The organism is Dyadobacter sp. BE31 (assembly GCF_031457695.1).
Taxonomy (GTDB): Bacteria; Bacteroidota; Bacteroidia; order Cytophagales; family Spirosomataceae; genus Dyadobacter.
In genome coordinates, this window is sequence record NZ_JAVDXA010000009.1 from 1 (window position 1) to 57,671 (window position 57,671).

A 57,671-nucleotide genomic window follows, 5' to 3' on the forward strand; every position below is an offset into this window, starting at 1 on the left:
CTTCCCATCCCGAACAGAGAAGTTAAGCCCGGATCCGCCGATGATACTTGGTTCAAACCCGGTAAAGTAGGTAGCCGCCACAATTATTAAAACAACAAAAGCCTCGCAGTAATGTGAGGCTTTTTTGCGTTTGGGGCTTGGATGTCCGGATCCGCCGATGATACTTGGACTGGGCGTCCCCGACTAGGCGTCCCCGACTGGGTGTCCCCGACTAGGCGTCCCCGATCAAACCCGGTAAAGTAGGATCAGTCCGAAAACTTGGGGGGCGGTGAAAAAAGTAGTTGTTTTGCAATGAATCAACATTGAATGCATTGCAAGAGTCCTATTTAGCCCTAGTCCGCTTCCTGTTACCTGAGGGTATCCTCGATTACTTCGAACTTTCCAAAATCGTCGAAGGCCTCACTGGCCTGCACATCTATCTGGAAGAGAGAAACCTTCCTCCTTCCGAATACAAGGACCAAAAATTGGAATCCAAGGGCTTTTTGCCAGAGATTTATGTTCAGGACTTTCCGATTCGTAATCAGAAGGTTACACTCTGTATCAAACGTCGTCGGTGGGAAATCAAAGACACCAGCGAGCTAATCACCAGGGATTGGAATTTGGTACAGCAAGGAACGCGAATGACGAAGGAATTTGCGGATTTTTTAAAACCGGGCCGCCGGGCGGGGTTGTATTGATAATAATCCTGTAAGCTGCTCCCAATTAGGTAAATATTTTCATCTGGATGGCAAACAATTACAGCAACAATACAGAGATCATATCAGCGATTATAAGGATTGGGACCAGCGCGAGCACGCTGCCGAGTGGCTTTTATACCCAGGAAACACTGGCCCCTATTTAAGCATTGATGAGACCTCACTCTCGAATGGTGAACTGTATACAATTGTGACTAATAAGGCAGCCAGAGGGCGCAAAGGCTCATTGGTTGCTATGGTTAAAGGCACGCAAGCCAGCTCGGTCATCGAGGTTTTGAGAAAAATCCCAAAGCGCATCCGTGGCAAAGTACGGGAGGTAACCCTGGACATGGCCGTTTTCACGTTCAAAAATTGGCTTTTGATGCCGTCCAGGAAATCAGGATACAACACCGTTGGCAGGCCTTGGATCAAGAAAATCAGGCTATTGAAGCTATCACACAATCTGGCTTGGTTTATCAGCCAGAGATTCTTGCCAACGGCGATACGCTCAAACAGCTGCTTGTCAGGAGCAGGTACTTGCTTTTCAAGCACCATGATAAGTGCCGCAATGGAATTGGACCGCTTCGCAGGTTCAGCGTTCCAGACTACTTTTCGAGCGTTATCCGCTTATAGAACAGGCTTACAAGCTCGCAACAGGTTTAGGGACCGTTTTTCGGGTTTGCAAGTCCAAAGAGCAGGCATTTAAAAAATTGGTGCTGTGGTACAATGAGGTGGAAGATTGTGGTCTGGATTCCTTTAAAACCGTTGCCAGATCTATCCAGACACATTATCTAGACATCCTTAACCGCGGCGGCGGACCGCTTCTTCAACAACAGAAGCACTAATGCTTCCGCAGAATCCTTCAATGCTAAAATCAAGGCTTTTAGGTCTTCTTCCAGAGGTGTTAGGGACATTCCATTCTTTCTATTTAGGCTCACCAAACTCTATGCTTAACTCCCCAAAAATTCTGCTTGATCCGTAAAGTAGGCGGGGTCGCGTAGGCGGGGTGCCCAGCAACTATTAACAACAAAGCCCGGCCGTTGATGGACTTTGTCGCGTATTACAAAATACTATTAGTTGGGCCGCAGTTGCAATTGTTGCACAACTGCGACATGTCTTATCCCTAACAAGGTATTTTTTGAGCTTTTGAGTATAACCAAGGTCGGTTTTGATATACATTCTCACCCTGAACTGCTAAGAATAAGGCCGCCTCAATTTAGTTTGAGACGGCCTTATTCTTAGCGGGATTTGGGAGGACTGAACGCGCAAATGACTATTTCATAATAACAATTTTTTGCGCCATACCAGAGATCCTGATGATGTACAAGCCCGGCGCGATACCTACTGTTGTCAACGGCTTGCCGGGCTCACCGATTTGCCTGCTAATGACTTTCCCCTCCAGATTCTGGACACTGACTTCCCCTTTTTCTTTCAGATTTTTGAGATAGAAATGGTCCTTGGCCGGATTCGGGTATGCCAAAATATGCGCGTTCTGATTTTTAATTGAAATCACTTTTGAATAAGCAAAAGTCCCGTCGAAATCCAGCTGCTTGAGACGGTAGTAACTGGTAAAAAATGGATTTTTGTCCGCAAAACTATATTCCTTGGAAGCGTTGCTCTCTCCTTGACTCGGTAGAAAGCCTATGATCTCGAAATCGATTCCGTTCCAGCTTCGCTCAATATCAAATCCCTGACTGTTGCTTTCAAAAGTAGTTTTCCAGGTCAGGAGGTTTTGCTCTCCCTCATTACTTCCCGAAAATGAAACAAGGTTTACAGGAAGCGATGTAACCACTTCGTTGTCTGTAGTAAGGGTAAGGCCAGGAACAGCGTTGTTTGTAACTTCTGCATAATAAGTGCCGTCTTCGGTTACATTGTATGCTTTGTTACCCGCGATTGTAGCGATCAATGTGTTGTTACGGTACCATTTATAAGTATTGTTCGCAATAATGCCTCCGGCCTCGGCGGTTAGGACTTTTGTACCTACGTTATAGTTAATGCCAATCTTAGCTTGGTTTGAATATAGATCTATTAGGCTGATATTCAAATCTAAACCTTCGAAATTAAAGGAGTTGTTTGGTATACTTACATCGGCGGTGGCGGGTATTCCAGACAAGTTTGGAATGGGGCCTGTTAGTCCACCAAACGCCGGACTACCGCAGCAGTTGTTATTATAATAGCCTAATCCAAGGGTTTTTAAGCTGGTTAGGTTGTTAAACGAAGCCGGGATGGTACCAGTAAATTGATTCGCTCCGTTCAGGTTCAGGTGTTCCAGTTGAGTAAGGTTGCCCAGCTCGGATGGGATAGCGCCGGAAAACTGCTGATTACTAAGGTTCAGATATTTCAGATTGACTAGGTTGCCGAATGTAGCGGGAATTGGGCCATCGAGTGAGCCATGGTACATCATATCCCGAAGCATGCAGCTTAGATTCAGGTAAGTGAGTTTGGTGAGATTCCCGATGCTTGCGGGCAGTGGGCCGGGCAAGGGTAAGCCGCCATAAATGTCGTAATTAATACCGTTATCGCCGCTTAGATCGAGGTGTTCCAGGTTGGTAAGGTTACCGATTTCGGTGGGGATGGGTAAATAAGGTGGGTTATAAGCGGTGCGGGAGTCAGTCAGAACTGTCCAACCAAGTATCAGTGTTTTCAGTTGGTCGAGATTGCCGATGGCAGGGGGGATGCTGCCGTCAAGGCCGCTTTGCAAGAGGTTTAGCCCGGTTACACGCCCACCCTCACAAGTAACTCCATACCAACCGCAGGGGCTATCGCCAGGACTACCGGCGGGATCCCAACCCGCTTTTTGAAACCATGCTGAACCGTTGGTGGAATTGTAAAGTGCAATCAATGCCAAGCGATCCGATTCAAGTGAACCTTGTCCGAAACTTGTCAGAAATGATAAAAGTAGAAATGGTAAAATCAGGTTTTTCATAGCATATAGTGATACGTTGGAGGAAGATTTGAATGTGTATATTAATAGTAACAAAATTGCTAGTCTTCGATACTATTTGCAAATAAATATTTCATTATGTTCAGGTTAGGTACAATGTATATAAAACTGATTTTACTCCTAACTTTATAAAAATCCATTTATAATAATCCCGTTATCCATGTCTCAGCTCAGAAAAGAAGATATCAAGCAGGAGGTATTCGACCTTTACGACGACTACGCGCACGACCGTATCGACCGCCGTAATTTTGTGCAGAGTTTGTCTGCTTATGCAGTGGGCGGCGTGACAGTAGCCTCGTTGATGAGCTTTCTGATGCCTGATTATAAAGGGCAGATTCAAGTCCAAACGGAAGATCCGCGTTTGCAATCGGGCTATGTGAATTATGATTCACCCAAGGGTGGTAAGACGATCAAAGCGCTGTTGTCTCGGCCGGTGGATGCCAAGGTGAAGTTGGGAGGGATTGTGGTAGTACATGAAAACCGGGGATTGAACCCGCATATAGAAGATGTTGCGCGTAGAGCAGCGTTGGCGGGGTTTATTTCGATTGCACCGGATGCACTTTCGCCTTTGGGCGGGTACCCGGGTAATGACGATGCAGGGCGTGAATTGCAAAGCAAGCGTAATCGGAATGAAATGCAGGAAGATTTTATTGCTGCTTTTGAATACCTGAAAAACCATAAGGACTGCAATGGAAAGATCGGCGTAGTAGGATTTTGTTTTGGCGGTGCCATTGCAAACATGATGGCCGTACGAATTCCCGATCTGGCGGCTTCGGTCCCTTTTTATGGTGGACAACCGGCTACTGAGGATGTCCCGAAGATTAAAGCACCGTTATTGCTGCATTACGCAGGCTTAGATACCCGCGTGAACGAAGGCTGGCCTGCATATGAGAAGGCGTTGAAGGAAAACCACAAAGAGTACACGGCATTCATTTATCCTGAGGTAAACCACGGTTTTCATAACGACACCACTCCCCGTTTCGACAAAGCAGCAGCCGAATTGGCCTGGAAGCGCACAATCGACTTTTTTAAGGAGAAATTGGCCTAGCGCAGGCAGCGATTAAGTGAGCATTCCGGTCTGAGATGATAGAGGAAACTATTTATCATTAGCAAAAAGATGTCATGAGAGGCCATTTACGAACATTTGTAGCGCTTTGTTTTCTGATAGGTCTTAATAACGCATGTTCCTTACAGGATCACGTCGTTCCTAAGCAAATAAAGCTGAGTACGCCTGCATTTGAGTATACCGACGATTTCAAAATGCGGTTTAAAGTGCAGGTTGATTCGCTGGGTGACCTGCCGGTTACAGAATACGGTATTTTGCACCTGAGTTTCTTCCGGGCGGAAAACGATACGGACTACACGCCAAGGATTGAACATGGTGCGAGAATGCAATTTGATCAGCCGATTGCCTTGGGTATTAACAATTTTATCTACATGGGTAACGCTTTCCAAGGCAAGTACTTCTTTTTCTACCGTGCCTATGCATTGCTTTCGGACGGATCGGTCGCGTATGGAGACATTAAGAGCTTTACGTTCGAACGGTAGAATCTCTTAAAACCTGAAAAAGAGTAAATAGCCCCGTGAATGTTCACAGGGCTATTGCATTATGGTCTTTGTCTGTTGAGATAATCAGTGTGGTATTGGCGTAGTTTCTGATCGAGCTGGTAGCCTGTGCGATAGCGCTCGCCTATGCGGAATCCACGGGTGTAGCTGTATTCCCAGCGGAATTCATCGGTGGTCCGGAACCTGGCTTTCCTGCTCTGAGCGATCTTCCCGGGCGGGATCGGAACTGCAAAGTTGAAGCCTGCGGTTGTTCCGTTTTGGGTTTTCATTACGTACAATCCAATCTCAGCATTGGTAAACTGACGTATGAGGTCAAACCGGACTCCTTCGTCGCCCGCAAGGTATCGTCCTCCCGATAATTTCAATGTCAGGTCCGGTTTGGAGAACCGGTAAGCGGCATCGGCGATGAGTAACAGGTTATTCATTTTTTCGTAATAAATCCCGCTTCTGGTGTAATAATACAGTCCGGTGAGACCGCCTTCCAATCCGAACGACCACGGACCCGTTAGGTCGTGATGGCGATACTGGACATTTGCACCGTATTGATCATTGTAAAAATAACCCGCCGAGGCGCTGATGAAGTGCTTGCCGAATGCCAGGAACTGGTTCAGGAAAACGGGTGCGGGACGGATGATCTTCGGCCGGTTATCCATGTCGTTGGTAATTGGGAACAGCACGCCGGCATTCAGAGCCAATCCTTTCCAGAGGTAAAACTGGGTTTGGAGTAAAAGACTGGTATTGCTCTGCAAGGTTTTTTCCCGGTAGCCGAAATTGGCCGCAAACACCGGTTGAAGCCAGAAGTCAAGCTTGTACTTATTGAGCAAGAAGCCTGGACGAGGCATTTCATCATTGGTAAGGTGGCGATAGCTGATCCGCTTGCCCATCTTGTAAGCTCCTATTGGCACACCCTGGAACATAGGGATAAACTCCCTGCTGTTCGAATCGGGCAATGCTCGTTCCATTTCTACCATACCGATGTACGGACTGCGGTAAAGCCTCTGTTCATAGGTTATTTTTCCCGATGTGGAATCGATGGTCAGGTTTTCAAAATTGTTGAGTAATCTTTCTTTTTCAGAAATTGGTGTCGGTTTAACCGGCTTCGTACGAGCGGCTTCCTGATAGCTGCGTAACCTCTTCGAAAGCGGAAGCATATTCACAGCATAGGAAGTGCCGAAGGTGATCTGATCAAAATTCAATACGCCCGCCTGAATGGTCCAGCGTTTGAAAAGGGTAGTATACAGGCCTGCGTTGAAATGCTGGCTGTCCCATTCGGCCATGAATCCTGCTTTGTTGTCGAATCGCAAGTTGAAACCTCCAAACGGCCCGGAAAGGTAACGGTAAGAGAGATCCTTTTTCTTGATGATCTCGAGACTTTCAAAAATGTTATAGTTGCTTTTTTCCGATTCGTCTCGCTGAACGTAAATGGGACTGCCGAACCCGGCGGTGACGTCCGCATAAAACCGGTTGCCAAGGCGGAGCGTTTTACTCGCCACGAGCGCATTGGTGGATAAGGAGTTATCGATCCCGAACGGGGCAGAAACGATTACTGCAACGGCTGGGCGTCTAGCCGTTTCTTTCAACAGAACATATTTAATATCGAGCTGGCGATCTCCGATGCCTTTCTGCCCGCGTTTCACCTCGTGGTTGATACGAAGCAGGTTCACGTTGATTTCCAGCCTCGGCAGTAATGTCACGTTGGCAAAATATATTCCCTCCGAGTTCTTGCGGTTGAACCTGAACCCGTACCGGATCGGATTGAAATGATAGCCAAATTGGAATGACGCGTCGTCCGTCTGCCGGGCCGACGGGATGTAGATCAAACCTGGTTTACCCGAAATATTCGTTTGTGCGTGTACGTGAGTGCCCATATACAGAGCAAGCAGAAAGGGAAACAATACATTCCCCCTTCTGCCTCTAACAAATTGAATCATCCGCCGTATCGTTATTTGCCGCCGCCCTGGTTGTGGCAGTTTTCGATCATTTTATCTCTCAACTCGATCGCCTTCGCGAGCGCATCGTTGTAGTTAGCTTCTACGCGGGCAGTGTTTGAGTTTTTGGTCTCCTCTGCACGTGCTTTCGCTTTTTCTGCGATCTCGGTGCAGGTTGCAGTTTTCGCTGCTTCCAGTTGGTTCACTTTGTCCAGATAGTCGAGCAACTGGACATTGATAAGCGCTTTAAGGTATTCGTACTGGCCTGGGCGCAGGAATGGTTTTACTTTTTCCAATGCTGCCAATGCGTCATTTGCAACCTTAATGCCAGCCTGACGAAGCGCCTCGAAATATGCAGCGTTGTTTTCACCTGTACATTTTTCAAGGTTTTTCTGGATGCGTTCCAGGTCCTTGTTGTAGTTGTCATTGATCTTTCCCAGATCTTTTGCTTTGCTGTCGTCCAGGCGCTCCTTGGTTTTTTCGAACTTTTCGTTCGCACGGGCGATACAGTCGTCGGTGTTACCTGCCTCGATAGCCGGGCTGGTCGTAGAGCCTGCGGTTACAGAACCGGTTCTTTTGCCGTCGAGAAGGCCTTCTACCTTGGCCGCAGTAAGCAACGAAAGATAGCTTTGGAGTTTCGCGTCGGTAGATGCCTTACTAAGGATCACACGCACTTGCTCAGAATTTAGCACCGATTTGGTAGCCTGTGCAGGCGAAACTTCGTTGAGAGCCTTGATATCAGCCTGTGAAAGTGAAGCAGACACTTCCTCGGCCGCTTTTGAAACGCTCGCAGGAATATTGCTCGCAGTAACTGTGCTGAGCGATTTGTTTAGTTCCTGCGTTTTAGTTGAAGCTTCCACTTTTCCGGGCACAAGTTTGATGTCCGGTGTTTCTTCAAGTGTGGTAGGAGCCATTTCCAGCTTGTCCAGCTGGCTGGAAAGCTCCGTGTTGGCTGGTTCGAGTGAATCCGCTTCTTTGTCCTTACATTCATAAAGGAAGAATGTGAGGAACGTCAGAAGGGTAAGTAATCTCAGAGTACGTGTTTTCATACGAGTTAGATTTAGTGAAAAAGGATATTCGGCGGATTATTAAATTGGTTCTATAAGTGCAATATCTCCCTGCGCCAGTGAGCCTGCTAAGGCCTGACCAAACGTCGGCTGATTACCGGGCGTAAACAGTCTGGTATCCCCAATCGCGCAACGATGCCAGGCATTGCCTCCGAAAAGCAAGCTGCATAAGCGAACGGATACTCCTATATGTCTCCTGTCAGATCATCTGATAACCCATTTGGTTATGAAGTTTGATCATGACCGCACGCGCCTTTCCCGCATTCCAAAAGGAATTTTCGCAATTATCAGTAAGAGGAAGTTGGTGGGACCTTCCCGAAACGGAAGTCCGTGAGATAGTATACTTAAAATGTAGGGTAGGATTGCCAAATTGCCCCGAACAGGGCCACTCTGAACAGAGCGGTATATTGCCTAGTGGCGAAAGCCGTTGGTAAGGATTTTCCATCATGTCTTTTAACGTTGAGTGAGTTACTATCCAGACAGAGCTTCCATTCAAATTGGAATTCCACTAGCAATATGTAGACGTTATTTTACTTACGGTTTCTGCTGTGTAAAATAAAATCTACAACAAGTTTAAAGGATAAGATTTCAATTTCAAAATAAAAATATCTCTACAACTTTATAATAGCTTGAAAATGAGATCGATAAATTTTGGCAAAAGTAAATATTCAAAATTGTTCTTTTAAAAGTAACATGCCGGGAAGCGAAGAAAGTGTCGTTTTTTCTGGAATAGTCTGGCTGCGCCGCCCCAATTTTCGGTGACGTAGGGTTGGTCATTTACATTCATTGGCAATAGTGGTCTGAGGCAGTATTATAGTTGGCTAATTGCGATTTTTTCAAAACAGGTGACTATATTATTGTAGATGGATGCTTTTTTAAGCGTTTCCAACTATCCTGAACCTTTTATGAAACTCATCCAATCAGTCCGTTCTCGGACAGCATGCATGCGGTTTCCCGCCGCGTGGCTGCTCATTCCCCTTTTTTGCACGACTTCTTATTGTCAATCCATTGATCTGCTGATCAAAGGTGGTCACGTGATCGACCCTAAAAACCGCATTGACGGTGTAATGGACGTCGCTATTACCGGCGGGAAGATTGTACAGGTGGCAGCCGCCATTCCGCCTTCTGATGCCAAAAAGGTGGTAGAGGCCAGGGGAATGTACGTCTCGCCTGGTTTTATCGACATGCACGTGCACGTTTTCAACGGGACAACGCCGGAGGCCTACATTGCTAACGCTGCTACCAGCATTGCGCCCGACGGTTTCACTTTTCGCACGGGCGTCACCACGGTTGTAGACGCTGGATCGTCGGGCTGGCGAAATTTCAAACTATTCAAGGCGCAAACCATCGACCGCGCACAGACCCGCGTGCTGGCTTTTTTGAACATCGTTGGCACCGGTATGGCGAGCCGCTATGAAGAGCAGGACCTGAGCGACATGAACCCGCAAATGGTAGCCAACATGATTAAAAGGCTGTATCCCGATATCATTGTAGGCATCAAATCGGCACATTACTGGGGCGATTACAGCCAGGTGCAACGGGCAGTGGAGGCAGGAAAACTGGCCGAAGTGCCGGTAATGGTCGACTTTGGCGAGCATCGGCCGCCGCTATCGATCGAAAAGCTCTTTCGGGAGTACCTGAGGCCCGGAGATATTTTCACGCATACGTATGCGCACGGGCCCAACGACCGCGAAACGGTAGTGGATGACCAGGGCAAAGTGAAGCCTTTCGTACTTGAAATGCAGAAGAAAGGCCTGGTCTTCGATGTAGGTCATGGCGGAGGTGCATTCGCATGGCGACAGGCGATCCCCTCTATCAAGCAGGGTTTTCTCGCTAATGTGATCAGTACCGACCTGCATACCGACAGCATGAACGGTGGCATGAAAGGTCTCGACAATGTCATTTCAAAATTCCTGAATATGGGCGTGCCATTGTCCGAAGCCGTCTTGCGCGTTACCTGGAACCCGGCACAAGTGATCAAACGTCCCGAACTGGGTAGTTTAAGCGTGGGCTCGGAAGCCGACATTACGGTTTTCAGCGTCCGTACAGGAGACTTCGGATTTATCGACGCCCGCAGATTGAAAATGAAGGGAGATAAGAAGCTGGAAGCCGAGCTGACACTCCGTGCGGGCAAGGTTGTGTGGGATTTGAATGGCATTGCGGCGGCATCTTGGGAATCTGAAATTCAAGGCAAGTAAGCGGTATGAAAATGATACGCTCCAAAGTCCACGCTATGGGCCGGATTAGTATCTGGCTTGTGTTGTTATTAGCGCAAAGTGCTTTTGCACAGACGTATGAGCTCGTGATCAAAGGTGCGCAAGTAATCGACCCCGCCAATTCGAGACATGGGAAAATGGATGTGGCTGTCAATCAGGGGAAAATTGTGAAAGTAGCCCCGGCTATCAGCGAAGCCGCCGCGCAGGTGATCGATGCGGCGGGGCTCTACCTCAGTCCGGGTTTCATCGACCCGCATACGCACGTATTTGTGGGCACGGAGGCAGGGCAATTTGCAAACGGTGTCAACAGCGTTTCACCCGATGACTTCACGTTCCGCGCCGGGGTTACCACGGTAGTGGATGCCGGCACATCGGGCTGGCGCAGTTTTCCCACCTTCAAAAAACAGGTAATTGATCAGTCCAAAACGCGTATTCTCGCATTTCTGAATATTTCAGGCGGCGGAATGACGGGTGCAGCGCATGAGCAGGACTTGTCGGATATGAATGCCGACTCGGCCGTCGCGCTCATGCGGCAATATCCCGACATCATTGCCGGCGTGAAGATCGGGCACTACAACGGTAAAGAATGGACGCCGTTTGATAATGCGATGTATGCAGCCAGACAGGCTGGCAAGCCGCTTTTTGTAGAATGCCATTTGCCCGAATATACATTGGAAGATCAGCTGGCCAGGATGAGGCCGGGCGATATTATTACCCATACTTTCGAGCATATTAAGGAGCGGATGCCGGTTGTCGGGGAAGACGGACAGGTGCACCCTTTCGTTCTCGAGGCCCGGAAAAGGGGCATATTGTTTGACCTCGGCCATGGAGGTGCCGGTTTCTGGTTCGACCAGGCGGTACCAGCAATAAAACAGGGCTTTTACCCCAATTCCTTTGGTACCGATTTGCACCGTTTCAGCATGAACTCGGCTATGAAGGATATGGCCAATGTGATGTCGAAGTTTATGGCAATGGGCCTCTCCATTGAGCAGGTGGTGGAAATAGCGACCTGGAACGCCGCAAAAGCCATTCTGCATCCTGAGCTGGGTAGCCTTAACCAAGGGAATCCTGCCGATATCGTTTTGTTCCGTTTGCGGGAAGGCGATTTTGGATTTATGGATTCCGCTGGTACCAGCATCCGGGGCAATCGCAAATTGGAAGTCGAGCTCACCATCCGCCAGGGGAAGGTCGTTTGGGACCTGAATGGCCTGGCTGCGAAGAAAAAAGGATTTTAACCGAACGCATCATGTTTTTCCATCATATCAAATTTAAAAGACCGGGTACGTACCTCAGTCTTATACTCATTACGCTCGCGCTGGCGGGCGCTACCCATTTGCGGCAGGATAAACTGCCTCCCGGCGATCCCGACAATGGAGGGCTTAGCACGCCCGATGGTTTCGAAACGCTCGTAGTAGCCGACAGCACCGGCCTGGCGCGGCACATTGTAGTGAACACAAATGGCGATATTTATATCAAACTCCGTTACTTCGGCAAAGGCCAGGGGGGCGGTACGGTGGCGCTGAGGGATACCACCGGCGACGGCAAGGCCGACATTATCCGGAATTTTGGTAAATACCAGGATCACAGCAGCCTGGCCAATGGGATCACCATTCGGAATGGTTACCTCTATTACAGTTCCTCTCTCGCAGTTTATCGTAGCAAACTTATTCCCGGGCAACTCCTGCCCGACGAAAAAACCGAACTGATCCTCCAAGATGACCACGAACATGGCGCGCATTGGCATATAACCAAACCTATGGCTTTTGACGATGCGGGTAATATGTATGTGCCCTTCGGAGCACCTTCGGATGCCTGCCAGGATATGGTGAACTCGCCCGGCGGAAAACCCGGTAGCCCCGGCATAAACCCGTGTCCTGATCTTGAAAAACACGGTGGAATATGGAAGTTCAGCGCCGACAAGCTCAACCAGACCCAGGCCGATGGTTCGTTGTATGCTACCGGATTGCGAAGTATTGTAGGCATGCGCTGGAACCCCGCGGATAAAAGCCTATACGCGGTAGTCCATGGCCGCGACAACCTGCACCGCCTTTTCCCGGAGCTTTTCACTGCGTGGCAGAGTGCGGTGCTTCCTTCCGAAGAATTTGTGAAAGTGACCCAGGGGACGAACGTGGGCTGGCCTTACTATTATTACGACCAGATGAAAGGCAAGAAAATGCTCAACCCGGAATATGGCGGTGACGGCAAAAAGGAAGGGGAAGGAGCTAAATACCAAAAGCCGCTCATCGGTTTCCCGGGGCACTGGGCGCCTAATGACGTACTTTTTTACCAGGGAAACCAGTTCCCCGATCGTTATAAAAACGGGGCATTCATTGCTTTCCACGGCTCCACCAACCGGGCGCCTTATCCACAGGCGGGGTATTTCGTGTGTTTTGTGCCGTTCCATAACGGCAAACCTTCCGGCGAATGGGAAGTGTTTGCTGATGGCTTCGCGGGAGTAGACCCGATCATCAATGTAAGCGACGCGAAATTCAGGCCGATGGGGCTCGCTGAGGGACCGGATGGTTCATTATACATCACGGATTCGCGCAAGGGTAAGGTCTGGCGTATTATGTTCAAAGGAAATAAAAAGGGTTTCGGTGCAAACCAGCTTGCCTCGATGGCGAAGCATAAGGAGCTCGCACACATCCGCACACCCGACGAAGTGGCCGATAACCTCGACATTAAAACCAAGGAGCTCGGCCAGCGCATTTACAACACCTATTGTACACCGTGTCATCAGCGTAACGGGCTTGGCGATGGCAGCCGGTTTCCGCCGCTCGCAGGATCGGAATGGGTAACGGGCAGTAAAAAACGATTGATAGAAGTGGTTGCCAAAGGGCTGGAAGGGCCTATTCAGGTGGCGGGAAAGCCTTACAATGATCTGATGCCGAAGCACGACTTCCTCAAACCGGAGGAAATGGCCCAGGTGCTTACCTACATTCGCAAGAATTTCGGGAATGACGCCGATGCCATTTCGGTAAGCGATGTGCAGCGGGTACTGGGTAACTAACCAAAGGAAAACGCCCGCCTGAATACTCCGGCAGGCGTTTTACAAAAAATGGAATTCAATGGATTACGGCATCAGCACCTTTTTGGTGATAGCACCGGCATTGCTGCGTTGCAGCGACAGGATGTAAAGCCCTGAAGAAATATTACCCTTAGGTTTCAACGTAAACTCGTTGCCGGTTTTACTTAGGGAGAACCGTATGGCTTTGCCCGACAAATCAAAAAGGCTCACATTCGCGGCATTTTCGTTTTTAAGCAAGAATTTGATTTCCCGCCCTGATGCCGGATTACCCAGAAGTTCGAATGCTACGCTGCTGGCACCGTTATCGATGGAAATCATCCGCGAGAACTCAAACTTGCCGTCCGCATCGACCATTTTGAGGCGGTAGTAGTTAGTTCCGTTCAAGGGTTTGCTGTCCAGGAATTTGTATTGTTGGGTTGCGGAGGAATTACCCTTGGCCTCAACGCGGCCCAATTGGACAAACTCTTTTGCATCTGCGCTTCTCTCCACATTGAAATGGCTGCTTCCGCTTTCCTCGGTGGTGGTCCATGAAAGGCTGACGGCATTATCCAAAAGTGTTCCGTTGAAACGCGCCAATGTAACGGGCAGTGTAATGGTGCAACCATTTTGCAGCTCGGCTATAATTGCATTGGGTAAGCTCGGGCCGGTCAGTACCACCCATATCGTGCGCTTATCTTCCAGGAACGCATATGGATAGGCTTCGTCTTTACTTTGGATGGGTTGTGATGACGAGAGGTTAGTCGGGCCGCTTGTATAGAAAGGCAGATCGCCTGCACCGAAGGTAGTCAATCCGTTTGTCAACACTCCGTCGTCCAGATACAGGGTATATGAAACCTGGAATGCGGTGGGGTTTGTGGAAATGATATTCAAGTCGTATGTACGAGGGCCTTCGGGTTCGTTACAATTGATTTTACCGGTAATAACGGGGTCATTGATTTGCAAATTGAAGCCTTCTGAATAGCAGTGCACAGGCGGATTTGCGCTGGATGCCTGGCTCGACCACACGTCTCCTTTCAGAATCGGAAGATCCTCGCATGCGCCTGGGACCGGGAACTGGATATTGTCGATTGTAATACGGGATTTTCCTCCTCCCAGGTCTTCTTCCAGGATAGTCAGCCCTGTAAACAAAGGTATAACAGTGCCGTCGGCGCTATAAGTTGACAATAATGATACCGCACCGTCGGTATCGATAGCCAGCGTGGCCAGTACATCACCGAGGTCGGCTGCTTTCGGTGCTTTTTTGTAATCGATATCAGGGTAATCGGCAGGTTTCCACAAGTGTACATAGGTAAATTTGTTACCATTGTTTTTATCGATCGTGAACGAAAGGTTGACGTTCACATTGCAATTGTCGCCACTGGGGGAAACACTGTTTAATTCAATTGCTGGTTCAACCAACGCGCACTGCGCGAGGGACTTAGAAGGGACGTGAATTGCCACGAGGACAATACATGCCCATAGGTAAAGAGTTTTCATGATAGAGGACGTTTAGTGACTAAATAATCATACATCAATATACTTCCAATATCTTGAAATAGTTACAATATAGTGAATTTGGTAAAGTATTTTTTACTAAACTATTTGATAGTATAGTTGATTGTAAAAATAGTACTTATTGTGGTAAATTTAGTTGTTTATCGAGCTCGAATAAATGTATTTAAATGTGTACATGTATTTTTATATATTTGATTAACAGTTATTTACAGGTTGATAGAACTATTTTATAGGCATCCTTGATATTAATAAGACTATTTATAAATATGTATTCCGGTAGGTACTGAGGACTGCCGTGGCTGAGTGATTATATTATAAAAGTACAATTTTGTTAAGAGTGTGCATCTTAATAGAATCCTACTTTCTGCGCACCGTTTTCATCGCCAGAGCAGTGAAGTAGTACTATACGTCACCCTTTTGGGAGCATTACAGGATTCGTTCTTGCCGTTCCTCATTCTTGATCCAGGTCTCGCTTAGAGTGCCCAGTATTTTGCCGGTGCCATATCTGTTTCTGCCATTTGCTCATTCTTTTTGCGATCCCTTCTTTCATCGTTGCTTTTTAGCGATGAGTTCGGATACCCGATTCTTCTCCTTTACTCTAAAACAACACGCGATGAAAGTACTTTCAATTTGCACGATCCTCACAATCCAGGCCATGCTCGCCTTAGCGCAAGCTCCTAAACAGTTCAGTTTTCAAGGAGTGGCGAGAAAGGCGGACGGAAAGGTTGCTTCGAATGCGATGGTAGGTATTCGTCTCACGATTCATTCGGAAGCTATCAGTGGTACAACAGTTTATCAGGAAACGCATTCAACGCAGACCAACCCAAGCGGTATTTTCAATATCCAGATTGGCGGAGGAAATGTTGTTAGCGGGACATTTGCGGCGATACCATGGAAAACGTTTTCGCATTTCCTTCAACTGGAAATGGACCCGCTCGGGGGCTCGTCGTATACTGACCTGGGTACTACGCAGATGCTCAGCGTACCCTATGCCATACAAGCAAAGGAGTCGACGAAATGGAATGATGGTTATCCGGTGGTGCAAAAGTTTGAATTCGGGCCTGATTTTGATCCGAATGATCCGAATGCGGGAAACGATCCTGATGCCTCAAAATATCTTCTACCGGCAATTGGGGACGGAAACAGATTGATTTGGTATCCGCTTAAGGGAGCTTTCAGAGCCGGAGGATCGGAAAACGGTAAATGGGAAGAGTCTAAATTGGGAGCACATTCGGCGGCTTTTGGGAGTGATAATTCAGCACTTGGCTTGGCCAGTATGGCGTGCGGAGTTGGCTCCTCGGCTCTGGGTGACTTCTCTGCGGTGTTCGGTCATAACGCACTCGCGACAGGTTATGCCGCTGTGTCCACGGGTATTGGAACACAGTCTAATTACAAAGGAAGCTTTGTTACCGGTTTATATAATGCACCTCATGGTTCAGGTGAAAGCGCGACAGCTGCGCCGGACGACGCCATTTTTCAGGTGGGAAACGGAACCGGGGAGAATGATAGATCAAGTGCGATTTCAGTTTTGCGAAACGGGAATGCAGGGATAAGATTGGGTATCGGATTTCCTGAGTATCCGCTGGACGTTGGCGGTCGCGTTCGAATCAGGCACAATGGCTCCACATCCGGCATACATTTCAATAACTCCCAAAATGTCGTCGACGGCTTCATGGGTATGAAAACAGACACCCAAATCGGGTTATGGATCAATAATGCATGGCGATTCTGGATCGACGCGGCAGGAGATGGCTACTTGCACGGGAATGTAATTCAATCCTCCGACCGCCGTCTCAAACGCGACTTCGCGCCACTTGCATCCAGTCTCGAAAAGTTCACGCACCTGCAAGGCTATCATTATTACTGGAAAGACAAAGACCGCGATCAATCACTTCAAACGGGCCTGATTGCCCAGGATGTGGAGACGCTGTTTCCGGAGCTGGTAAAAACGGATGAGAAGGGTTTCAAATCATTGAATTATACGGGTTTGATTCCGCATTTGATAGAGTCGGTAAAGGAGCTGGCGAAGCAAAATGCGAAGTTGGAAGCGGAGAATGCAGCTTTCCGGGCGGATAACCGGGCAATCAATCAGAAGCTGGCAGCCATAGCGGCCCGCCTTGATCAGCTACCATCACCACGCGTTGAAACAACGGCAAAATAGAGGTTTAAGTGAGAAAAGTGATAGCTGCATTCAACTTGGATGCAGCTATTTTGTTGATAAGGATCTGAAAACGACGGAAATTGTTTCTTCGGCCAGCTCTACCGACATCCGTGACTGGTCCTTGAAATTAAACACGTGTCCGTCCCTGCGTACTTCGTCGGTGAGCGAGAAATCGACGGTCCGGATCAGCCAACCTTCTTCCTGCGGAGTTTTGGCGGCGATAATGCCCTCTTCGGGCATACCCTTATCCGGCGTGGTATAGAATGCTGCGTAGCCGTAATTGAGGTCTACGGCGGGCGACCATAATGCTTCTCCCACGGTTTGGGACACTACCGTAAATGCCTGGTTTTCGAGTGCGCGGGCGCGGGCACCTACGTGTACGCGCGTAGCACCGCGGATGGTTTCCGTACAACTTGGTGCGAGGATCAGGTTGGCGCCGGCTTCGCAGAGTTTTTGTGCGCCAATCGGGAATTCGATGTCGTAACAGATCTGAATGCCGAATTTGCCCCATGATGCTTCAAAAACGGTAAGCTGTTTCGGAGCGCTGTCGATGCCCCATTGCTCGTTTTCGAAACGCGTCATGAAAAATTTGTCCTGGTAACCTGCCAAACCACTGGGAGAGAATACGAAAGCCCGGTTAAGTTTCTTATCCCCTTCGATTACCGGAATGCTCGGAGCGACGATGACAACGCGGTATTTACGGGCCAAAGCCTCGAAAGTCGCGCAGAAATCGGTTCTCAGCGCATTCAAATCGTGTATCTGGCGTCGGATATCGTTGCGTACCTCATCGCCGAAGATGCTCACCAGCTCCATTGCCCCGTATTCCGGAAAAAGCAATAGCTCCGCTCCCCGAATGGCGGCGTCGGATACCCATTTTTCGGTGTGCTGCTGCCATGCGGCGAAATCCGGGTGTTCTGTAATGGGATATTGCGCCGAAGCGATGGTTACTTGCTGCATTGGGTTTAACGGTTGAGCGGTTTGGTCCAGAAAATCATGGTTTTAGGAGTTGAGGTGGTTTCTCCCAAATCGGGCCATTCCATGGTACTTTGTAATGCGGGTTCCTCGTGATAACCGCGTTTGAGCCAGAATGCATCGTTTGGACGATAGTCCGACGGTTTTAGCGGATGGTTATGGCCCCGGTCGACGGAGCAGAAACAGCAGACTTCGAAAATGCCCAGATTGCGGGCATGTGCCTCACGCTCGTCGAAAAACCGGTGCCCAAGTCCACGACCGCGGTAGGCGGATAAGAGAATGCTCTCGCCAAAATAGCAAATAGCACGCACGTCAAACCCCGCGTCCTCGAAAGGTTTACGAACTTCGGCTGTTTCGTCTTGCAGGGGGATGCAGGTCGTAGCTCCCACCATTTCAACGCCGTCATAAACAGCAAAAAGGAAGGAATACTCCGATTGCAGGTATGTTTGCAGATAACCCAATTCATATTCCACACTGCCTTCGTACAAATAGGGGTAGTCCCTGAAAACAGCAATGCGGAGCTTGGCCAGGTCATCGAAAACGTCCGCGATACCTGCTCCGGTTTTCCGAACGAAAGTCAGTTCGTTGGTCATGGTTTAGAAACAAGTTCGATCCAGAGCGGCAGGTTGTAGTAGGTGGTTACACGGCTGATCTTGCCATCGGTCACTTCAAGGAATGCGCCGGCCGGTAATACGTATGATTGTCCGTGCGCTTCGGGAAGGCCTTCTTCTGCCTGCTTGTAAATACCGTTCACGATGAACTCCACGGCCACACGCTTGTTCTGTGGCTCGCTGAAAAACACCATGTTGGTCAGCGTTTCTTCGTAGGCCTCGTCCATTTTTTGGAGAAATGCAGTGAATTTTTCCAGTCCGATGCGCACGTCGCCCTGGTTGGCTTCATGTCTTACTTCGGGATGGAGCAATGCGAGCATGCCTTTCCAGTTTTTCGCATTGAAGGCTTCATAATATTGTTGTACGATTTCGAGTGCAGTCATTTGTCTGATATTTGTTCAAAAAATTGTTCAAGGTAAAGGGCCCAAAGACACCTGTCCGTTAGCGTCTTTGCGGTACACGGCAATACACCCGGGCGCGAATTTCGGATCGAAATGCGGTTCAGCGGCCGCCAGACTGTTCGGGAACGGCTTTGCCGCGTTGAAAAAATAAACCGTCGTGGTGCCGTATTTGGTGTAAGGCATGAGGTCGCCGTATTGACGCATATCCTTCGAAAGCGTGTCCTGCACACTCACGGCATATACGCGCACGATCGGGCCGGTGTTATTCTCGTTCCGGTACATAGCCACTTCCCGAAACCCGCCTTGCAGATCGTTGACGGTGGGCTGCGAAGCGGAGTCGTAAACAATGTAGCCAATGACAATGGCCAGTGCGAGCAGCAGGAGGTTCTTTTTATTCTTAAAAAACTTCATAACAAATAGGGTCATTTTATCGGAACATAAAGCCACTTGCCGTCACTTTCCATCGTGAGCCGGTAGGATTTTTCGTGATAATCAAATCCCGCTCCTTCGTTCTTCTCGGCGATGATCACATCGGGCTGAAATGCCGGATCTTCCAGCATCCGCGACGGATTTGTCACGCGTACGTGCGCAAATGTGCGTCCTGGTTTTCTCAACAGGAACTGGTAGGCGTAGTCGAAACTGGCTTCCGTAAAAACAAAACCGATTTTTTGCGGATTGAGTGCATTCACCTGTTTCAAAAGTGTTTCGGTTCCGGGCCAGTGGTCGCCCCAGAACAGCCGTCCCGGACTGGCATAAAAGACGCTTTCCTGTTTGAGGTTCAGGTTGGCGGCGTCGACGCGGATGTTGAGATGCAATGCCGAATTGATAGGCGGAAATATTTTTTCAAAAAACCATTTGGTGGAGAGAAAAGGGTGCGCCGAGCTGAGTAATGCAAAAGGCAGTGCCGCTACCCAAAGCAGGAAAGGAAGCAGCCGGGCCGACCATGCGGATAGCACCGAGCCATAGGTAAGGCCCACAACGGGAGCTGCCAGGAGGAAGAACGGAATATGCAGCCGTGAGCCGTAAGTCTGGTAGCTGATAAAAAAGCAGAAGACCAGTATGCTGAGAAAAGTCAGCCAGCCATACCATTTGGCAGCTTTGGGAAGGCGCGTGAAAATCAGGAGCGGAATGCTGAAAATAATCAGCCAGATACCAAAGAAATTGTGGGCGAAATCCTCATTGAAATTCAGCTTGTTCATCTTGAACGGCATTCCGAGGCGTGGTACATCGAGGGGGATGCCCATCGCCGCGTGGAGATTTCGGAGCTGGTTTAACAGAAAATCGTTGTACTGGTTACCAGGCGACACGAAGCCCAGGTGAAGGAAAGCGTGCTTGCTGACCGACGAAACATAGTCGGCCGGGCCGGTAAAGGTGTTTTGATTTCCTGAACTGATGGTGCCTACGGGCGATGCGAAGATCTCGTAAGTACGGTACCAGTAAGGAACATTGAGTGCCAACGTAAAGATGAGGGAGGCGGCCGTGAAAGCGACGATATGCTTCCGGAATACCGGTTTCCGAAGCATCGAAATCAGCAGGTAAGTGCCGAATGGAAGCACGTAAAACAGGAATGTCCCCTTCGTCATCATACCCACCGCACAGCATAGCGGAATCAGGTACAGGCTTGCCAGATGGTTATTCCGGATATAATCAAAAACAAAAAATACGGTCGCGAGGACGAAAAAAGCGACAACCAGGTCGTTCTGGGTTGTCATCGATTCCAGGACAACGATTGGCAGCGTGGCGGCAAAGCACAAACCGATACGAAGCGCGGCGCGAGAATTTGAAAAGAGCCGGATAATCATAGATACCAGTGCCAGCACGCCGGCGAGGCAGCTCCATTGCAAAAGCTGGAAATAACGCTCCGAACCGGAAAGCAGGAAGGTATACAGGTGTACATATTCAGAAAAAGGGCTGAATGAGATCGAGCGCTCGATGTGCGAGGCGTAATGTGCCACGTTGCCTTGCTGTATCCAGTAACCCAGCCGGCTCAGGTGGTAGCTGAGAGAATCCTGATTGTTTGGAATAGCCGCGATAGCAACTACCAGGGTGACCAAACTAAGAACGGCCAGCATGGCAATGGTGAAAGCGCCGAGTTCCTGACAAAAGTTTCGGGTACCGTTCAGCCAGTGTTTCGCGATAGTAGGGAAAGTCAGGCCGTGAATGCTTTCCAGCCGGAACCACGTTACCGCCAGTGCGATGTCAAGAATGGCCCAGCTGACGGCAATGGCAACCCGGTTGATCAGGTTGAACAATCCCAGCACCTCTGTGCTGACGGCAATGAAAAGGAATACAAGAATGGCGGCGGAAATCAGCGAACGACGGAAAGGCTGCTCCGCGTTCCTGTAAAATGCCACATAGCAATTCGCTGTGGCCAAACCCATCGCCGTCGGGATCAAAAACATCATAGTTAAGGAAGTCCTGTTCGGCAAGTATGAGCTGCAAACTAACTATTTCGTTGCAAAGAACCGCATTAACTGGTCATTCCCGAATGGGAGGGAGAAGGAAAAAACAAATGCATTTGCCCGATAAGTGCCTGAACTGAGGATACTTTAACCTGCTGGTTTTGGAAGATTATTTCGGCTTCAAATCCATTCTCCGCTTCGAATACGCTGACAAGGCAAGGTGCATTGCGGTGGTTGCTGACACCCAACCCCTCCCTTTGCAGCGCCCTTCTCACCCAGAAGAGCGGCTTTTCAGCCCCTTCAAGGTAAATCTGCGCATTGTCCACGGGTTGGTGGATGATAAATGTGCCGGTAGTGCGGTCAAATGAAAAGCCGTTTCGGGCAAATGTGGCTTCGAATGCGCCGCTGAGGACAAGATCTTCCGGTGGCCCGGCGAGGATTTTACCGTCGGGGTGCATTAGCCAGAGCTCGTCGGCGGTTTGCAGCGCGAGGTCCAGCTCGTGCGTGCTGAGCAGGATCGCCTTGTGCATATTGCGCGCGAGCGTGTGCAGGAGGCGCATCATTTCTACCCGATTGGGAAGGTCGAGATGGGCCGTGGGTTCATCGAGCAGGATCAGCGGCGTGTCCTGCGCGAGGGCACGTGCGAGCATTACTTTTTGCCTTTCGCCATCGCTGAGCTGGTGCATATGGCGATCGAGCAGCGGGGCTATGCCGGTTTGTTCAATGCTTTGGGCTATTTGGGAATGGTCATCTTTTGTCAATGTACCCAGCCAGCCGGTGTAGGGCGTGCGTCCCAATGCAACCACCTCGCGTGCCGTGAGGTTACCTGCGTCGATTCGATCTGTTAATACGAGGCTCAGTTTTTGGGCGAGTTCGGCGGGTTTTAATGCGTGGAGGGGGCGGTTATCGATCGTAATTTCACCCGTCAGCGCCGGTTGCAGGCCGCTTAGGGTACGCATCAATGTAGATTTGCCCGCACCATTTGAACCCAGCAGACATACCAGGCTCCCGGGCCGTAACTGTAAGTCGAGATCCGCCGCTACTGTTCGCTCCGTTCCGGACGACCGGTAACCGATCGCCAGCGAGCGGGTTTCGACAATGGCTTTCTGATTTTTCATGAAAAAGACGAACGTAGGTTATTGCGCCGGATAATGATCCAGATCACGACGGGAGCGCCAAGCAGCGACGTTACGACGTTGATCGGAATGACGGTTTGTGAGCCGGGAAGCTGGGCAATGATATCGCAAAGCAATAATAGTACGGTTCCGGTGAGGCAGGTTGCGGGGATAAGCACGCGGTGGTTGGATGTTGCGAGCAGCGAGCGCGTAATGTGCGGAATGGCGATGCCCACAAAGCCGATAGGCCCGCAAAAGGCCGTGATGCTACCGGTAAGAAGGCTCGTACTGAGCATAATCAGCAAGCGCGTCCGCCCGACGGTAAGCCCCATGCTTCTCGCGTAATTTTCACCTAACAGCAATGCATTGAGCGACTTCGAGGATGCAAATGCGAGCAGCAAACCTCCTGTGACTACGCCCGAAAGTACATATAAATGATAGCCGGTAACGCCGCCCAGGGAACCGAACGTCCACATAATATACTCCTGCAACTGCTCGGGCTGGCTGAAATATTGCCAGATACTGATAATGGAAAGCGTAATGGTGCCGATCATGACGCCAACTATGAGCAGGATCACATTATCGCGGATACGCCCGGCGATCAGGAGAATCAATGCCAGAACTCCGGCTGAACCCAGTGAAGCCATGCCGATGATGAGCCAGCTTCCGGAAATCCCCAGCTGGCTGATCGCGTACATACTCGCGCTGCCCCCGCCTGCGAGCATCACGGCGGCCACGCCCAGGCCGGCGCCTGCGGTAATGCCCAGCTCCGATGGACCGGCCAGCGGGTTACGGAAGAGCGTCTGCATTTGGAGTCCGCTTACCGACAGGCCACAGCCGGCAAGAATAGCGGTGATGGCTTTGGGTAAACGTATTTTTTCAATGATAAAAAGCCAGGCCTGGTTGTCGGATTCGCCGGTGGTCACGATGCGGAACACCTCCCTGAATGGTATCGCCACCGAGCCGAGCATGATATCAAGGCAGAAGAGGGCGATGGCGAGAATCGCTAAAAAAAGCAATGTCCAGCTTCTGTTTGGCGTGTGCTGCGTCATTCGGGAAGCTGTTTGTAGTAAACAAGCTGATGGTCCGGAAGCAATTCGGGATGGAAAATCCGGATCATATCGGCCAAAACAGTATGCGGGTTTACGCTGCCCGATTCGAAGAAATCGTTCGAACCCTGCTCGTTGACCAGGCGATTATAGCTATACAGCCTGCCTGTACGCGCCGCTTTGAAGTCGGCGTAGCGGGCATCCTGGGCGATGATACTTTTCCGCGTGTCGCGACTGTCGAACCCTACATTCAGCCAGTAATCTGCTTTGAGAGCAAATGGATATACCGCTTCGAAACTGAGGGGAAGGCTTCCAGTCGCGGGGTCGTTCTGCCACGGGTAATCGGCGCCGGCATCCTTAAAGAAACGGGCCATATAACTGTTGCCGCCGGGCAGAAACCAGGCATCTTTGGTATTCAGGCCGGAAAGTACTGTCGGCTTCGTGACCGCTTTTTGGGCAAGGGCCGAGAGCCGCTCGTATTCGTTTTCTATTTGTGTAAATTTTTGATTAACCAACTCTTCTTTATCCAGCAATGCGGCCATGAGTTTCACCCATTCCGCACGGGCCAGCGGCGTTTGCTCCACCCACTCGGAGTTGATCAGCACGGGTATCCCCGCTTCCTTCAATATGCGGTAATGATCCATTTTTCCGCCAGGATTGCCAATCGTCATCACCAGGCCGGGCCGCATTTCAATCACCTTCTCATCATTCAGGCCCTGGTCGCGGCCCACCTCCACAATTTTGCCGGCCTTGATCAGGCCAATTACCTTCGGAGAATACACGTATTGCAAACTGCCGAGACCGGTCAGTACATGCTCCGCATCCAAAAATCCCAGTAACCCGACATGCATGGAGGACATCGCAGCGAGGCTTTTTACCGGTATTTCAATCCGCTGAGCGCGTGGGTAACCCGCGGGCATAGCAGTCCCTTTTTTTTGAAGGATATATTGTAAAGTATCACCCTTTCCGCCGAATGGATTGATGATACTGACCAGTTTGAAGTCTTTGAAATACGCAATCTTAAACCCCCGGGCATGATGGATTTCAGTTTTGACAAACAGGGTGGTTGAATCGGTAGGGGCCTGCTGTTCTTTTCGCTTATCGCCAGATGGGCCGCAGCCCTGGATAAGCAAGCCTGTGAAAATGAGCAGGTAAAAGATTTTGGACATATTTGTAATGAATAAGCAAGTCATCGACTCGTCCAAAATTACTCATTTATTAAGCGTTTGCAGTGGTTAATGGATTTGTTCTCGTCAAATGTAACTCAGCATTTGTCTGACATTATTCAGTCCGTTCTGCATAGTGTCTACAGAACGTGTCCCATGGTAGTAACCGGCCAGCTGCAACTCATCATACACATTAGCAAGAATTCTCAGAAGCTTCTTATCATATTTCCTCAACCGCATCATATAATCCTCGATACTCTTCGGTTTCGTAAAATGAATGCCTTCCTTTTGCCGGAGATATTCATCCAGAATAAGTAATGCAGCCGAGTAAGCCGTACCCGCAGCCATTTTAACATACTTGACATCGGCATACAGGCCGTCTTTTTTGCCGGCTTTTTCGGTTAGGATCTGACGTGCGTTTTCAAGGTAGCGTTCGGCTTCCTGCGAGGGGGTGAGGGAGAGATGGTGTTGTTCCGGCATAGTGCTGTGTTGGTTTATCTTACTCTTTATACGAACACATTCAGGAAAGGTAACATCCAAGTTCTGAATAAATTTCGTCAGCTTTTAGTGTGGAGCGGGAAAAATTGCTGTTCAATTGCATTTGTAGCCAGGCCGGTAGCGCATTTGGCATACTTTTGATAATTTCCGGGGTATGCCAAAACAGCCTCTCTTACAGTTTACCGGGAAAAGTATTTACTGCGCCATTGCCGACGTCCATATCGACCCATGGATGCCCGTAGGCCGGGCCATCATTACGCACGCGCACAGCGACCACGCGCGATGGGGCAGCCGGCATTACCTCGCGCACAAGGATAGCGAGCCGATTCTGCGGCTGCGGCTAGGGCAGGATATTAATCTCCAAATCGTTCAGTATGGGGAGAAATTCATGATCAACGGCGTGAAGTTTTCCCTGCATCCGGCCGGTCATATTATTGGTTCGGCGCAGGTGAGAGTGGAGTACCAGGGCGAAGTGTGGGTGGCCAGCGGCGACTATAAACTGGAAAACGACCATTTTGCAACGCCGTTCGAACCCGTGAAATGCAACGTGTTCATCACCGAATCTACATTTGGATTACCTATTTATAAATGGCGGCCGCAGCAAGAGGTGATGGCCGAGATCGACAATTGGTGGGCGCAGAACCGCGCCGAGGATAAAGCCAGCGTGTTGATGGGTTATTCGCTGGGGAAAATGCAGCGGATTTTGAGGAATATCCAATTACAGGATTCTGTCATTTACGCGCACGGGGCTATTTACACCGTGAATGAACGCCTGCGCGAGGCTGGTTTCGATCTGCCGGAGCTGACATTGGTTACCAAAGAAATGGACAGGAAGCTGTTCAAAGGGGCGCTGGTGCTGGCTCCGCCTTCGGCTGACGGCACCACGTGGATCAGGAAGTTTGCTCCCTATTCGGTCGGGTATTGCTCGGGTTGGATGGCCTTGCGGGGCGCCAAAAACCGCCGCGCCGTGGATCAGGGGTTTGTATTAAGCGACCATGTCGACTGGCCTGATCTGAACCGGGCTGTGAAAGAAACCGGTGCTGAAAAAGTGTACGTCACGCATGGTTATACGAGCATTTACGCACGTTGGCTCAATGAAAACGGCATTGAAGCGGCCGAAGTGAACACGATGTACGGCAACGAGGACGAAAATGAAGAAGAGGAAGCCACGCAGGATGTTGCGGCAGGGCAGAATGCCTATGAGGAGCACAAACGGGAGCTCGACGAAACGGTGAATACAGACAAAGACGGTACCGGACTATGAAACAGTTTGCAGAGCTCTTCATGAACCTCGACCGCACGAACAAGACGAATGCGAAGGTCGATTTGCTGAAAAGTTACTTCCAGACGGCTTCGGACGACGATAAGTTGTGGGCGTTGACATTGTTTACAGGACGCAGACCATCATTCAAGGTCAACCGCACGCAGGTGAAAGAATGGGCCGCCGAAGAAGCCGGTATTCCGATGTGGCTTTTTCAGGAGAGCTACCACAGTGTGGGGGATTTGGGAGAAACGATTTCGCTGCTTTTACCCCGTATAAGTCCGGGAGGCTCGGAGAAATCGCTTTCGGAGTGGTTCCATTACCTGGGAATGCTGCCCGGCATGGCCGACGAACAAAAGCGAGACCATATTATCCGTGCCTGGACGCAGCTTTCGCAACATGAGACGTTCGTGTTCAACAAACTGCTCATGGGCAGTTTCCGAATCGGCGTTTCGCAGACTTTGGTGGTAAGGGCATTGGCGGAAGCCACCGAAACGGATTCCAATGTAATTGCCCATCGGGTAATGGGGCAATGGGACCCGCTGGAAACTACTTTCGAGCAGTTAATCCTTGACAAAGGAGAAAACGACAATGCATCCCGTCCGTACCCGTTTTTTCTCGCTTACCCGATTGAAGGTGATGTTGCGGATCTCGGCGAGCCCAACGATTGGTTTGCCGAGTGGAAATGGGACGGCATCCGCTCCCAGATCATTTATCGAAACAAGGAGTTGTTCATCTGGACGAGAGGTGAGGAGTTGTCTACCGAAAAATTTCCCGAACTGCATTTCCTGAGCGATGTTCTTCCTGATGGTACCGTGCTGGATGGCGAAATTGTAACTTATGCCGATGGCCGGCCTATGCCGTTCAATGTGCTGCAAACACGTATTGGCCGCAAAAATCTGTCCAAAAAAGTACTCGAAGAAGCGCCGGTTGCATTTTTGGCTTACGATATGCTCGAAGCGAACGGGGTGGATATCCGGGGGCTCACGCAGGAGCAACGCCGGGTGCAGCTGGAAGCGGTACATGCGAGTATGCCCGCGCAAAGCTATTTCCACCTGTCGCCGTTGATCGATTTCGAAGATTGGCAAGCTCTGCGCGATCTTCATCCGCACTCACGTGAGAATATCGCCGAGGGCTTCATGATCAAGCGTAAGGCGAGCACTTACCAGGTTGGTCGCAAAAAAGGCGACTGGTGGAAATGGAAGATCGATCCGCTGAGCATTGACGCCGTACTTATTTATGCCCAGAAAGGCTCCGGCCGCCGCGCCGAACTTTTCACCGATTATACCTTCGCCGTCTGGGGCGACGACGGGAAGCTGGTGCCGTTTGCGAAGGCCTATTCCGGCCTTACCGATGCGGAAATCGGACAGGTGGACTACTTTATCAAGCGCAATGTCCTCGAAAAATTTGGTCCCGTCCGCACCGTCAAGCCCGAGCTGGTTTTTGAAATCGGATTTGAAGGAATCAACGAATCAACGCGTCACAAATCGGGAATAGCCGTGCGGTTTCCGCGGATTTTGCGGTGGCGGAAGGATAAGAAGGCAGAGGAGGCGGATAGTTTGGGAAACCTGCGGGAGATTTTAAATAATTATAAATAAACAATAAATAATAGATTTATTTAAATATTAAATATGCAAATTTAATATTTCATGTTATATTTGCATAGATGATTAGGCGTAGGCTTGAAAATAGAATCAAGGAAGCTCTGACGAAGAATGCTTCGATCGCTCTGATGGGACCCCGTCAGATAGGAAAAACTACAATCGCTCTCGATGTGGTTGATGCTACACCTGCATTATATTTAGATCTGGAAAGTCGCCTGGATCTGGAAAAAGTCAGAGATATCCGGGCATTTTATGAAGCGAACAAGAACCGGCTGATTGTGCTCGATGAAGTGCAACGGATACCCGAGCTTTTTACCGAATTGCGGGGCATTATCGATCAGGAGAGGCGAAGTGGGAACAGATCGGGTTTGTTTCTGTTTCTTGGGTCGGCTTCTATTGATCTACTTCAACAATCGAGCGAGTCGCTCGCGGGACGCATATCCTATCTGGAACTTTACCCGGTAGACGTTATTGAATATGCGTCCGAGGATTTTCAACAAGTCAATACATTGTGGCTTCGCGGAGGCTTCCCCGAGAGTTTACTTGCAGCTTCGGATCGCGACAGCCTGGAATGGCGGCAGGATTTTATCCGGACCTATCTCGAACGCGACATCCCACAACTCGGGCCGCGCATTCCGGCAACAACTTTGGAGCGGTTCTGGACAATGCTGGCGCATAATCAGGGCGGCGTATTAAATGCATCGCACCTGGCGAGAAATCTCGACGTTTCGGGCGTGACCATTAGTCGTTACCTGGATTTGATGGTCGATCTGCTCCTCGTAAGACGATTGCAGCCTTGGGCTTCGAATGCAGGCAAAAGATTGGTGCGTAGTCCTAAGATTTATGTGAGAGATAGTGGTATTACCCATGCTTTAATGGGGATAGAGACTTTCAATAACCTGCTGGCACATCCGGTGGTAGGCGGGAGCTGGGAAGGATTTGTCATCGAAAACATCATGAGCGTAGCCCCTGCCCGCATGCAGCCTTATTTCTACCGGAGTGCCGGTGGTGCGGAGGTTGATCTGGTTCTGGAATTTGCGAACGGGACAAAATGGGCGATAGAGATCAAAAGAAACTCAGCGCCGCATTTATCCAAAGGATTTCACATTGCCTGCGAGGACATTCAGCCGGACAGAAAATTCGTGATCTATTCGGGAAAGGATGCATTTCCGATGGGCGACGGGGTTATGGCTACTTCGCTTGCCAGTATGATGCAGGAGGTGATGAACCGTTTTTCACCATAATACTTCTATATTGCCATACAAGGCAAACTTCTCATCGATTGAGATGACCGTCAGCTTTTCCGCAACGGCAGTCGCGATCAGCAATCTGTCAAATGGATCACGATGAACATCCAACAGCGGTAGCTCATCATATAAATCCAGGTACTCCGGCTTGATGGTCAGTGGTTGGATACCGATCTTTTGTGCTTCTTCGTGGTAGCGGGAGATGGGATGTAGCAATTCGAGTTTCCCTGTCTTCTTTTTGATGGCCATCTCAAAGAAAGAAACCGCACTCACATAACAAACGGAATTGATATCTTCAATTATCAGCCTGGCTTTTTCGGAAAGTTTATGATTTTGACCCAGGCACCAAAGTATTGTGTGTGTATCGAGGAAGTATGCCATTAAATATAGTCGGATAAGTCGTCCAGGCTTTCGTTGAAATCGTCTGCTGTTTTGATAGTGCCCGTCATGCTGCCCAACTTGCGTTTTTGACCGGTGAAAGTACTATTGTCATCACCCATGAAGGTGACCAGAACTTTACTATTTTTTTTTACGGGCGGCGATTCTTTGAGAATAACTTTCCCGTTTTCATAAACTCCCTCAATGGTGGTAAGCATGGCTTTAACAGGTTGATCCTTTTAAACAAATATACTAAATCACGTCGACTTATGACAGTAGCGAGCTGCTCATAGACCTCATGGCATAGAAGTTGGATTGTTTTTACACAGCAGTTTTAGTTAATTCAAATCAAAAATTCTTCCCTTGACCAAATCCCGCGGACATGCCATTGTTGAGCAATGGTTTAAAGATAAAAAGTGGAAATGGGCGGCTTTTCAGAAGGAGGCCGCGGCGGCTTATCTGGCGGGGAAAAGTGGCTTGGTGAATGCGCCCACGGGTAGCGGAAAGACCTACTCGCTCTGGCTGCCGATTCTGATCAGGCACATTAATACGCTTCCTAAAAAGCCTCTCAAAACAAAAAAAGGGCTGCAAGTACTTTGGATTACGCCGCTTCGGGCGCTTTCGAAGGACCTTTTCCGGAATATGGAAATGGCGGCGCTTGAAATGAACCTCACGTGGCGGGTGGGCATACGTACGGGCGACACAGGTACGCGGGAGCGCAACGAGCAGAAGCGGCAAATGCCCGATGCCCTCATTATCACGCCGGAGAGCCTGCATATGCTCTTCACGCAAAAAAATGCCTCCGAATTCTTCAAAAACCTGCATACGGTAGTCGTGGACGAGTGGCACGAGCTGATGGGAAGCAAGCGCGGCACGCAGACGGAACTTGCATTGGCGCGCCTGCGAACCATTAACCCGGATCTGCAAACCTGGGGCATCTCCGCGACAATCGGCAACCTGGAAGAAGCGAAGCAGGTGCTGCTGGGGATGCGTTTTCCGGATGAAAATTCGGTGATCGTCCGGGCGAATACTGAAAAGAAGATCCTGGTGGAAAGTATCATTCCCGACAGGGTGGAAACGTTGCCCTGGTCGGGGTATATGGGGATCAGGCTGGTGGATAAGGTGGTGGAAGTGGTGAACAGGAGCCGCACGACGCTGCTGTTTACCAATACCCGCTCGGGAACGGAGATTTGGTACCGCACGATCATCGAAAAATACCCGGAGTTTGCCGGTATTATGGCCTTGCACCACGCCTCGCTCGACCGCGAGATTCGCGATTGGGTGGAGGAGGCATTGCACGATGAACGGCTGAAACTGGTCATATGTACCGCCAGCCTTGACCTGGGAGTCGATTTCCGCCCTGTGGACACGGTTATTCAGGTAGGGAGCCCCAAAAGCATTGCGCGGTTCGTGCAACGTGCGGGTAGAAGCGGGCACCAGCCGGGCGTCGATAGTAAAATCTATTTTTGTCCTACCAATGCATTGGAACTGATCGAAGCGGTATCGTTGCGGGAGGGCGTGATCAAGAATATGATCGAGGACCGGCCACCGGTTGCTCATGCATTCGATGTGCTGGCTCAATGGATGATCACATTGGCGGTGGGCGAGGGGTTCGACGAAACGCAGCTTTTCGAAGAGGTGCGTAATGCATATGGTTATCAATATCTCAACCGGGAGGAATGGGAATGGCTTTTGGGATATATTACAACCGGTAGTTCATCGCTCACGGTTTATGACGAATACAAGAAAGTGGAGCGCGTGAATGGCCGTTATGTGGTGACGAGCCGGCGCATTGCGCACCGGCATTTGCTGAGCATGGGTACGATCGTCTCGGAGGTTTCATTGAAAGTGAAGTTGCAGAGCGGTAAATACCTGGGAGCCGTAGAGGAGTCATTTGTGATCTGGATGAAAGCCGGCGACGTGTTCTTCTTTGCTGGTATGAGCGTGGAATTTGTACGAATCCATGAAATGACCGTAACCGTTAAAAAGGCCGAGGGGAAAAAAGGTTACCTCGTGCGTTGGGCAGGCGGGCGGATGCCGCTGTCGTCTCAGCTCTCCGCATTCATTCGCGAACGCCTTGCCGACGCGATCGAAAACCCGCATAAGGAAGTGGAACTGGCCAAAATGCAGCCGCTGCTCGAATTGCAGGAAAAGCGTTCGGTGATTCCCAAAACCAATGAGCTGCTGATCGAACAATGCGAAACCCGCGAGGGATATCATATCTTTATATTCCCGTTTGAGGGGCGGTTGGTGCATGAAGGCATGTCGATTTTGCTCGCTTACCGCATTAGCCAGCTGCGGCCGATCACGTTTTCGGTAGCGATGAACGATTACGGTTTTGAGTTGTTAAGTGATCAGTATGTCGATCTGGCCGAAATCCTCGGCGAAACCGACCTTTTCTCGATCAAACACCTCGTCGACGACATTTACCAAAGTGTGAATGCGACGGAGATGGCGAAGCGGAAGTTCCGGGAGATTGCCGCCATTGCAGGGCTGATGTTTCAGGGATATCCGGGGAAATATGTCAAAACGCGGCAATTACAGGCGTCCAGTTCATTGCTTTTCAATGTGATGAGCAAGTACGAAGACAATAACCTGCTGATCAAGCAAGCATATCAGGAAGTTCTGACCTACCAGCTCGAAGAGGTGCGTATGCGAGAGGCGCTTGCGAGGATCGAACATCAGAAAATAGTCATACAAAACACCGACAGACCGACACCATTCTCGTTCCCGATCATGGTCGACAGGCTTCGGGAGCAATTAACTTCGGAAAAGCTGGACGACAGGATCCAGCGAATGATCAAACAGTACGGTAATGCAGATTGAGATCAGAGGCAACCACTTTTTATTATTGACCCAAAGGGCGATTTTCTGGGAAGAAACGCAAACATTACTGATCGGAGACCTGCATTTGGGGAAAGTAACGCATTTCAGAAAGGAGGGCATAGCGATCCCGCACAACGCCGCAGCGAACAACTTTCAGCGGCTCGATGAACTGGTCAGGCAAACCGGTGCCACCCGCATTATATTCCTCGGTGACCTTTTTCACAGCGAATACAATTCCGAATGGGAGACCTTCCGTGAATGGCGCGCAGCGCATCACTACATCGAAATGATCATCGTTATGGGCAACCACGATATCCTGCCGGTAAGCCTGCTGCTCGAATGTGATTTACAGGTGTATGTGGATGATTATGAGGAGGATATATTTATTTTTACACACCATCCGAAAGTAGAATTCGATGCCTCAAAGTTCGTTTTTGCGGGCCACGTCCACCCCGTTTTTACCTCCTATGGCAAAGGTCGGCAGAGCGTGCGGCTTCCGTGCTTTGTGATTGACAAATACCAGGCAATTTTGCCGAGTTTTGGGGTGTTTACAGGAGGGTACCAGATGGGGCTGGCTGATGATAGGAAGATTTACATTACTACTGAAACCCGAGTGTTTTCTGTTTGTTAAATGCTGATTATGAGTTAATTGAGTTGAAACCGGAAAAATATGGAATCAGATTCCATATTTTTCCGGTTTTGATTATTTTTGATGTATGATAGAGAGAATTGCTGCATCAAAAATTGAACAATTGGCAGCCACATTCAAATCTGTGGCTGTTACCGGACCGCGGCAGTCCGGCAAAACGACATTAGCAAAGGCATTGTTTCCTGAAAAAGCGTACTTATCTCTCGAAAATCCGGACGTTCGACGGTTTGCATTAGAAGACCCGCGTGGGTTTCTGTCAAGGTATCAATCCGGAGCCATTTTTGATGAAGCACAACGCGCGCCCGAGCTGTTTTCCTATTTACAGGAAATCCTGGATAACTCGCCAGAGCCCGGTCGTTTCATCCTTACTGGTTCCAATAACTTTCTATTGCAGCAAAATATCTCGCAAACCTTGGCCGGTCGCGTTGCTATTTTGAATCTGTTGCCATTCAGTACCGCGGAGCTTTTTGCAGGATTCAATGACGTGGCTGATGAGGACCAATTGATATTCAAAGGGCTATACCCACCGATTTACGAGCCTGGAATCCCGCCGGAAGATTGGTTTCCCAACTATTTGCGGACTTACATTGATCGCGATGTGCGGCAAATCAAAAACATTACCGATCTCATCGTATTCGAGAGGTTCATACGACTCCTTGCCGGACGGAATGGTCAGGAATTGAACCTCACTTCTCTTGCAGTCGACACAGGTGTGGATACAAAAACTATCCAGTCGTGGATAGGCATTCTGGAAAGTAGTTTTATCATTTACCTCCTGCGCCCGCATTACAAAAATTTTAATAAAACCCTCATTAAGCGGCCTAAGGTATATTTTTATGATACAGGACTGGTTTGTTCGCTGCTCGGGATTTCCAGTGTGGAGCAATTGCCGCTTCATCCGTTGCGCGGCGCACTCTTTGAATCGCTGGTGGTTACTGAACTCGTAAAACAACGGACGAATGCCGGTAAGCCCGTCAACCTTTACTACTGGCGCGATAAAACCGGGCATGAGGTTGATATTATAATTGATAACGGTCTTTCACTAGTTCCTGTCGAGATTAAAGCCGGAAAGACAGTTAACAACGAGTTTTTCGGCAATATCACCTATTGGAACAAGTTGAGCGGCGCAACGAAGGGCTACATCGCCTACGCCGGGAACCAGATCGAAGAGCGTTCGAACGGCATCACCGTTTTGAATTGGTTTGAATTGTTGAAACGGGATGTTTAGCGTCTTTTGCGCAAAGGAGGCTCTATTCGGAGCCAGGACGTCCTTTCACACAATGCTATAAACAGAAGATTTGTTTGGAATCAATCTTGCAGATGTAGTTCCGGAGGAACATCCTGTTTAAAGCAAACGAAACGAGACCGTAAAAGCGGCTCCGGATGGAGCCTCCTGAGCATCTAGATTGTTGCCATTACCTATAATTTTCGGCCAGCTGCGAAATCAGGTTTGCGACACGGAGTTGGTTTACAATATGTACCCGCATTTCCGGACTAACATTTTGCATGTTCTGAGTAAACAAAAGGCTTTCAACCATGAAGTTGAGAGAGTTAATTATTTCGCTCGCGCTGTCGGTTTGGAAAAAGGCTTTGATGATTTCGTGTTCAGTATCCAGTGTGCTCATAGTTGCAAGAATAGTTTAAGTAAGAAATGTTTTGTAGAGTATTCTACAAGGCTTGTATAAATAAAAAGCCCGCTAAGGCTCATGGGTAATGATAGTCTCGATTTTGAACCTGCCGAATTCAATTAAAATCTCCTTCATCCGCTTCTCCGAAACACCACCGCCGTGCGTGTAATCACGCCATGCAGATACTGGTTTTCCCTTTTTCAGGTCCGCTGGTAAATTCGGGTACTCATTTTTTAACCACCAATCGAAAGCCTCGGGGATTGAAGAAAACTTCATCTTTGCAAAGATATAATTTGTAGATTACTCTACAAGGGGTCGGTGACTTGTAGAAACTGATATGCGAACTTTACAAATATATCAGTTTTGGGCTTTACCTATCAGGCAGCTGTCTGCGGGAAATACCGTTGCACCCCGAAAAAAGATTAGCCAACCCTCAGCTAACCGCCGCTTGCGCAGGTTGGGTTTTCACTTTCAAATGCTTGCTGATGACCCGGATCAGTTCTTCTGCTCGGAAAGGTTTTGTTACAAATCCGCTGAAATTGCAGGCAGCAATTTCGGGGGTCTTTTCGGCAAAGGTGTCCGCGGTGAGGGCGATCACCGGAACGTGCCGGTGCCTTGGGTAGGAGCTTTGGATTTTTTTCATGGCCGTTACACCATCCATAACCGGCATTTGAATATCCATCAAAATAAGGTCGAAATCGGCGGTTTCGAGGGCGTGGAGCACTTCTTTTCCATTGTTGCAGATCACAAACTCTGCCTCCCACTTGTTGAGCAGATGTTTGAGCAGGGTCTGGTTCGCCAGAATGTCCTCGGCAGCCAGAATGCGGTAGCCTTTCAAAGATAATGTGGAAGGCGCGTTCGTCTTTTCTTCTTCATATGATGTGCTTCCCTTGCCGAAATTCAGCACCACCGTAAATGTGCTGCCTTCTCCAAGCGTGCTGCTGGCGGAAATGGATCCGTTCATGAGCTCGGTGATTTTTCGGGTGATGCTCAAACCAAGCCCGGTACCTCCGAAATTGCGCGCGGCATTGTTGTTGTGAGCTTGTGAGAAACTGTCGAAAATGACGCTCAGCTTGTCTGCCGAAATGCCTATTCCCGAGTCGGATACAGCTATTTGGAGATCGATATGGTCGCCGTGGTCGTGGGCGAGCTGCACGTCGACTTTTACAAAACCGCCTTCTTCCGTGAATTTGATGGCGTTGCCAATGAGGTTGACCATGATCTGATTGAGCCGGTAGGGGTCGCCCATGACGATTTGGGGCACCTTGCTGCTGCAATGGAACGTAAAATCGATGGCCTTTTCCCTGGCCCGGATTTCAAAGGTTTTCATCAGGTAACCGAGCTTTTCGCGCAGGTCGAACTCAAAGTTTTCCAATCCGAATTTCCCGGCTTCAATTTTCGAAAAGTCGAGAATGTCGTTCAGTATAACCAGCAGATTATCAGCAGAATACTTAATCGTGTTCAAATGCTCCTGCTCCTCACCTGTGAAACCGCTCAACAACAGCAGATCCGTAAATCCAATGATCGCATTCATTGGCGTGCGGATTTCGTGGCTCATAGTCGAAAGGAAGTCGGATTTGATACGGGTTGCTTCCTCAGCATGCTTTTTGGCCTCGATCAGCTCCCGTTCGGCTATTTTGCGCGAAGTAATGTCGATCGCCGTGCCTAGTACTTCCTGCACCCGCCCTCTCGTATTCCTTTTAAAGGGCACTTCGCGGGTGATGATCCAGATTTCCGAGCCGTCCTTGTGTTTCAGCCTGAACTCCTTTTCCAACACTTCGCCATCCTTCACGCGGTAGCGCATATGGTTGTAATGCTCACGGAAAGTGCGCTGGTCCTGCTCGTTGATGATCCGGGCAAGGCCTTTTCGCGTGTCGGTTTCCACTTCGCATTCCGAGTAGCCCAGTATCTTCCAAATCTGTTTGTTATGGAAAATATTGGTCCACTTCTCGATGTCGATCACATAAATGATATTAGGGGAAAGTAGCGCTACTTTGTTTATAAACTCTTCTTTTTCAGCTAATTCGTGTTCGGCTACCTCCCGGCCTTTTTCCATTTCGAGCATCTGGCTCATGGTATGGAAGGCTTTCGTGAGTTTTTCGGGCGTAACTTCCGACTTGGGAAAATAATCCAGCGCGCCGGCCTTCATCATTTCAACCGCAAGGCGCTCGTCGCCGTGTGATGTGAGCACGATTACGGGCAGGTGAGGTGCGCGCTCCTTGACAGTCTTCAGTAGCTCCAGACCGTTCGTTTTGGGCAGCTGGTAATCGAGGAAAATACAGCCGGGCGTCCAGACATCGAGCATCCGGAGTGCTTCTTCCGCATATTTACATATTCTAACCTCCCCTATTTCCACCTGGGCCCGGCTGATGGCGCGGTTCAGTTTCATAGCGTCGATTTCGTCGTCTTCAACAAGCAGGATGGATAGAGGGGGCATGTGCTTATAGTGGTGGATGTTACTACTGAGGATATTCACAAAGTGTCCAATAGCTGTTCAGCGTGGAAACCGCTGCGATAAACCGGTCCATCGACAACGGTTTGAGAATGTACCCGGCCACGTTCAGGTTAAACGCTTCGATCTTGTCGCTGTCTTCATTGGAGGTGGTCATCACGAAAACCGATAGCGAGGCGAGCGATGGATCCTGCCTGATCTCTTTCAAAAACTCGATACCGCCCATTTTAGGCATGTTCAGGTCCAGCAACACGATTTTTGGCCTGGGATATTCCAAAGTATCGGAGCGGAGCAACGTCAATGCTTCAATGCCGTTGGATGCGACGACGAGCTGGTTGGAAATATTGTTCTTCTTGAATGCCCGCTTGACATTCATCACATCAACTTCGTCATCTTCTACGAGGAGTATGGTCATCGGGACAGGGTTGGTAAAGGACATTTCTTTAAAATTGAGTAAGTTAAAATGGGTTATCCGACATTACTGGATGTCTTTTGCTTCGTTTTTCGGCCAGGTAAAAAGGAATGTTGTCCCTTCGCCCATCACCGTTTCGATTCTTATTTTGCTGTGCTTTTCGTCGAGGATTTTCTTCACAATGGCAAGGCCTACGCCGGTACTTTCCACCTCGTCGCGCGCTTGCAGGGTCTGGAAAATCACGAATATCCGCTCGTGGAACTCAGGGCTGATGCCCGGCCCGTTATCACCTACATAAAATTCAAACTGATTGCCAAGGTCTTTCCATCCGACGGTGATATGGATCTCCGCCTTGTCGTTATACTTGATACCATTGGATATCAGGTTTTGCAGGATTTGTGTCAATGCAATTTTCTCTGCTTCGATCTCTGTGCCCGCATCTCCTTCGATTCGGAATGAAAGCGGTTTTTTGGTACTGAATGATTCGCAGAGTTCGTCCACCAAGCTTCTGATCAGGAACTTCTCTTTCACGGTTTTGATCCGTCCTGCGCGCGAATATGACAAAATGCCGTTGATCAGGTTCTCCATCCGGTGCACGCGCCCGCGCAGGAGCCTGAACTGGTCCTTGGTTTCGCCTTCGAGCATATGGGCAATGTCCTCCTCGATCCATTCCGAAAGGTTGTTGATCGCCCGCAGCGGTGCTTTCAGGTCGTGGCTCACGACGTATGCAAACTGATCGAGCTCCGCATTGATACGTTCCAGGTCGCGGGTATAGGATTTTAGCTTCTTTTCGGCTGTTACGCGCGCAGTTACGTCCGAGAGCGTCCCGGTGAAGCCGATGTGTTCGCCATGGGCATAATAGGGGATAATTGAAACGCCCAACCATTTTTCCTGCCCGTCGGCAGTGAATATGCGCAGGGTATCTTCTTTTCCCTGGACCTCATTATGGAGTATTTCAATCAGCTTTTCCCTGGATTCGAGCGGAGGAAGAAAACCTGCAAAACGCTGGCCGAGGCTGGCGGCCACGGGGTAGCCTGTAATGCTCTCCCATGCCTGGTTGAGGTAGGTGAAATTGCCTTCACGGTCCAGCTGCACCAATACCTCCGAAATGCTGCCCACCACCTCTTCCAGCCTTTGACTGGTGAGGGCGGCTTCTTCCGTTTTTTCCTGTGCGATGCGGCTTAGCTCCCGGTTGGCTTTGAAAAGTTCACCCGAGCTCTGTTCCAAGATCAGCTCCATCCGCGTCAGATCGTCCTGGTATTCGGCATAGGCCTGATTTACGGCCAGCAGGAAATCCTGCATATCGGGGTGGTCGGCAAGATCAGGCGGTAATGACTTCCTGATTTGTCGTTTTAAGAGCCGGTGGTAATTGGTTTCGGTTAGTTCAAGCGTTTGCATCGGTTATTCACGGAAAGTGGTAATCGTCATGGTTTGGTTATGCAGCTCGCACAACGAATCACGGTTGAACGGCGCCAGTTCGCCATAGGAGTAGAAGCCTGTCATAACCGGCCCATCCAGCACTTCGGAGACGGATTCGACCTCTTCTTCCACCATTTGTTTCAATACCAGCTTGCGTCCGACGCAGCTAACCAGAATAGCGAATTCAGCATTGTTATCCAGGCCACGCGCTGCTTCCTGGGCCGCTTCTTCGGCACCGTTGATCAGCCGGTCGTTGTTGGCTTTCATCAATCTCACAAACGAGCCCTCGGGAATATCTCCCGCGAATGTCAGGCTCTTTTCGTCTTCATTAATCCCCAGAATCGTGCGTACCACCGGTGCGCGCTCCTCATTATCACGCATGCTCAGCGGAAACAGCAGGCCCGAGGCCGGCAGTTCTTTCGCTTTATCACCCAGGAATGATTTATAGAGATCGAGCGCCGGCTCACCGTCGATTTCATAAAGGATATTGTCTTTAGAACGCGTCACCCGTCTGTCGAGCCCGAAGCTGTCCCAGCCGCCGCGCGAGCCGTATCCGATCGAAAGCTTTTCACCATAAAAGCCAATAGCCGCCACACTTTCGGTTGCGACTTTTCCATCGGGCTCGATAATTATCGTACGGGCGAAATGCGAGCCGTCGCCAGCCAGGCCGCCGGTGATCGTGGTACCGTCGGTCAACCCTTCCGTCATGCCCTTCACGAGGTCGGTGCCATTCACTTTGAGGCCATCGGAAACGACGAAGACGTGTTTAAGCCCTTGGGCCGGAAGTTGGGAGACGAGCCGTTTGCCCGCTTCCCAGCTGTCGAAATCAATATCTTCAAGGCTGATTTTAGAACTTTTGATCGATACGTCCTGGAACGCAATACCCGTGACGATGATGGTATGCTCTCTTACCGACTCATTGGCGATTTCCCCGGCGGTTGAGCATCCGGAAAAAACGGCATCGGGATATTGCAATGCGAGTTGGTGCGAAATCCCCGTAGTTTCAAGCAGTTCCCGGTCGCCGAAAATGAACAGCACTTGCGGGGAAAACGAGAACGGGATTTCAGAGGGACTATCCGAATAGACAAACTGTTCAATCTGCATAGATACAGGTGGTTGCGACGTTATAAATCGATCTACAATTTACATAAAACTTTTGAGAACGAACTATTTTTACGCTTCACGCTGCACTGCCGTGATAAATCGCTTTTTACTACGAAATAGATGGAAATGAAATCCCTTTAATTTTACGGAATAGTTCTACTGCATAAAGATCTGTCATACCCGATACGAAATCGAGGACAGTCTGTATACGCGAGTAGGTGTCCGTTTTCGTGGTGATAAACTGCTTGGGTATGAGGTCTACTAGCTTCCGGGTATAATGTGAGTTATTGTTGAGATAAGCCGGTACAAATTCTTCGAGTAGTCCCCCCATTACCTTGTAACCGGCGACTTCGATCTGCACTACCGACGAGTAATTATAAATTTTCTGAATAGATATTCGCTCGATCTCCTTCATCGCCGAACGGTGCGGCTCGGGAATGCGGTCGATCAGGCTTGCATTGAAATCGCCGTTCAGGATCGTATCCTGCTCATTGATAAATAGTTCCGAGCAAGCGTTGATCAGCGTGCTGATCGATTTGGCGCGTAGGAGGCCTATCTTGGCATCATCATCGTCGATATCCGCCAGACGCGCCGGCATCCGGGAATCGTTACACAATGCGAGCAGCAGCGCCTCCACTTCCTGGTAGGACAGGATTTTGAGCCGGTGCGCATCTTCGAGGTCGATGATATTGTAACAAATATCGTCCGCAGCTTCCACCAGATAAACCAGCGGGTGCCTTTTGTAAACCACCGGCGAATCCGAAACCTGCAACAAGCCTAGTTCGGCGGCGATTTTCTGGAACCCAGCCTGCTCCGACTGAAAGAAACCGTATTTTTTGGTGTAAATATGGGCTTTCCTGTGGCCGGCGAGCGCTTCGCAGGGATATTTGGCAATGGCTGCCAGAGTAGAGTAGGTTAATGCGAAACTGCCATAACCCTTACCTGCATACGGGTGTGTGAGAATGCGGATCGCATTGGCGTTACCTTCGAAATGCGTCAGGTCGGCCCATTGTGCATCGCTCACTTCGTTTCGGTATTTCAAACCATCGCCATCCGTAAAATAATGCGAAATAGCAGCCTCGCCCGAATGTCCGAACGCGGGGTTGCCCAGGTCGTGCGCGAGGCAGGCGGCTGAAACGATATTACCGATCTCGCTGATCAGCGGCAGATCGTCGTCGACCTGATGGTTTTCAGTTTTCAGATGGTTGTAAAACATCCGCCCGAGCGACTTGCCTACACTCGCTACTTCAAGGCTGTGTGTGAGCCGGTTGTGGACGAAAATACTTCCGGGAAGGGGGAATACCTGCGTTTTGTTCTGCAACCGGCGGAAAGGCGAAGAAAAGATCAGCCGGTCGTAATCGCGCTGGAACTCCGAGCGGGCCTCGGTCGGATCGGAATTGTATTTGTCTTCGCTGCCCCAGCGTTTTGCCGACAGCAATTGTTCCCACTTCATCATATTGATCTCAAATAAACGGCAAAACTAATGGCTTTCGGCGAAAATGCGCAGGGAAAGACCGGTAATGCGGATTTCAGGTAGAAACCGCCGCTACGCGGGCTTTTAACAAAGTCATTAGTAGGGATTTATTTCAAACCGGAACAATATGAAAAAGTTAATAGGATGTTTGCTGCTGGGGGTTATCTCGAACCTTTTGAGCGGCACGCAGGCGTGGGCCCAGAAGAACGAAGAGCTGGCCCGAGAAATGCGTGACGCCGTAACCACATTCCTGAAAGTCCTCAATCCCGAGCAGCGCGAGGAAACAGAGCTTCCCTACGCCGATCTGGCCCGTTTCGACTGGAACTTTACCCCGCGAGCCCGCAAAGGCATTACCTTCAAAACCCTGACGCCTGCTCAGCGCAAAGTAGCGATGGCGATGGTACGTGTCGTACTCAGCCAGGAAGGTTACAGCAAAGCCGAGCAAATTATCGACCTGGAAAACGTATTACGGGTAGTGGAATCCCGTCCTGCCAACGACACTTACCGCGACCCTGAAAATTATGCATTCCTCGTGTTCGGCACACCAGGTAACGATCCATGGGGCTGGCGGATGGAGGGGCACCATTTGTCGCTGCATTTCTCGTCGATCGATAACCAGGTAACCTTCACGCCCAGCTTTTTCGGGAGTAATCCGGGCCAGGTAATGGCCGACGTGCCGCAAAAAGGCAAGCGGATACTGAAAGCCGAGCAAGATCTGGCATTCGACCTGCTTCATAGCCTCGATGCCTCCCAACTCGACAAAGCGAACCTCGGAGCGAAAGCACCCAACGAAATATTCACGTCTAACGCCAGAAAAGCCTCCCTCGCTAAAATGGAGGGCATAGCCATGGGAGAACTGAACGCAGCGCAAAAAGCGGCATTTAAAAAACTCATTATGGCCTACCTGCAACGCTACCACGTGACCCTCAAAAACCAGCAATGGGCCGAACTCGAAAAAAGCGGCCTCGACAAAATCCACTTCGCCTGGCTCGGCGACCAGCAGCCCGAAATCGGCACCGGCCATGGGCATTACTATCGCATTCATGGTCCTACATTCCTCATCGAATTCGACAACACGCAGAATGGCGGGAACCATATTCACTCGGTGGTAAGGGATTTGACCAGTGATTTTGGCGAAGATTTGTTGCAAGCGCATTATGAAGCGGGGCATAGGAAATGAGGTTTTAGAACCTGAAACTTTGTATATTCGGATAACAAACTTTTAAGAAAATGGCTACGACAGAATTGAAAGAACGGTTGATAGATAAGATCAGGAGTATTGATAATGAAGATATTCTAGCAGAGGCTTATAGGTTGCTTGGTGCGGAAAGCGATATTCAGGAGCCTTACATATTGAGCCGCGAGCAGCTGGATGCCATCGAAGAAGCGAGAGCCCAAATCAAAAACGGGAATTACCTTACCCATAATCAGGCCAACAAAGAAATAGACGAATGGCTAAACAAATAGTCTGGTCTGCCAGAGCACACACTGATCGAAAACATATATTGGAATATTGGGCTAACCGAAACAGATCCAAAACGTACAGCCGGAAGCTGAATCGGCTTTTCAACGAAGCTGTTCAGCTGGTTGCCATCCATCCCAAAATAGGCAAGAAGACGAGTAAAGAGCATACTCGCATCAAAATCGTTCGCGACTATTTCGTCATTTACGAGGAGACCGAATCGGAGATACATATTCTTACGATTTGGAATAGTCATCAGGATCCGGAAAATTTGGAGTGGGAATTTTAAATATTATGACTCCAACACCGCACCGCTACTTCATTATCAACAAGCCACAAAACATGGTTTCGCAATTCGTCAGCTCGCATGATGTGCGGTTGCTGGGTGCGTTGGATTTTGATTTTCCGGAAGGCACGCATGCAATTGGGAGGCTGGATAGCCTTTCGGAAGGCTTGCTGATTCTTACTACCAATAAAAAGGTAACCAATCTGCTTTTTCTGGGAGAAGTGCCGCACAAGCGCAAATATTGGGTAAATGTAGGCCATGTTGTGCCGCCCGAGACGGTGGAGCTGCTACGTACGGGTATTCCCATTCGTGTGAAAGGCGGCGGTTACTACATTACAGCGCCCTGCGAGGTCGAAATCATCGACCGGCCCGCGATTTTGAGCAAACATCAGAATGAAACCCAGCCCGATGTCCCGAATACCTGGCTGAGCATTACACTCACAGAAGGCAAATACCACCAGGTGCGGAAGATGGTGCGGGAGGCCAATCACCGTTGCCGACGCCTTATTCGGGCCAGTATCGAGGATTTGGAGCTGGGCGACCTGCCGCCCGGTGGAGTGAAGGAGATTGAGGAGGAAGAGTTTTTCAGATTGTTGAAAATAGAAAACTGGAAGTCAGCGATTTCGTCCGACGATTTTCTGTTGGAGCCGTCCATCGAAAATCCGGCATACTAAGGGCAGGTAGCATTAGTTTTAATCCACATTCACATTAAACTGATCGCGTCATGAACCTTATTGGAAACATTATCTGGCTTATTTTCGGCGGATTTGTCGTTTTTCTCGAATATATGGCCGCCGGGCTGGCGCTCTGCCTGACCATCATCGGTATCCCGTTCGGTATCCAATGTTTTAAAATAGGTATTATGACGCTCTTCCCATTCGGCCAGCATGTGCGGGAGGTACCGGGCGATTCGGGGTGTTTATCGACCATCTTCAACATCGTCTGGATTTTTCTCGGCGGGATCTGGATCGCGCTGACGCATTTGATTTTTGGTGTTTTGCTTGCGATCACGATCATCGGTTTGCCGTTTGCAAAACAGCATTTTAAGCTCATGAGCCTCTCTTTTGCACCATTTGGTAAGGAAATTTATTCATGAAAGCCATTATCATCACCGAGCCCGGCGCGCCGGATGTACTCCAAATTCGGGAACGCGAAAGGCCCTGCCCGGCTGCCTCCGAAGTGTTGATTAAGGTATATGCGGCGGGCGTGAACCGGCCCGATGTGTTCCAGAGAAAAGGCAACTATCCGCCCCCGCCCGACGCGCCGCAGGATATTCCGGGACTGGAAGTGGCCGGTGTGATTGAACAAATTGGTGCAGACGTAACAGCATGGAAGCCCGGCGATTGCGTGTGCGCGCTGCTCGCAGGCGGCGGTTATGCGGAATATGCGCTCGCGCAGGCAACACATTGTCTGCCCGTACCCGCGAGCTTAGATTTTGCTCAGGCAGCTTCGTTACCCGAAACGGTGTTTACCGTTTGGCATAATGTATTTCAAAGGGGCCGATTGCAGGCAGGAGAGCGTTTTCTGGTGCACGGAGGAAGCAGCGGCATCGGCATTACGGCTATTCAATTAGCCAAAGCATTCGGAGCGAAAGTGTTTACCACGGCAGGCTCGGATGAAAAATGCGCGGCCTGCACCGCATTAGGAGCGGATATCAGCATTAATTATAAAACCTCCGATTTCGAAGAAGTACTAAAAAAGCTGGGAGTAGACGTGATCCTCGATATGGTGGGAGGGGACTATATTCCTAAAAACCTGCGTTTACTGCGGGAGGAAGGTCGGTTGGTTTTTATCAATACCATGAAAGGCGGCAAAGTGAAGGGCGCCGATGAAGTGGATTTTAGCCTGATCATGCGGAAACGCCTGACAGTCACCGGCAGCACGCTGCGCAACCGCGATCATGCCTTCAAAGCTGCATTAACTTCCGATATTCGAAAAAATGTGTGGCCGGTTTTAGAGAAGGCTCTCTTCAAACCGGTGATCGCGCAGACATTTCCGATGGCCGAAGCAGCCAAAGCGCACACGTTAATGGAAACCAGTGACCATATCGGCAAGATTATTCTGCTGAATCAATGGACGTAAGCCGGTGATTGAGGATTTTTGAAATCTGGTCGGCTTGGGCGTAGACCATTAAGTGCCCGCCGCCTTCGATGATAATATCCGGTTTTACGATGATGATCGGAATGAGCTTGTCGGCCGTACCGTGAATGTGGAAAAGGTTTTCGACCCGCTCTTTGCGGTCCCAGCCGCCCATGCGGGTCAGCGCCCATTTCAGAAACCTGGTGTCGGTATCGTGCAGGATCTGTTTCAGCAGCTTCTTCAATTCCGGCGTATCCGCTCCGAAATAGTTATAAGTCACCCGGTTGGCCGATTTCAGCAAAGGCGCCGACAAGGGCGACATCAGCAAAAACTTGATCATCACCTGGTAAAACTTCGAGAGAGGAACGCCGGTTGACATACTCGAAATGAGCGTTACCTGCTGCGGACATGCGATATCCGCGATTTCAGAAGCGACAACACCGCCGAAAGAAAGCCCTACCAGTTGAAATGGCTGCGATGTGTCGATTTGTTTGCTCAAACGGGCGGCATAATGCTGCAACGACTCTTTTTTTAAAGGCCTCACCCATTTGATATACTTCACATTCAACCTCGGATCGAGTTTGAGTTTGGTAAATACGCGCTCGTCGGCGCCGAGGCCACTGATAAAATACACATTCATTTTCTTTGCTGAAACGTCTGTTGCAACGCTATCAGCGGCGCTTATCGCCCTTGTGCCGGAAAATGAAAGTAATGCCAATAGAAGACAGGAGTTACGTATATTCGAAAACATGATGGAGTGCTTTCACTTGAATATACGAACTCCTGCAAAAATAGTGCCGCTATTTTGCAAAATTGAAGCGCACGCCGCCCATCAGCCATCGACCAGGCATTACAGAGCCGAGGATATCGCTGTATTGTTTGTCAAAGGCATTGTCGGCCTGGACAAATATGCCCAGTTGGCGTTTCAGGAAAGCATATTCGGCTTTGGCGTTGAGTATAAAGTAATTTTTTGAAATAGCCGCTTCGATGGCCAGTGCTTCACGCTCCGCCCGTTTTTTGTACAAACCGTTGACACTGAGTGAAAACCCGCCGACCTGGTAAATGGCAGAGAAATTGGCGAGGAATTTGGCATGCGACGAAAGGTAAAATGACTGGATCTGGCTTTTGTTATCGCTATCAAGCCATGTGAGACCGGCGTTGACCAGCAATTTCTGGTTGTCGGAAATGGTGTTCGCCGACTGGATATCCAGCTCAAAACCAGTCGTGTTCACCTCGGCAATGTTCAACGCGAGGCCGAATGTACCCGTCGGCGAGAGATTATCTTTACGCGGCATTTGAGCGTATGGGGTGGTAACGTAGTCGATCAGGTCTTTTTGGCGGCGTTGGAAAAATGTGCCGGAAACTTTAAGCTGTGCGGCGGGACTACTGGTCAGAAACCAATCCGCACCCGCTTCGTAGCTGAATGATCGCTCCGCTTTCAGATCGGGGTTGCCGACGCTGCCGCCTGTGACGAGTTTCTTCGCGTAGTTGTTGAAACGCTCTGTGAAATCGGCGTCGCGGATCGTCTTGCCGGCGCTTGCACGCAGTTGCCAGCCCGCTTTTTTGTAGGATAAATTGATTTGGGGAGACACCTCGGTGCCGATGCTTTCGCGCCAGTCCATGCGCACGGAAGGCGTTACTGTAAAGTCCTCCCCGATATTTTGTACCACTGACACAAACGGCGCAAGCTGGTTGAGCGTATGGTTGCCGCGGTCGTTGGATCTGATATTACGCTGCTGAAAATTGACGCCCGCGATCAGGTTGGTGCTTGAAGTAAGGCCTTGCTGCAAAGTGGCGAGCCCCTGCCATAACTTCGATTTGCTGCTGTTGGCAATGGAGTGCGGGTTAAACAGATAAGTATCCTGCACGGATTTAAAGCCACCGTCGATCGAAAACGCCGTTTTGTTTTTCTGGTAACCTAATCTTACCTGATTCCACGACATTTTCACTTTCTCACTGGCCGTGTCGGATTTCAAAACGGTATAGAAATTCTGGGCCGCAAAATCACGGTGGTCGTAAGAACTGCGGACAGCCAGGTTCCAGTTTGGGGAAATGGCATAACTCAGCGATAGCGAAGCGGTATTGTTGTGGAAATAGCCTTTGATGCCGCGCTGCTGTACGCCGGAAGCATTATTGGACAGAAACCCGCCCGAGACTGCCAGCTTGTTGCGCTGCACAAATGCTCCCACATTGGCATTGAACAACCCATATTCACCGGCACTGACGCCGCCGTTTACCTGCGTTTTTTGCACGGCGTCGCTACCCGTCGTACCTTTCAAACGTGCCGCGAATGTTTTAGAAATGACGTGAATCACCCCGCCCACGGCATCGGAACCATACAATGCCGACGAAGCGCCTTTCAAAACCTCGATCCGCTCGATCTCGGCGGGCGAAATAGGGATGTAGCTGTTAAAATGCCCGGTATTGGGATCGTTGAGGCGAATGCCGTCGAGAATTACGAGCACCTGCTGGAATGTACCGCCGCGCAAAACAATGTCGCTTTGCGAACCTTGCGGTCCCCGCGCCTGTATTTCGACGCCCGGTACGTAACGCAGCAGGTCGTCGATGCTATGCACCGGCAACTGCTGGAAATACTCGCCTTTGATGACGGCAATGTTGCGGCCGGTTTGTGATGCACGCTTTTCGACGAGGGACGAAGTGACCGTTACCGGGTCGAGTGATATTTCCTGCGCCAGGGCCAGGTTTGCGATGAGGGATAGCAAGAGGGTGATTGCGTAATGTTGCTTCATAGGTTATTTGTAACGATTGGTGTTTTTTTGACGGCCGACGGCTGACGACCGACGGCTGACCGCCGACCGCCGATTGTCTGAGTCGACCATAGACCATGGACCATCGACCATGGACGATGTTTTGTGCTAGACCTTAGGCTGGCTCAATAATCTTAACTATGGTCCATGGTCAGCGATCTATTGTCTATTGTCTATTGTCTATGGTCTATGGTCGGCCGCAGGCCTCTGGTCGGCGGTCGGCCAGCGGCCAGCGGCCAAACCTCATTTTTCAACACAAAACTATTATCTTGCCGGCCCGTTTATATGCTCCGGTTTGAATCTAATGAGTAGTCCGGTTGAAATACCATTCAAAAATGTGATCCTGTTGGACCGTGCGTCCGGGACACCTGTTTATTTGCAAATTGCGCATCAGATGATCAACGCCATTCAACGTGGCGTGCTCGTTACGGGTGTGCAACTGCCTGGTACGCGCGCACTTGCGGAGATGCTCGAAGTGCACCGCAAAACCGTCGTGGCTGCTTACAACGAACTCGACGCCCAAGGCTGGATCGAAATGCTGCCGAACCGCGGGACGTTCGTGACGCGGAAGAGCCCGGTGGTGAGGGGCAGTGCATTGTCGGCGAATGTGAGTGATTTGAAGCAGTACCCGCAGCAAACCGGCTTTGCGTTCGAGGAAAGCATGCTGCTCGATCGTCCGCTGTCGCTCTCTCGCGCGGACCTGGAATTCACCGACGGTCTCCCGGACGTGCGCCTCGCCCCTATGGACAAGCTCGCGAAGGCCTATTCCAGTGTTTTGAGAAGGAATAACAACCGGAAATACCTTACCTATTCGCACGTGGAGGGGAATATCTGGTTCCGTGAGCGGCTCGCGACTTACCTGAACAATACCCGCGGTCTGCATATCGGTGCCGAGAATATCATCACGACCCGCGGCATTCAGATGGGCATTTATCTCGCCTCGACGTTACTGTTGAAAAAGGGGGATAATGTGGTGGTTGGTGACCTGAGCTATTATGTTGCCAATATGATTTTCCAACAGGCCGGTGCGAATATCCTTTCGGTACCCGTGGATGATCAGGGCATTTCTGTGGAAGCGGTGCGGCAGCTTTGCGAGCGCACACCGATCCGTATGCTGTATATCACGCCTCATCACCATTACCCGACGACAGTAACCCTGAGCGCCGAGCGGCGCGTGGAGTTGCTCAATCTGTCGGTACAATATGGGTTCATCATCCTGGAAGATGACCACGACTATGATTTCCATTATAACAGCAGCCCGGTATTGCCGCTGGCGAGTGCGGATGGGGCGGGAATGGTCGTGTATGTGGGCTCGTTTTGCAAGGCGCTGGCGCCGGGATTGCGTTCGGGATACGTGGTTGCGCCGCAAAATTTGATCCGTGAACTGGGTAAGATGCGGCGGATTATCGATCGGCAGGGCGATCTGATGATGGAACAGGCGTTGGCCGAACTGCTCGATGAGGGCGAAATCCAGCGACATATTAAGAAAGCGCAGAAGGTTTACCATCAGCGCCGGGATTTGTTTACCGAATTGTTGGAAAGTGATTTCAAACCCTATCTGACATTCAAAGCCCCGCCGGGTGGCCTGGCGATCTGGACGGAATGGCGGCGCGACATTAACCTCATGCGCGTGAGCAAGGAATGCCTGCGTGAAAACCTGCATTTGCCGCAAACATTGCTGTTCCAGACCGGGCGCCTCAGCGCCATGCGGCTCGGGTTCGGCAGCCTGGATGAAAAGGAGTTGCGCGAAGCTACTTCCATTCTAAAAGCGGCGCTGGCAAAGACCAGCTAGCATTATTCGCGGTTGGAATGCTGATTTATTCAATTAATTTGGGATAAATTCCTATTTCGTGCATTTCAACCTGACTTCCGCATGAACAAACGTACTTTCATTAAACTTTCATCCGCATTAATGACGGCTCCTTTACTTTCCCCGCTGAGCGGCTGGGGCAATAGCGACAAGCTCCGCAACTGGGCAGGCAACCTGGAATACAGCACTGAAAAACTCGATTTGGGTAAAAACTTGCAACAGGTACAAACGCTTGTCAAGAAATACCCCAAGCTAAAAGTGCTCGGCACACGGCATTGTTTCAACGACATTGCGGATACGAAAGACCAGTTCATTACGGTCGTTGGTGCGGAAGAAGTCATTGATCTGGATACCAAAAACAAAACCGTCACCGTCAATGGCGGGTTGAAATATGGTCAACTGGCACCCTACCTGCACGACAAGGGCTTTGCATTGCATAACCTGGCCTCGCTGCCACACATTTCTGTCGCGGGCGCGTGTGCAACCGCCACGCACGGGTCGGGTGAGAAGAATGGAAACCTTGCCACTGCGGTTTCGGCCATGGAAATTGTGACCGCGGATGGGGAGATGGTGAAGTTGAGCAGGGAGAAAGACGGGGAGAAATTCAATGCGGCGGTGGTGCATCTCGGTGCGCTTGGTGTGGTAACGAAGGTGACGTTGGATGTGCAGCCGACGTTTATGATGGCTCAGGTCGTGTATGAAAATTTGCCTCTAAGCCAGCTGAAAGAGCACTTCGACGAAATAGAGTCGAGAGGAGATAGCGTGAGCCTTTTTACAAACTGGGCTACGGAGGACATAACGGAGGTGTGGATAAAATATAAGACGAATAGTGACAAGCCTTTGAAAGCACGCCCGGACAAGGAGCTTTTTGGAGGAAAACTGGCTACGAGAAACCTGCACCCGATCCCCGAACTTTCAGCAGAAAACTGTACCGAGCAAATGGGCGTGCCGGGCCCCTGGTATGAGCGCATGCCGCATTTCAAAATGGGTTTTACGCCCAGCAGCGGCAAGGAGTTGCAAACGGAATACTTTGTGCCACGTAAGAATGCCGTAGATGCGATCCTGGCCATTTCCAAAATGGGCAGCCAAATAAGTCCTCATTTGTTTACATCCGAGGTGAGAACAATCGCGGCAGATAATCTATGGCTGAGTCCGTGCTACAAACAGGATTCGGTGGCGATCCACTTTACCTGGAAACAGGATTGGCCGGCTGTGAGTAAGTTGCTGCCGGTTATCGAAAAGGAACTGGCGCCGTTCAATCCGCGGCCGCATTGGGGGAAATTGTTTACCGTTTCGCCCGGTTTGCTGGAAAAGCGGTATGAGAAACTTCCGGAATTCAGGGAGCTCGCTGCGCAAATGGATCCGAAAGGGAAGTTCCGCAATGCGTTTTTGAATCTGAATGTTTTTAAAGCATGAATGGCGCGAAGCTTCTGCTTCGTGCCTACTATTCGCAGGCCTCCGGCGGCCAGGTGAGCGACTTCGCGCAAATCGCTTCTTCGACCGGCCGGAGGCCTGCGAATAATGTGGATGAAGCAGGAGCTTCATCCCATCCAGACGGAATTAAATAGCCACTCCGAGCGTTTACTTTAACGTGACTCATCTTCCATAAGTAAACAAATACTTCTGATGGCTACCAAAACGAAGGCACTACCACCCGCTGGCGTGGACCTCACCGCCGACAAGATTACCGAGTTATACATGCATTACTGCCTGGAAAATCACAAGAAGCCGGAATCGGTGTACCTGTTTTCCAAAGGGCACGGTTTCGCGGAAAAGGATTTTTACAAGTTCTTTACTTCCATCGAATCGCTTGAAAGGCGTGTTTTTGTGAGTTTTCATAATCTGGCTGTAAACCTGATCAACCAAAGCGGGGAGATCGATGGCGTCGGTTTTCGGGACAAATTATTGGCTTACTACTTTACATTGATCGAAATCCTGACTGCGAATCGCAGCTATGTGGTTTTTGCATTAAAGGAGGAAAAGAATAAACTGAACGGTATTCTGAAGCTGAAAGAGTTCCGTAGCAGTTTTAAGGATTATATCCACGAAATCAGCGACGGTTACCTGAAAGCAAAGAGTGAACGCATTCGCAAGGCGCAGCAAGACGCACTGGAAGAAGGCGCGTGGATTCAGCTGCTGCTCACATTGAAATTCTGGATCGACGATGAATCCGTAGGTTTTGAGAAAACGGATTTGTTCATCGAAAAATCGATCCGTGCTACATTTGACCTGATCGATACGACGCCTCTCGAGAGCGTGATCGATTTCGGGAAGTTTTTGATTAAAGAAAAATTGAAGTAGGAATGGAGACGATTGACAGCATACCTACTTCCAAAATACGGCGTGCCACCCGGCTTATCTCGACAGGGGTCAAGATTGGGGGGAATTATCTGAAGTACTACGGCGAGAAGATTACCAGCCCCGAAACGGCGCGGGATAACCTCAACAGCAACAATGCGGAGGACATTTATGATAGCCTCAAAAGTCTGAAAGGCAGTGCGCTGAAGCTGGCTCAGATGCTGAGCATGGAGAAGAATTTCCTGCCGCAGGCTTATGTGGAGAAGTTTTCGCTTTCTCAATTTTCGGTACCGCCGCTTTCGGCGCCATTAGTGGTGAAGACGTTCCGGAAGTATTTCGGAAAGTCGCCGCTTGAACTGTTCGACACATTCAATCCCAATGCGATCAATGCAGCAAGTATTGGTCAGGTACACAAGGCTGTGCATGAAGGGAAAGAGCTGGCGGTGAAAATCCAGTATCCAGGTGTGGCGGAGAGCATTTCGTCGGATCTGGCGCTCGTGAAGCCGATCGCGATGAAGATGTTCAACATCCAGGCGAAGGATTCCGACAAGTACTTCAAAGAGGTTGAAACGAAGCTGACGGAAGAGACGAACTACATTCTTGAAATAGCCAATAGTACCGAAATCGCCGAGGCTTGCGAGCATATTCCGAACCTGCGTTTTCCGAAATATTACCCGGAGTTTTCGAGCGAACGCGTGATTACGATGGATTGGATGAGCGGCCAGCATTGGTCGGAGTTCTGCAAGTCGAATCCCGATCAGGACACGGCCAATAAGATTGGACAGGCATTGTGGGACTTTTACATGTTCCAGGTGCATCAGCTCCGCAAAGTTCATGCGGACCCGCATCCGGGCAATTTCCTGATCGATGAAAACGACAACCTGATTGCCATCGATTTCGGTTGTATCAAAGAAATTCCCGAGGATTTCTACATTCCGTATTTCGAACTCGCCGAGCCTGAAAACCTGAACAATCCAGCGATTTTCCATGCCAAGCTGGTTGAACTGGAAATTCTCACAGAGAAGGATACCCAGGCGGAAACCATCTACTTTTCGAACCTTTTCAGAGAAATACTCGCCTTACTCACGCAACCGTTTCAGGCCGAGACGTTCGACTTTTCGGATGAAGCGTTTTTCCTGAAACTCGCGGCGCTAGGCGAAAAATATGCCAATGACAAAGAGCTGCGCAAAATGAACATGAACCGCGGCTCCAAACATTTTATTTACATCAACCGCACATTCTTCGGGCTGTTCAGCCTGCTGCATGACCTTAAAGCGGTGGTGGATACCAAGCAATTTGTAAGCTGACACCAATCATAACCAGTCGTGAAACTTTCATGGCTGGTTTTTTTCTTCTGGCTCGCCGGGCGCAGGGTCGCCTGCCGCCGGATCGCCTGCCGCCGGATCGCCGGGCGCCACTTTTTTCAGATTCACGAAACGGAACAAATTATTGTTGGCCTGCTCGGGCGTTTGGTCGCCGAGCAGGATGCCCCATGGTTCGAGTCCCGGTACCCGGTCGAAAATCACTTTCATCATAGCAATCACCGGGATTGAAAGAAACATCCCCGACAATCCCGCCAGCGCGCCGCCCACGAGTACGCCCACGATGGACACCAGCGCATTGATCCGCACTTTGGAGCCGACGATGAACGGCACCAGGAAATTGTTATCAATCACCTGCACGGCGATAAATACCCCCACAACCCCCAGCAGCACATCGATTTCGGGATGGCTGATGAACGTCACCATTACCGCCAGTGCCGTCGCGACGAGGCCACCGATATAGGGGACCAAATTGAGGATGGCAGCCATTACGCCTAGTAAAATCGCATACTGCACATTCAGGATCAGCAATCCTGCCGAGTTGAGGACTGCCACTGCGGTTGTTTCCAGCAAAAGCCCTACCATGTAACTCTGAATGATGGATTTGATCTGTCCCAATATTTCCAGTACACGCTGCTTTTGTTCTTCCGCGAACAGCACGACCGTGAAATGGATCAGCATCGCCCGATAATAGAGCAGCAGGAATGTATAAATAGGGATGAGGATCAGCGTGCCGAGCGGACCTGTTACTACCCCAAGCGTTTCGGGGCCCTGGAATGTCTCGAGGGTTTTGCTTTGGGCATTTTTCAGATACTCGGCTTGCTGGCGGTAGCTCACGCTGTACTCGCGGCGGATCCAGCGCCTTGCATCGCGGTAAAAGAGGTCGATGTTCCTCTTGAGCTTTGGCCATTCGTCGGAGAAATCGGCGAGCTGCATGGAAATGAGTACCGTAACCGCCGAGACGATCAAAACCGCGATCAACAATGCCAGTGTGATCGAAAGCAGTTTAGGAATTCCGATGCGGATAAACAGGCCTTCGAGGGGGCGGAGCAGCACGGCCAGCAACCCGGCCAAGGCCAGCGGTACAACAATATCCTGCCCAAGATAAATCGCGAGCATAATGATCCCGATCGCCAGGAGGGTTAGGGACAGTTTCTGATAGAAGGGTTGCGGAGCGGTGGAGTTCACGTTGTGTTTGGAAATTTATAACTCTGGTTATGAATCTATTATCTACATTTGAGTTTTGCACACACTCATCAACATGGTCATTATTAGTTTTCGTACTATACGAGAATATAGCCTGCTATATCCCGAAGCTGAAAAAGCGCTTCTGTCCTGGTTTGAAAATGCCAGTGAAGCAGATTGGGCGAGCTTCCATGATGTCAAGAAAACATTCAATTCTGTCGACGCGGTTGGAATGACCGATATGTTTTTAATGTTAAAGGAAACAAATACAGACTTGTGGCGCTTATCCTGTTTCCTATAAGGACAATGTACATCTTGTTTCTGGGTACCCACGATGCTTATGACAAAATTGATGCATCAAAAATCAAATTTAAAAGGTGATGAAAGAGATCGTCGAAAAAAATCTGACCGAGGAGCAGTATGAGAGGTTGATGAATGAGATTTTAGCTTTGATGGACAAGGGCGAAAAGAACTTGTCCGAATCCGAGTTGGATTCGATACGAGCAATGGCCTTGCTTGCGCAGGCATACGAGCGCGAGCATCACTATCCGCCGCACCTACGCTAGCGAGTGCAACTAAACTAATCTTGCTGTATTTTTTTTCCCAAACAAACACTCCGCGATTCTTCCGGAAATTCTCCGAAATGTGGAATGTCGGTATAACCCAGCTTCCGGTATAATGCAATGGCGTCAGGTTGGCCCTTGCCGGTTTCGAGGATCATCGTTCCGTAACCCAGTTCTTTTCCCCACTTTTCAAGTTCGTCGACCATCATTGAAGCGATGCCTTTGCCGCGGAATCCGGGTGTCACAAACATTCGTTTCAGTTCGAGGCGGTGCGCGTCAAATTGCTTGAAACAGCCACAGGCAATGGCTATGTCATTTTCATAGGCCAGTACAACCGTCGGCAGACCGGTAATGCGGTTATATTCCTCGTAATCTTCCTTGTTGGTGTTGTAAATGCGGCAAAGTTCATCGTCGAGTTCGCTGGTGAGGTTCTGAAAATCGGGATTGTCGCTGGTGGTGCGGATAAATTCGGGCATTGGTTGGTACATTTAACAAACTGTTGTGCGAAGATAGGCATTTGCTTTGTTCGACTTTTATTTGACGATCTTCGGTAAACGCCTTGTAGTTTTGCGTCGCGGCCTTCCTTACGGCTGCGTTAATCTTCGAAAAGAATATGCGACATATAATTCCCTTTCTCCTGCTGCTGCTTTCGGCGCCGGCTTCGTTGGCCCAAAAGGGTTTTCAAGTTGTCCCGCTAGGTGTGAAAGGCGGAACAATGGATGGAAACCTCTCCGCGTATATGCTTGCGCCTGCGGGGTCGGACGCGTATGTGTGCCTGGATGCCGGTACGGTCAGCAACGGGATCGTCAAGGCGGTTGCGAAAGGGGCATTTAATGGGAATGCCGAAACGGTTTTGAAGAAGAACATCAAAGGTTACCTCATCTCACACCCGCACCTCGACCATATTTCGGGGATGATTATCAATTCGGTGGACGACACCGTGAAGCACGTTTACGCGATGGCGCATTGCATTGATGTCATGAAAGCCCATTACTTCAACTGGCAAAGCTGGCCCAACCTTGCGAATGACGGTAATGCACCTGCATTGAACAAATACCGTTACCAGCAGTTGACGGAAGCTGTCGAAATGCCGGTTAAAGATTCAGAGATGTGGGTGCAGGCATTTCCGCTGAGCCATTCGAAGCCTTATTCGAGCACGGCGTTCCTCGTGAGGCGCGGTGATGAATATGCGCTCTATTTTGGCGATACCGGCCCGGACGATGTGGAGCAGACCAACCATATGAAACGGGTTTGGACTACCGTCGCGCCGCTGTTGAAATCGGGAAAATTGAAAGGCGTTTTTCTCGAAGTCTCCTATCCGAACGCGCAGCCCGATCGGCATTTGTACGGCCACCTGACGCCGAAATGGTTTATGAAAGAGTTTGAGGTGCTGGGAGGACTTGCCGGAAAGGAGCATTTACGGAACCTGAATGTGGTCGTTACGCACATCAAGCCCGCAGGAAATAATGAAGAAACGATCCGAAAAGAGCTGGGTGCGGCCAACAGTCTGGGACTGCGGCTGATCTTCCCTGAGCAAGGCGTAAAGTTCGAGCTGAAATAGCATGCAAAAGGTGGGAACCAGTCCCGCCTTTTGCTATTTGAATAAACTAACCTGCCCACTCGCGACTCTCGGGTCATAAGGGACTTGCAGTTCCATTCCCAGCTCTTTGTTCAGTTTTTGGATCAAATAGGAGGATAGCAGGGGTGACGCTTCCTCATGGTTCTGGTGCACAAAAAAGTAGATATTCTGAATACCTTCTTCCGTCCAGAGTCTCAGCCTTTCAAACCAGTCGTCGAGGCGGGTGTAGTCCGAATCCACATTGGCGCCATTGTAGCGGATGAATGCGGTCGGGGTGGTGAGCCGCATGTGCAGCAGGTCACGACGGCCGGCCGAATCGGTTACGATATGCGTAATGTTTTTCTTTTCGAGGAGGCTGTACAGGTCTTCGCTGTTAAAAGAGCCATCGTACCAGCCTGTGTGGCGCAATTCCAGTGCGAGCGGAAAGCCGGAAGGCCATTCTTCCAGGTATGCTTTCAATATTTCCCAATTTTTAGGGCCGAAATTGTCGGGCATTTGCAGGAAAAGCATGCCGAGTTTATCCTGCAAATGGGCAATGCCGTCGAGGTAAATGTCGGTCGGCTCTTTGGCATC

At 49.9% G+C, this 57,671-nt stretch carries 52 protein-coding genes and 2 pseudogenes (1 of these 54 running past the window's edge); 28 read left to right on the forward strand and 26 right to left on the reverse strand.

The window, feature by feature from the left end:
• Positions 1–311 precede the first annotated feature (311 nt).
• Positions 312–677: a transposase gene (locus J2Y43_RS31905; protein ID WP_409014525.1), complete on the forward strand. Its 366-nt coding sequence runs from the start codon at positions 312–314 to the stop codon at positions 675–677.
• Positions 678–720: 43 nt separating this feature from the next.
• Positions 721–1,628 (forward strand): annotated as a pseudogene (locus J2Y43_RS31910) (transposase).
• Positions 1,629–1,947: 319 nt separating this feature from the next.
• On the opposite strand, the gene J2Y43_RS31915 reads toward J2Y43_RS31910, so the two are convergent.
• The gene (locus tag J2Y43_RS31915) at positions 1,948–3,600 is read right to left on the reverse strand and encodes a T9SS type A sorting domain-containing protein (RefSeq protein ID WP_309993235.1); all 1,653 of its coding nucleotides are present in this window, start codon (positions 3,598–3,600) and stop codon (positions 1,948–1,950) included.
• A 178-nt stretch (positions 3,601–3,778) separates the two neighbouring features.
• On the opposite strand from J2Y43_RS31915, the gene J2Y43_RS31920 reads away from it, so the two are divergent.
• On the forward strand, positions 3,779–4,666 hold the full coding sequence (locus J2Y43_RS31920; RefSeq protein ID WP_309993233.1) for a dienelactone hydrolase family protein: 888 nt from the start codon (positions 3,779–3,781) through the stop codon (positions 4,664–4,666).
• Between the two features lie 74 nt (positions 4,667–4,740).
• Complete coding sequence (locus J2Y43_RS31925) at positions 4,741–5,166, forward strand: hypothetical protein (protein ID WP_309993231.1); 426 nt, start codon at positions 4,741–4,743, stop codon at positions 5,164–5,166.
• Positions 5,167–5,225: 59 nt separating this feature from the next.
• Here the strand turns inward: J2Y43_RS31925 and J2Y43_RS31930 are convergent, their stop codons facing one another.
• Complete coding sequence (locus J2Y43_RS31930) at positions 5,226–7,115, reverse strand: YjbH domain-containing protein (protein ID WP_309993228.1); 1,890 nt, start codon at positions 7,113–7,115, stop codon at positions 5,226–5,228.
• 11 nt (positions 7,116–7,126) lie between these two features.
• Entirely contained in the window at positions 7,127–8,161 is a 1,035-nt protein-coding gene (locus J2Y43_RS31935; protein ID WP_309993226.1) for a hypothetical protein, read from the reverse strand.
• Between the two features lie 923 nt (positions 8,162–9,084).
• On the opposite strand from J2Y43_RS31935, the gene J2Y43_RS31940 reads away from it, so the two are divergent.
• The 3 genes from J2Y43_RS31940 to J2Y43_RS31950 are packed head-to-tail and all read left to right on the forward strand — an operon-like array spanning position 9,085 to position 13,405.
• A complete protein-coding gene (locus J2Y43_RS31940; protein WP_309993223.1) occupies positions 9,085–10,377 on the forward strand; it encodes an amidohydrolase/deacetylase family metallohydrolase in 1,293 nt (430 codons plus the stop codon).
• 11 nt (positions 10,378–10,388) lie between these two features.
• Positions 10,389–11,630 (forward strand): amidohydrolase/deacetylase family metallohydrolase, encoded by a 1,242-nt coding sequence (locus tag J2Y43_RS31945; protein ID WP_309993220.1) that lies wholly within the window; start codon positions 10,389–10,391, stop codon positions 11,628–11,630.
• Positions 11,631–11,641: 11 nt separating this feature from the next.
• Positions 11,642–13,405: a c-type cytochrome gene (locus J2Y43_RS31950; RefSeq protein ID WP_309993217.1), complete on the forward strand. Its 1,764-nt coding sequence runs from the start codon at positions 11,642–11,644 to the stop codon at positions 13,403–13,405.
• A gap of 63 nt (positions 13,406–13,468) precedes the next feature.
• On the opposite strand, the gene J2Y43_RS31955 is transcribed toward J2Y43_RS31950, so the two are convergent.
• Positions 13,469–14,899, reverse strand: a complete 1,431-nt coding sequence (locus tag J2Y43_RS31955) for a T9SS type A sorting domain-containing protein (RefSeq protein ID WP_309993214.1) — start codon at positions 14,897–14,899, stop codon at positions 13,469–13,471.
• A gap of 631 nt (positions 14,900–15,530) precedes the next feature.
• Between J2Y43_RS31955 and J2Y43_RS31960 the strand changes: the two genes are divergently transcribed.
• Positions 15,531–17,078 (forward strand): tail fiber domain-containing protein, encoded by a 1,548-nt coding sequence (locus J2Y43_RS31960; RefSeq protein ID WP_309993212.1) that lies wholly within the window; start codon positions 15,531–15,533, stop codon positions 17,076–17,078.
• A 45-nt stretch (positions 17,079–17,123) separates the two neighbouring features.
• Here the strand turns inward: J2Y43_RS31960 and J2Y43_RS31965 are convergent, their stop codons facing one another.
• From J2Y43_RS31965 to J2Y43_RS32005, 9 genes are all read right to left on the reverse strand, one after another.
• Entirely contained in the window at positions 17,124–18,035 is a 912-nt protein-coding gene (locus J2Y43_RS31965; RefSeq protein ID WP_309993209.1) for a carbon-nitrogen hydrolase family protein, read from the reverse strand.
• A gap of 5 nt (positions 18,036–18,040) precedes the next feature.
• A complete protein-coding gene (locus J2Y43_RS31970; RefSeq protein WP_309993206.1) occupies positions 18,041–18,643 on the reverse strand; it encodes a GNAT family N-acetyltransferase in 603 nt (200 codons plus the stop codon).
• On the reverse strand, positions 18,640–19,044 hold the full coding sequence (locus tag J2Y43_RS31975) for a ketosteroid isomerase-related protein (protein WP_309993204.1): 405 nt from the start codon (positions 19,042–19,044) through the stop codon (positions 18,640–18,642). Before J2Y43_RS31975 ends, J2Y43_RS31970 begins: the two co-directional genes overlap by 4 nt.
• A 27-nt stretch (positions 19,045–19,071) precedes the next feature.
• Complete coding sequence (locus J2Y43_RS31980) at positions 19,072–19,473, reverse strand: hypothetical protein (RefSeq protein ID WP_309993201.1); 402 nt, start codon at positions 19,471–19,473, stop codon at positions 19,072–19,074.
• An 11-nt stretch (positions 19,474–19,484) separates the two neighbouring features.
• The gene (locus J2Y43_RS31985) at positions 19,485–21,467 is read right to left on the reverse strand and encodes a glycosyltransferase family 39 protein (RefSeq protein ID WP_309993198.1); all 1,983 of its coding nucleotides are present in this window, start codon (positions 21,465–21,467) and stop codon (positions 19,485–19,487) included.
• A gap of 65 nt (positions 21,468–21,532) precedes the next feature.
• The gene (locus J2Y43_RS31990; protein WP_309993196.1) at positions 21,533–22,582 is read right to left on the reverse strand and encodes an ABC transporter ATP-binding protein; all 1,050 of its coding nucleotides are present in this window, start codon (positions 22,580–22,582) and stop codon (positions 21,533–21,535) included.
• Positions 22,579–23,631: an iron ABC transporter permease gene (locus J2Y43_RS31995; protein WP_309993193.1), complete on the reverse strand. Its 1,053-nt coding sequence runs from the start codon at positions 23,629–23,631 to the stop codon at positions 22,579–22,581. The genes J2Y43_RS31990 and J2Y43_RS31995 overlap by 4 nt, the downstream gene beginning before the upstream one ends.
• Complete coding sequence (locus J2Y43_RS32000) at positions 23,628–24,797, reverse strand: ABC transporter substrate-binding protein (protein WP_309993190.1); 1,170 nt, start codon at positions 24,795–24,797, stop codon at positions 23,628–23,630. The genes J2Y43_RS31995 and J2Y43_RS32000 overlap by 4 nt, the downstream gene beginning before the upstream one ends.
• Before the next feature lie 84 nt (positions 24,798–24,881).
• A complete protein-coding gene (locus J2Y43_RS32005; RefSeq protein WP_309993188.1) occupies positions 24,882–25,274 on the reverse strand; it encodes a DUF5618 family protein in 393 nt (130 codons plus the stop codon).
• 172 nt (positions 25,275–25,446) lie between these two features.
• On the opposite strand from J2Y43_RS32005, the gene J2Y43_RS32010 reads away from it, so the two are divergent.
• From J2Y43_RS32010 to J2Y43_RS32020, 3 genes are all read left to right on the forward strand, one after another.
• Positions 25,447–26,556, forward strand: a complete 1,110-nt coding sequence (locus J2Y43_RS32010) for a ligase-associated DNA damage response exonuclease (RefSeq protein ID WP_309993185.1) — start codon at positions 25,447–25,449, stop codon at positions 26,554–26,556.
• The gene (locus J2Y43_RS32015) at positions 26,553–28,151 is read left to right on the forward strand and encodes an ATP-dependent DNA ligase (RefSeq protein WP_309993182.1); all 1,599 of its coding nucleotides are present in this window, start codon (positions 26,553–26,555) and stop codon (positions 28,149–28,151) included. The genes J2Y43_RS32010 and J2Y43_RS32015 overlap by 4 nt, the downstream gene beginning before the upstream one ends.
• A 68-nt stretch (positions 28,152–28,219) precedes the next feature.
• Positions 28,220–29,401: an ATP-binding protein gene (locus J2Y43_RS32020; protein WP_310226752.1), complete on the forward strand. Its 1,182-nt coding sequence runs from the start codon at positions 28,220–28,222 to the stop codon at positions 29,399–29,401.
• Here J2Y43_RS32020 and J2Y43_RS32025 read toward each other — a convergent pair.
• Positions 29,393–29,785: a type II toxin-antitoxin system VapC family toxin gene (locus tag J2Y43_RS32025; RefSeq protein WP_309993178.1), complete on the reverse strand. Its 393-nt coding sequence runs from the start codon at positions 29,783–29,785 to the stop codon at positions 29,393–29,395. The two genes, J2Y43_RS32020 and J2Y43_RS32025, sit on opposite strands and share 9 nt — an antisense overlap.
• Positions 29,785–30,000, reverse strand: a complete 216-nt coding sequence (locus J2Y43_RS32030) for a hypothetical protein (RefSeq protein WP_309993176.1) — start codon at positions 29,998–30,000, stop codon at positions 29,785–29,787. Before J2Y43_RS32030 ends, J2Y43_RS32025 begins: the two co-directional genes overlap by 1 nt.
• A 145-nt stretch (positions 30,001–30,145) precedes the next feature.
• On the opposite strand from J2Y43_RS32030, the gene J2Y43_RS32035 reads away from it, so the two are divergent.
• From J2Y43_RS32035 to J2Y43_RS32045, 3 genes are all read left to right on the forward strand, one after another.
• Positions 30,146–32,608: a ligase-associated DNA damage response DEXH box helicase gene (locus J2Y43_RS32035; RefSeq protein WP_309993173.1), complete on the forward strand. Its 2,463-nt coding sequence runs from the start codon at positions 30,146–30,148 to the stop codon at positions 32,606–32,608.
• Complete coding sequence (gene pdeM, locus J2Y43_RS32040) at positions 32,598–33,239, forward strand: ligase-associated DNA damage response endonuclease PdeM (RefSeq protein WP_309993171.1); 642 nt, start codon at positions 32,598–32,600, stop codon at positions 33,237–33,239. The genes J2Y43_RS32035 and pdeM overlap by 11 nt, the downstream gene beginning before the upstream one ends.
• A 121-nt stretch (positions 33,240–33,360) precedes the next feature.
• The gene (locus J2Y43_RS32045) at positions 33,361–34,485 is read left to right on the forward strand and encodes an ATP-binding protein (RefSeq protein WP_309993168.1); all 1,125 of its coding nucleotides are present in this window, start codon (positions 33,361–33,363) and stop codon (positions 34,483–34,485) included.
• Positions 34,486–34,954: 469 nt separating this feature from the next.
• Here J2Y43_RS32045 and J2Y43_RS32050 read toward each other — a convergent pair whose 3' ends face one another.
• The 6 genes from J2Y43_RS32050 to J2Y43_RS32075 form a co-directional block, all read right to left on the reverse strand.
• Positions 34,955–35,161 (reverse strand): hypothetical protein, encoded by a 207-nt coding sequence (locus J2Y43_RS32050; protein WP_309993166.1) that lies wholly within the window; start codon positions 35,159–35,161, stop codon positions 34,955–34,957.
• A 157-nt stretch (positions 35,162–35,318) separates the two neighbouring features.
• Entirely contained in the window at positions 35,319–37,322 is a 2,004-nt protein-coding gene (locus J2Y43_RS32055; RefSeq protein WP_309993163.1) for a response regulator, read from the reverse strand.
• Positions 37,323–37,344: 22 nt separating this feature from the next.
• Complete coding sequence (locus J2Y43_RS32060) at positions 37,345–37,752, reverse strand: response regulator (RefSeq protein ID WP_309993160.1); 408 nt, start codon at positions 37,750–37,752, stop codon at positions 37,345–37,347.
• Between the two features lie 63 nt (positions 37,753–37,815).
• Positions 37,816–39,147 (reverse strand): ATP-binding protein, encoded by a 1,332-nt coding sequence (locus J2Y43_RS32065; RefSeq protein ID WP_309993158.1) that lies wholly within the window; start codon positions 39,145–39,147, stop codon positions 37,816–37,818.
• Between the two features lie 3 nt (positions 39,148–39,150).
• The gene (locus J2Y43_RS32070; protein ID WP_309993154.1) at positions 39,151–40,272 is read right to left on the reverse strand and encodes an FIST N-terminal domain-containing protein; all 1,122 of its coding nucleotides are present in this window, start codon (positions 40,270–40,272) and stop codon (positions 39,151–39,153) included.
• Between the two features lie 109 nt (positions 40,273–40,381).
• Positions 40,382–41,728 (reverse strand): deoxyguanosinetriphosphate triphosphohydrolase, encoded by a 1,347-nt coding sequence (locus J2Y43_RS32075; protein WP_309993152.1) that lies wholly within the window; start codon positions 41,726–41,728, stop codon positions 40,382–40,384.
• 145 nt (positions 41,729–41,873) lie between these two features.
• Here J2Y43_RS32075 and J2Y43_RS32080 point away from each other — a divergent pair, with 145 nt between their 5' ends.
• The 6 genes from J2Y43_RS32080 to J2Y43_RS32105 are packed head-to-tail and all read left to right on the forward strand — an operon-like array spanning position 41,874 to position 45,576.
• Positions 41,874–42,926 (forward strand): DUF3500 domain-containing protein, encoded by a 1,053-nt coding sequence (locus tag J2Y43_RS32080; protein ID WP_309993149.1) that lies wholly within the window; start codon positions 41,874–41,876, stop codon positions 42,924–42,926.
• 50 nt (positions 42,927–42,976) lie between these two features.
• A complete protein-coding gene (locus J2Y43_RS32085; RefSeq protein ID WP_309993147.1) occupies positions 42,977–43,213 on the forward strand; it encodes a hypothetical protein in 237 nt (78 codons plus the stop codon).
• Complete coding sequence (locus J2Y43_RS32090; protein WP_309993144.1) at positions 43,198–43,497, forward strand: type II toxin-antitoxin system RelE/ParE family toxin; 300 nt, start codon at positions 43,198–43,200, stop codon at positions 43,495–43,497. Before J2Y43_RS32085 ends, J2Y43_RS32090 begins: the two co-directional genes overlap by 16 nt.
• Before the next feature lie 5 nt (positions 43,498–43,502).
• Positions 43,503–44,168: a pseudouridine synthase gene (locus J2Y43_RS32095; RefSeq protein WP_309993142.1), complete on the forward strand. Its 666-nt coding sequence runs from the start codon at positions 43,503–43,505 to the stop codon at positions 44,166–44,168.
• A 50-nt stretch (positions 44,169–44,218) separates the two neighbouring features.
• Positions 44,219–44,590: a YccF domain-containing protein gene (locus tag J2Y43_RS32100; RefSeq protein ID WP_309993140.1), complete on the forward strand. Its 372-nt coding sequence runs from the start codon at positions 44,219–44,221 to the stop codon at positions 44,588–44,590.
• Positions 44,587–45,576 carry an NAD(P)H-quinone oxidoreductase gene (locus tag J2Y43_RS32105; protein WP_309993137.1) on the forward strand — a complete coding sequence of 330 codons (990 nt, stop codon included), beginning with the start codon at positions 44,587–44,589 and terminating at the stop codon, positions 45,574–45,576. The genes J2Y43_RS32100 and J2Y43_RS32105 overlap by 4 nt, the downstream gene beginning before the upstream one ends.
• On the opposite strand, the gene J2Y43_RS32110 is transcribed toward J2Y43_RS32105, so the two are convergent.
• On the reverse strand, positions 45,551–46,324 hold the full coding sequence (locus J2Y43_RS32110; RefSeq protein ID WP_309993135.1) for an alpha/beta hydrolase: 774 nt from the start codon (positions 46,322–46,324) through the stop codon (positions 45,551–45,553). The genes J2Y43_RS32105 and J2Y43_RS32110 overlap by 26 nt on opposite strands.
• 49 nt (positions 46,325–46,373) lie before the next feature.
• Positions 46,374–48,323: a TonB-dependent receptor gene (locus J2Y43_RS32115; RefSeq protein WP_309993131.1), complete on the reverse strand. Its 1,950-nt coding sequence runs from the start codon at positions 48,321–48,323 to the stop codon at positions 46,374–46,376.
• Between the two features lie 322 nt (positions 48,324–48,645).
• On the opposite strand from J2Y43_RS32115, the gene J2Y43_RS32120 reads away from it, so the two are divergent.
• The 5 genes from J2Y43_RS32120 (at position 48,646) to J2Y43_RS32140 (ending at position 53,756) form a co-directional block, all read left to right on the forward strand.
• Positions 48,646–50,133 (forward strand): PLP-dependent aminotransferase family protein, encoded by a 1,488-nt coding sequence (locus tag J2Y43_RS32120; RefSeq protein ID WP_309993127.1) that lies wholly within the window; start codon positions 48,646–48,648, stop codon positions 50,131–50,133.
• Positions 50,134–50,214: 81 nt separating this feature from the next.
• Positions 50,215–51,567: a D-arabinono-1,4-lactone oxidase gene (locus J2Y43_RS32125; protein WP_309993124.1), complete on the forward strand. Its 1,353-nt coding sequence runs from the start codon at positions 50,215–50,217 to the stop codon at positions 51,565–51,567.
• Positions 51,564–51,719 carry a hypothetical protein gene (locus tag J2Y43_RS32130; protein WP_309993121.1) on the forward strand — a complete coding sequence of 52 codons (156 nt, stop codon included), beginning with the start codon at positions 51,564–51,566 and terminating at the stop codon, positions 51,717–51,719. The genes J2Y43_RS32125 and J2Y43_RS32130 overlap by 4 nt, the downstream gene beginning before the upstream one ends.
• A gap of 58 nt (positions 51,720–51,777) precedes the next feature.
• The gene (locus J2Y43_RS32135) at positions 51,778–52,452 is read left to right on the forward strand and encodes a TetR family transcriptional regulator C-terminal domain-containing protein (RefSeq protein ID WP_309993119.1); all 675 of its coding nucleotides are present in this window, start codon (positions 51,778–51,780) and stop codon (positions 52,450–52,452) included.
• Between the two features lie 2 nt (positions 52,453–52,454).
• Positions 52,455–53,756, forward strand: coding sequence for an AarF/ABC1/UbiB kinase family protein (locus tag J2Y43_RS32140; RefSeq protein WP_309993117.1), 1,302 nt, complete (start codon positions 52,455–52,457; stop codon positions 53,754–53,756).
• Positions 53,757–53,783: 27 nt separating this feature from the next.
• Here the strand turns inward: J2Y43_RS32140 and J2Y43_RS32145 are convergent, their stop codons facing one another.
• Entirely contained in the window at positions 53,784–54,959 is a 1,176-nt protein-coding gene (locus J2Y43_RS32145) for an AI-2E family transporter (protein ID WP_309993114.1), read from the reverse strand.
• Between the two features lie 73 nt (positions 54,960–55,032).
• Between J2Y43_RS32145 and J2Y43_RS32150 the strand changes: the two are divergent.
• Positions 55,033–55,337, forward strand: a pseudogene (locus tag J2Y43_RS32150) (type II toxin-antitoxin system HigB family toxin).
• Positions 55,337–55,522: a hypothetical protein gene (locus J2Y43_RS32155; protein ID WP_309993108.1), complete on the forward strand. Its 186-nt coding sequence runs from the start codon at positions 55,337–55,339 to the stop codon at positions 55,520–55,522. Before J2Y43_RS32150 ends, J2Y43_RS32155 begins: the two are co-directional and overlap by 1 nt.
• A 14-nt stretch (positions 55,523–55,536) precedes the next feature.
• Here the strand turns inward: J2Y43_RS32155 and J2Y43_RS32160 are convergent, their stop codons facing one another.
• Positions 55,537–55,995 carry a GNAT family N-acetyltransferase gene (locus J2Y43_RS32160; protein WP_309993105.1) on the reverse strand — a complete coding sequence of 153 codons (459 nt, stop codon included), beginning with the start codon at positions 55,993–55,995 and terminating at the stop codon, positions 55,537–55,539.
• Positions 55,996–56,132: 137 nt separating this feature from the next.
• On the opposite strand from J2Y43_RS32160, the gene J2Y43_RS32165 reads away from it, so the two are divergent.
• Complete coding sequence (locus tag J2Y43_RS32165) at positions 56,133–57,080, forward strand: 3',5'-cyclic-nucleotide phosphodiesterase (protein ID WP_309993103.1); 948 nt, start codon at positions 56,133–56,135, stop codon at positions 57,078–57,080.
• Positions 57,081–57,113: 33 nt separating this feature from the next.
• Here J2Y43_RS32165 and J2Y43_RS32170 read toward each other — a convergent pair whose 3' ends face one another.
• Positions 57,114–57,671, reverse strand: the 3' portion of a protein-coding gene (locus tag J2Y43_RS32170; RefSeq protein ID WP_309993101.1) for a DUF72 domain-containing protein. It continues 342 nt past the right edge of the window; the window shows 558 of its 900 coding nt (coding positions 343–900); its start codon lies beyond the right edge, outside the window — the gene reads right to left on this strand; its stop codon occupies positions 57,114–57,116.

Bases quoted from the DNA above. Each gene is read 5' to 3' on its own strand.
- J2Y43_RS31915 (WP_309993235.1), bottom strand. From the start codon at position 3,600: ATGAAAAACCTGATTTTACCATTTCTACTTTTATCATTTCTGACAAGT.
- J2Y43_RS31920 (WP_309993233.1), top strand. From the start codon at position 3,779: ATGTCTCAGCTCAGAAAAGAAGATATCAAGCAGGAGGTATTCGACCTT.
- J2Y43_RS31925 (WP_309993231.1), top strand. From the start codon at position 4,741: ATGAGAGGCCATTTACGAACATTTGTAGCGCTTTGTTTTCTGATAGGT.
- J2Y43_RS31930 (WP_309993228.1), bottom strand. From the start codon at position 7,115: ATGATTCAATTTGTTAGAGGCAGAAGGGGGAATGTATTGTTTCCCTTT.
- J2Y43_RS31935 (WP_309993226.1), bottom strand. From the start codon at position 8,161: ATGAAAACACGTACTCTGAGATTACTTACCCTTCTGACGTTCCTCACA.
- J2Y43_RS31940 (WP_309993223.1), top strand. From the start codon at position 9,085: ATGAAACTCATCCAATCAGTCCGTTCTCGGACAGCATGCATGCGGTTT.
- J2Y43_RS31945 (WP_309993220.1), top strand. From the start codon at position 10,389: ATGATACGCTCCAAAGTCCACGCTATGGGCCGGATTAGTATCTGGCTT.
- J2Y43_RS31950 (WP_309993217.1), top strand. From the start codon at position 11,642: ATGTTTTTCCATCATATCAAATTTAAAAGACCGGGTACGTACCTCAGT.
- J2Y43_RS31955 (WP_309993214.1), bottom strand. From the start codon at position 14,899: ATGAAAACTCTTTACCTATGGGCATGTATTGTCCTCGTGGCAATTCAC.
- J2Y43_RS31960 (WP_309993212.1), top strand. From the start codon at position 15,531: ATGAAAGTACTTTCAATTTGCACGATCCTCACAATCCAGGCCATGCTC.
- J2Y43_RS31965 (WP_309993209.1), bottom strand. From the start codon at position 18,035: ATGCAGCAAGTAACCATCGCTTCGGCGCAATATCCCATTACAGAACAC.
- J2Y43_RS31970 (WP_309993206.1), bottom strand. From the start codon at position 18,643: ATGACCAACGAACTGACTTTCGTTCGGAAAACCGGAGCAGGTATCGCG.
- J2Y43_RS31975 (WP_309993204.1), bottom strand. From the start codon at position 19,044: ATGACTGCACTCGAAATCGTACAACAATATTATGAAGCCTTCAATGCG.
- J2Y43_RS31980 (WP_309993201.1), bottom strand. From the start codon at position 19,473: ATGAAGTTTTTTAAGAATAAAAAGAACCTCCTGCTGCTCGCACTGGCC.
- J2Y43_RS31985 (WP_309993198.1), bottom strand. From the start codon at position 21,467: ATGATGTTTTTGATCCCGACGGCGATGGGTTTGGCCACAGCGAATTGC.
- J2Y43_RS31990 (WP_309993196.1), bottom strand. From the start codon at position 22,582: ATGAAAAATCAGAAAGCCATTGTCGAAACCCGCTCGCTGGCGATCGGT.
- J2Y43_RS31995 (WP_309993193.1), bottom strand. From the start codon at position 23,631: ATGACGCAGCACACGCCAAACAGAAGCTGGACATTGCTTTTTTTAGCG.
- J2Y43_RS32000 (WP_309993190.1), bottom strand. From the start codon at position 24,797: ATGTCCAAAATCTTTTACCTGCTCATTTTCACAGGCTTGCTTATCCAG.
- J2Y43_RS32005 (WP_309993188.1), bottom strand. From the start codon at position 25,274: ATGCCGGAACAACACCATCTCTCCCTCACCCCCTCGCAGGAAGCCGAA.
- J2Y43_RS32010 (WP_309993185.1), top strand. From the start codon at position 25,447: ATGCCAAAACAGCCTCTCTTACAGTTTACCGGGAAAAGTATTTACTGC.
- J2Y43_RS32015 (WP_309993182.1), top strand. From the start codon at position 26,553: ATGAAACAGTTTGCAGAGCTCTTCATGAACCTCGACCGCACGAACAAG.
- J2Y43_RS32020 (WP_310226752.1), top strand. From the start codon at position 28,220: ATGATTAGGCGTAGGCTTGAAAATAGAATCAAGGAAGCTCTGACGAAG.
- J2Y43_RS32025 (WP_309993178.1), bottom strand. From the start codon at position 29,785: ATGGCATACTTCCTCGATACACACACAATACTTTGGTGCCTGGGTCAA.
- J2Y43_RS32030 (WP_309993176.1), bottom strand. From the start codon at position 30,000: ATGCTTACCACCATTGAGGGAGTTTATGAAAACGGGAAAGTTATTCTC.
- pdeM (WP_309993171.1), top strand. From the start codon at position 32,598: ATGCAGATTGAGATCAGAGGCAACCACTTTTTATTATTGACCCAAAGG.
- J2Y43_RS32050 (WP_309993166.1), bottom strand. From the start codon at position 35,161: ATGAAGTTTTCTTCAATCCCCGAGGCTTTCGATTGGTGGTTAAAAAAT.
- J2Y43_RS32055 (WP_309993163.1), bottom strand. From the start codon at position 37,322: ATGCCCCCTCTATCCATCCTGCTTGTTGAAGACGACGAAATCGACGCT.
- J2Y43_RS32060 (WP_309993160.1), bottom strand. From the start codon at position 37,752: ATGACCATACTCCTCGTAGAAGATGACGAAGTTGATGTGATGAATGTC.
- J2Y43_RS32065 (WP_309993158.1), bottom strand. From the start codon at position 39,147: ATGCAAACGCTTGAACTAACCGAAACCAATTACCACCGGCTCTTAAAA.
- J2Y43_RS32070 (WP_309993154.1), bottom strand. From the start codon at position 40,272: ATGCAGATTGAACAGTTTGTCTATTCGGATAGTCCCTCTGAAATCCCG.
- J2Y43_RS32075 (WP_309993152.1), bottom strand. From the start codon at position 41,728: ATGATGAAGTGGGAACAATTGCTGTCGGCAAAACGCTGGGGCAGCGAA.
- J2Y43_RS32080 (WP_309993149.1), top strand. From the start codon at position 41,874: ATGAAAAAGTTAATAGGATGTTTGCTGCTGGGGGTTATCTCGAACCTT.
- J2Y43_RS32085 (WP_309993147.1), top strand. From the start codon at position 42,977: ATGGCTACGACAGAATTGAAAGAACGGTTGATAGATAAGATCAGGAGT.
- J2Y43_RS32090 (WP_309993144.1), top strand. From the start codon at position 43,198: ATGGCTAAACAAATAGTCTGGTCTGCCAGAGCACACACTGATCGAAAA.
- J2Y43_RS32095 (WP_309993142.1), top strand. From the start codon at position 43,503: ATGACTCCAACACCGCACCGCTACTTCATTATCAACAAGCCACAAAAC.
- J2Y43_RS32100 (WP_309993140.1), top strand. From the start codon at position 44,219: ATGAACCTTATTGGAAACATTATCTGGCTTATTTTCGGCGGATTTGTC.
- J2Y43_RS32105 (WP_309993137.1), top strand. From the start codon at position 44,587: ATGAAAGCCATTATCATCACCGAGCCCGGCGCGCCGGATGTACTCCAA.
- J2Y43_RS32110 (WP_309993135.1), bottom strand. From the start codon at position 46,324: ATGTTTTCGAATATACGTAACTCCTGTCTTCTATTGGCATTACTTTCA.
- J2Y43_RS32115 (WP_309993131.1), bottom strand. From the start codon at position 48,323: ATGAAGCAACATTACGCAATCACCCTCTTGCTATCCCTCATCGCAAAC.
- J2Y43_RS32120 (WP_309993127.1), top strand. From the start codon at position 48,646: ATGAGTAGTCCGGTTGAAATACCATTCAAAAATGTGATCCTGTTGGAC.
- J2Y43_RS32125 (WP_309993124.1), top strand. From the start codon at position 50,215: ATGAACAAACGTACTTTCATTAAACTTTCATCCGCATTAATGACGGCT.
- J2Y43_RS32130 (WP_309993121.1), top strand. From the start codon at position 51,564: ATGAATGGCGCGAAGCTTCTGCTTCGTGCCTACTATTCGCAGGCCTCC.
- J2Y43_RS32135 (WP_309993119.1), top strand. From the start codon at position 51,778: ATGGCTACCAAAACGAAGGCACTACCACCCGCTGGCGTGGACCTCACC.
- J2Y43_RS32140 (WP_309993117.1), top strand. From the start codon at position 52,455: ATGGAGACGATTGACAGCATACCTACTTCCAAAATACGGCGTGCCACC.
- J2Y43_RS32155 (WP_309993108.1), top strand. From the start codon at position 55,337: ATGAAAGAGATCGTCGAAAAAAATCTGACCGAGGAGCAGTATGAGAGG.
- J2Y43_RS32160 (WP_309993105.1), bottom strand. From the start codon at position 55,995: ATGCCCGAATTTATCCGCACCACCAGCGACAATCCCGATTTTCAGAAC.
- J2Y43_RS32165 (WP_309993103.1), top strand. From the start codon at position 56,133: ATGCGACATATAATTCCCTTTCTCCTGCTGCTGCTTTCGGCGCCGGCT.